General features: G+C 72.8%; 46 protein-coding genes and 1 pseudogene. 31 read left to right on the forward strand and 16 right to left on the reverse strand.

The features are described 5' to 3' along the window. Positions 1-191: 191 nt before the first annotated feature. Entirely contained in the window at positions 192-1,310 is a 1,119-nt protein-coding gene (gene prfB, locus AB0H81_RS20155; protein ID WP_358376403.1) for a peptide chain release factor 2, read from the forward strand. A gap of 30 nt (positions 1,311-1,340) precedes the next feature. Here prfB and AB0H81_RS20160 read toward each other — a convergent pair whose 3' ends face one another. Then, a complete protein-coding gene (locus AB0H81_RS20160) occupies positions 1,341-1,532 on the reverse strand; it encodes a hypothetical protein (protein WP_358376406.1) in 192 nt (63 codons plus the stop codon). 202 nt (positions 1,533-1,734) lie between these two features. On the opposite strand from AB0H81_RS20160, the pseudogene AB0H81_RS20165 reads away from it, so the two are divergent. Both AB0H81_RS20165 and AB0H81_RS20170 read left to right on the forward strand, forming a co-directional pair. Then, positions 1,735-2,205: pseudogene (locus tag AB0H81_RS20165) on the forward strand (ATP-binding cassette domain-containing protein); the annotation flags it as partial. Positions 2,206-2,312: 107 nt separating this feature from the next. Continuing rightward, positions 2,313-2,951: a hypothetical protein gene (locus AB0H81_RS20170; protein ID WP_358376409.1), complete on the forward strand. Its 639-nt coding sequence runs from the start codon at positions 2,313-2,315 to the stop codon at positions 2,949-2,951. 69 nt (positions 2,952-3,020) lie between these two features. Here AB0H81_RS20170 and AB0H81_RS20175 read toward each other — a convergent pair whose 3' ends face one another. Beyond that, positions 3,021-3,335 (reverse strand): hypothetical protein, encoded by a 315-nt coding sequence (locus AB0H81_RS20175; protein ID WP_358376411.1) that lies wholly within the window; start codon positions 3,333-3,335, stop codon positions 3,021-3,023. 88 nt (positions 3,336-3,423) lie between these two features. After that, a complete protein-coding gene (locus AB0H81_RS20180) occupies positions 3,424-4,362 on the reverse strand; it encodes a hypothetical protein (RefSeq protein ID WP_358376414.1) in 939 nt (312 codons plus the stop codon). A gap of 187 nt (positions 4,363-4,549) precedes the next feature. On the opposite strand from AB0H81_RS20180, the gene AB0H81_RS20185 reads away from it, so the two are divergent. The 3 genes from AB0H81_RS20185 (at position 4,550) to AB0H81_RS20195 (ending at position 6,564) form a co-directional block, all read left to right on the forward strand. Beyond that, positions 4,550-4,900: an STAS domain-containing protein gene (locus AB0H81_RS20185; protein ID WP_358376416.1), complete on the forward strand. Its 351-nt coding sequence runs from the start codon at positions 4,550-4,552 to the stop codon at positions 4,898-4,900. A gap of 316 nt (positions 4,901-5,216) precedes the next feature. After that, entirely contained in the window at positions 5,217-6,248 is a 1,032-nt protein-coding gene (locus AB0H81_RS20190) for a medium chain dehydrogenase/reductase family protein (RefSeq protein ID WP_358376419.1), read from the forward strand. A gap of 34 nt (positions 6,249-6,282) precedes the next feature. Next, entirely contained in the window at positions 6,283-6,564 is a 282-nt protein-coding gene (locus tag AB0H81_RS20195; RefSeq protein WP_358376422.1) for a nuclear transport factor 2 family protein, read from the forward strand. Between the two features lie 13 nt (positions 6,565-6,577). On the opposite strand, the gene AB0H81_RS20200 is transcribed toward AB0H81_RS20195, so the two are convergent. Next, positions 6,578-7,771, reverse strand: a complete 1,194-nt coding sequence (locus AB0H81_RS20200) for a glycerophosphodiester phosphodiesterase (protein WP_358376424.1) — start codon at positions 7,769-7,771, stop codon at positions 6,578-6,580. Between the two features lie 306 nt (positions 7,772-8,077). Between AB0H81_RS20200 and AB0H81_RS20205 the strand changes: the two genes are divergently transcribed. The 6 genes from AB0H81_RS20205 to bla all read left to right on the forward strand — a co-directional run bounded on the left by AB0H81_RS20205 (position 8,078) and on the right by bla (position 13,000). Next, on the forward strand, positions 8,078-8,290 hold the full coding sequence (locus tag AB0H81_RS20205) for a hypothetical protein (RefSeq protein WP_358376427.1): 213 nt from the start codon (positions 8,078-8,080) through the stop codon (positions 8,288-8,290). Positions 8,291-8,358: 68 nt separating this feature from the next. Then, positions 8,359-8,652 carry a YciI family protein gene (locus AB0H81_RS20210; protein ID WP_358376430.1) on the forward strand — a complete coding sequence of 98 codons (294 nt, stop codon included), beginning with the start codon at positions 8,359-8,361 and terminating at the stop codon, positions 8,650-8,652. Between the two features lie 14 nt (positions 8,653-8,666). Further along, on the forward strand, positions 8,667-9,755 hold the full coding sequence (locus AB0H81_RS20215) for a serine hydrolase domain-containing protein (protein ID WP_358376433.1): 1,089 nt from the start codon (positions 8,667-8,669) through the stop codon (positions 9,753-9,755). 44 nt (positions 9,756-9,799) lie between these two features. Next, positions 9,800-10,642, forward strand: coding sequence for an alpha/beta hydrolase (locus tag AB0H81_RS20220; RefSeq protein ID WP_358376436.1), 843 nt, complete (start codon positions 9,800-9,802; stop codon positions 10,640-10,642). 143 nt (positions 10,643-10,785) lie between these two features. Beyond that, complete coding sequence (locus tag AB0H81_RS20225) at positions 10,786-11,955, forward strand: MFS transporter (RefSeq protein ID WP_358376526.1); 1,170 nt, start codon at positions 10,786-10,788, stop codon at positions 11,953-11,955. 103 nt (positions 11,956-12,058) lie between these two features. Further along, the gene (bla, locus tag AB0H81_RS20230) at positions 12,059-13,000 is read left to right on the forward strand and encodes a class A beta-lactamase (protein WP_358376439.1); all 942 of its coding nucleotides are present in this window, start codon (positions 12,059-12,061) and stop codon (positions 12,998-13,000) included. A 237-nt stretch (positions 13,001-13,237) separates the two neighbouring features. On the opposite strand, the gene AB0H81_RS20235 is transcribed toward bla, so the two are convergent. Continuing rightward, entirely contained in the window at positions 13,238-13,657 is a 420-nt protein-coding gene (locus AB0H81_RS20235; protein ID WP_358376442.1) for a VOC family protein, read from the reverse strand. 102 nt (positions 13,658-13,759) lie between these two features. On the opposite strand from AB0H81_RS20235, the gene AB0H81_RS20240 reads away from it, so the two are divergent. The 9 genes from AB0H81_RS20240 to AB0H81_RS20280 all read left to right on the forward strand — a co-directional run bounded on the left by AB0H81_RS20240 (position 13,760) and on the right by AB0H81_RS20280 (position 25,295). Next, positions 13,760-14,371, forward strand: a complete 612-nt coding sequence (locus tag AB0H81_RS20240) for a TetR/AcrR family transcriptional regulator (protein WP_358376444.1) — start codon at positions 13,760-13,762, stop codon at positions 14,369-14,371. 56 nt (positions 14,372-14,427) lie between these two features. Beyond that, positions 14,428-17,025, forward strand: coding sequence for a DUF6493 family protein (locus AB0H81_RS20245; protein ID WP_358376446.1), 2,598 nt, complete (start codon positions 14,428-14,430; stop codon positions 17,023-17,025). Between the two features lie 5 nt (positions 17,026-17,030). After that, the gene (locus tag AB0H81_RS20250) at positions 17,031-17,945 is read left to right on the forward strand and encodes a hypothetical protein (protein ID WP_358376449.1); all 915 of its coding nucleotides are present in this window, start codon (positions 17,031-17,033) and stop codon (positions 17,943-17,945) included. Between the two features lie 128 nt (positions 17,946-18,073). Next, a complete protein-coding gene (locus AB0H81_RS20255) occupies positions 18,074-19,639 on the forward strand; it encodes an ABC transporter substrate-binding protein (protein WP_358376452.1) in 1,566 nt (521 codons plus the stop codon). Continuing rightward, on the forward strand, positions 19,624-20,613 hold the full coding sequence (locus AB0H81_RS20260) for an ABC transporter permease (RefSeq protein WP_358376455.1): 990 nt from the start codon (positions 19,624-19,626) through the stop codon (positions 20,611-20,613). The genes AB0H81_RS20255 and AB0H81_RS20260 overlap by 16 nt, the downstream gene beginning before the upstream one ends. A gap of 55 nt (positions 20,614-20,668) precedes the next feature. Then, a complete protein-coding gene (locus AB0H81_RS20265) occupies positions 20,669-21,448 on the forward strand; it encodes an ABC transporter permease subunit (protein WP_358376458.1) in 780 nt (259 codons plus the stop codon). Further along, on the forward strand, positions 21,445-22,875 hold the full coding sequence (locus AB0H81_RS20270; RefSeq protein WP_358376461.1) for an ATP-binding cassette domain-containing protein: 1,431 nt from the start codon (positions 21,445-21,447) through the stop codon (positions 22,873-22,875). The genes AB0H81_RS20265 and AB0H81_RS20270 overlap by 4 nt, the downstream gene beginning before the upstream one ends. A gap of 183 nt (positions 22,876-23,058) precedes the next feature. Beyond that, on the forward strand, positions 23,059-23,421 hold the full coding sequence (locus AB0H81_RS20275) for a hypothetical protein (RefSeq protein ID WP_358376464.1): 363 nt from the start codon (positions 23,059-23,061) through the stop codon (positions 23,419-23,421). Between the two features lie 161 nt (positions 23,422-23,582). Further along, complete coding sequence (locus AB0H81_RS20280) at positions 23,583-25,295, forward strand: SpoIIE family protein phosphatase (protein ID WP_358376467.1); 1,713 nt, start codon at positions 23,583-23,585, stop codon at positions 25,293-25,295. A gap of 377 nt (positions 25,296-25,672) precedes the next feature. Here the strand turns inward: AB0H81_RS20280 and AB0H81_RS20285 are convergent, their stop codons facing one another. Next, positions 25,673-26,320, reverse strand: coding sequence for a winged helix-turn-helix transcriptional regulator (locus AB0H81_RS20285; RefSeq protein ID WP_358376470.1), 648 nt, complete (start codon positions 26,318-26,320; stop codon positions 25,673-25,675). A gap of 304 nt (positions 26,321-26,624) precedes the next feature. Here AB0H81_RS20285 and AB0H81_RS20290 point away from each other — a divergent pair, with 304 nt between their 5' ends. Then, positions 26,625-27,221, forward strand: coding sequence for a nitrilase-related carbon-nitrogen hydrolase (locus AB0H81_RS20290; RefSeq protein WP_358376473.1), 597 nt, complete (start codon positions 26,625-26,627; stop codon positions 27,219-27,221). A 239-nt stretch (positions 27,222-27,460) separates the two neighbouring features. On the opposite strand, the gene AB0H81_RS20295 is transcribed toward AB0H81_RS20290, so the two are convergent. Genes AB0H81_RS20295 through AB0H81_RS20305 form a run of 3 tightly spaced genes read right to left on the reverse strand, consistent with a single transcriptional unit; the run spans position 27,461 to position 29,024 of the window. After that, on the reverse strand, positions 27,461-28,108 hold the full coding sequence (locus tag AB0H81_RS20295) for an ABC transporter permease (protein WP_358376476.1): 648 nt from the start codon (positions 28,106-28,108) through the stop codon (positions 27,461-27,463). Then, positions 28,105-28,269, reverse strand: coding sequence for a hypothetical protein (locus AB0H81_RS20300; protein ID WP_358376479.1), 165 nt, complete (start codon positions 28,267-28,269; stop codon positions 28,105-28,107). The genes AB0H81_RS20295 and AB0H81_RS20300 overlap by 4 nt, the downstream gene beginning before the upstream one ends. Next, positions 28,266-29,024 carry an ABC transporter permease gene (locus AB0H81_RS20305; RefSeq protein ID WP_358376481.1) on the reverse strand — a complete coding sequence of 253 codons (759 nt, stop codon included), beginning with the start codon at positions 29,022-29,024 and terminating at the stop codon, positions 28,266-28,268. The genes AB0H81_RS20300 and AB0H81_RS20305 overlap by 4 nt, the downstream gene beginning before the upstream one ends. Before the next feature lie 376 nt (positions 29,025-29,400). On the opposite strand from AB0H81_RS20305, the gene AB0H81_RS20310 reads away from it, so the two are divergent. The 5 genes from AB0H81_RS20310 (at position 29,401) to AB0H81_RS20330 (ending at position 32,943) form a co-directional block, all read left to right on the forward strand. Further along, positions 29,401-29,688, forward strand: coding sequence for a DUF4287 domain-containing protein (locus AB0H81_RS20310; protein ID WP_358376483.1), 288 nt, complete (start codon positions 29,401-29,403; stop codon positions 29,686-29,688). A gap of 61 nt (positions 29,689-29,749) precedes the next feature. Then, on the forward strand, positions 29,750-30,619 hold the full coding sequence (locus tag AB0H81_RS20315; protein ID WP_358376485.1) for a hypothetical protein: 870 nt from the start codon (positions 29,750-29,752) through the stop codon (positions 30,617-30,619). A gap of 131 nt (positions 30,620-30,750) precedes the next feature. After that, positions 30,751-31,272, forward strand: coding sequence for a snapalysin family zinc-dependent metalloprotease (locus tag AB0H81_RS20320; RefSeq protein ID WP_358376488.1), 522 nt, complete (start codon positions 30,751-30,753; stop codon positions 31,270-31,272). A 739-nt stretch (positions 31,273-32,011) separates the two neighbouring features. Next, on the forward strand, positions 32,012-32,734 hold the full coding sequence (locus AB0H81_RS20325; protein ID WP_358376490.1) for a class I SAM-dependent methyltransferase: 723 nt from the start codon (positions 32,012-32,014) through the stop codon (positions 32,732-32,734). Further along, the gene (locus AB0H81_RS20330; protein ID WP_358376493.1) at positions 32,731-32,943 is read left to right on the forward strand and encodes a hypothetical protein; all 213 of its coding nucleotides are present in this window, start codon (positions 32,731-32,733) and stop codon (positions 32,941-32,943) included. The genes AB0H81_RS20325 and AB0H81_RS20330 overlap by 4 nt, the downstream gene beginning before the upstream one ends. A 19-nt stretch (positions 32,944-32,962) precedes the next feature. On the opposite strand, the gene AB0H81_RS20335 is transcribed toward AB0H81_RS20330, so the two are convergent. Continuing rightward, entirely contained in the window at positions 32,963-33,460 is a 498-nt protein-coding gene (locus AB0H81_RS20335; RefSeq protein ID WP_358376496.1) for an FBP domain-containing protein, read from the reverse strand. A 72-nt stretch (positions 33,461-33,532) separates the two neighbouring features. Here AB0H81_RS20335 and AB0H81_RS20340 point away from each other — a divergent pair, with 72 nt between their 5' ends. Beyond that, the gene (locus tag AB0H81_RS20340) at positions 33,533-34,102 is read left to right on the forward strand and encodes a WHG domain-containing protein (protein ID WP_358376499.1); all 570 of its coding nucleotides are present in this window, start codon (positions 33,533-33,535) and stop codon (positions 34,100-34,102) included. On the opposite strand, the gene AB0H81_RS20345 is transcribed toward AB0H81_RS20340, so the two are convergent. Continuing rightward, positions 34,080-35,336 (reverse strand): MFS transporter, encoded by a 1,257-nt coding sequence (locus AB0H81_RS20345; protein WP_358376502.1) that lies wholly within the window; start codon positions 35,334-35,336, stop codon positions 34,080-34,082. The genes AB0H81_RS20340 and AB0H81_RS20345 overlap by 23 nt on opposite strands. Before the next feature lie 26 nt (positions 35,337-35,362). Here AB0H81_RS20345 and AB0H81_RS20350 point away from each other — a divergent pair, with 26 nt between their 5' ends. After that, positions 35,363-35,968: a CGNR zinc finger domain-containing protein gene (locus AB0H81_RS20350; protein ID WP_358376505.1), complete on the forward strand. Its 606-nt coding sequence runs from the start codon at positions 35,363-35,365 to the stop codon at positions 35,966-35,968. Here AB0H81_RS20350 and AB0H81_RS20355 read toward each other — a convergent pair. From AB0H81_RS20355 to AB0H81_RS20365, 3 genes are all read right to left on the reverse strand, one after another. Then, on the reverse strand, positions 35,913-36,767 hold the full coding sequence (locus AB0H81_RS20355; RefSeq protein ID WP_358376508.1) for an ankyrin repeat domain-containing protein: 855 nt from the start codon (positions 36,765-36,767) through the stop codon (positions 35,913-35,915). The two genes, AB0H81_RS20350 and AB0H81_RS20355, sit on opposite strands and share 56 nt — an antisense overlap. Positions 36,768-36,849: 82 nt before the next feature. Then, complete coding sequence (locus AB0H81_RS20360) at positions 36,850-37,722, reverse strand: SPFH domain-containing protein (protein WP_358376510.1); 873 nt, start codon at positions 37,720-37,722, stop codon at positions 36,850-36,852. Positions 37,723-37,951: 229 nt separating this feature from the next. Further along, positions 37,952-38,947, reverse strand: a complete 996-nt coding sequence (locus tag AB0H81_RS20365) for a helix-turn-helix domain-containing protein (RefSeq protein ID WP_358376512.1) — start codon at positions 38,945-38,947, stop codon at positions 37,952-37,954. 345 nt (positions 38,948-39,292) lie between these two features. Between AB0H81_RS20365 and AB0H81_RS20370 the strand changes: the two genes are divergently transcribed. Further along, positions 39,293-43,114, forward strand: coding sequence for a S8 family serine peptidase (locus tag AB0H81_RS20370; RefSeq protein ID WP_358376515.1), 3,822 nt, complete (start codon positions 39,293-39,295; stop codon positions 43,112-43,114). 63 nt (positions 43,115-43,177) lie between these two features. On the opposite strand, the gene AB0H81_RS20375 is transcribed toward AB0H81_RS20370, so the two are convergent. Next, entirely contained in the window at positions 43,178-45,505 is a 2,328-nt protein-coding gene (locus AB0H81_RS20375; protein ID WP_358376518.1) for a M9 family metallopeptidase, read from the reverse strand. 213 nt (positions 45,506-45,718) lie between these two features. Between AB0H81_RS20375 and AB0H81_RS20380 the strand changes: the two genes are divergently transcribed. Next, positions 45,719-46,675: a LysR family transcriptional regulator gene (locus tag AB0H81_RS20380; protein ID WP_358376521.1), complete on the forward strand. Its 957-nt coding sequence runs from the start codon at positions 45,719-45,721 to the stop codon at positions 46,673-46,675. Between the two features lie 7 nt (positions 46,676-46,682). Here the strand turns inward: AB0H81_RS20380 and AB0H81_RS20385 are convergent. Beyond that, positions 46,683-48,035, reverse strand: a 1,353-nt coding sequence (locus tag AB0H81_RS20385; RefSeq protein ID WP_358376523.1) for a glycogen debranching protein, incomplete at its 5' end; no start/stop codon positions are given.

Raw genomic sequence — 48,035 nt, forward strand, 5'->3', positions numbered from 1 at the left:
CAGCTCTGTCGTACATCAGCCGAAATGTCGGGCGCGGTGGCTAAGGTCCCCGCCATGGCCACCTCAGACGCCCCCCGCTATCCCCGCGCCGGCCAGCAGCCCGGCGGCGAGCGCCAGCGTCTTGAACCGACCGGAAGCACGCACCTCGCCATGTTATTCGGGCGCGTGAGGGTCGCGTACCCTTGGGAGACGTGGCAGTCATCGATCCGGCAGAAGAGATCAACGAGCTCGCGGGCACGCTCCGGAGCATCCAGGACGTGCTCGACCTCGACGCGATGCGCAAGCAGATCGAGGAGCTGGAGCAGCAGGTTGCCGCCCCCGACCTGTGGGACGACCCCGACCAGGCGCAGAAGGTCACGAGCAAGCTGTCGCACCTGCAGGGCGAGCTCAACCGGGTCGACGGGCTGGCGCGCCGGCTGGACGACCTGGGCGTGCTCTACGAGCTGGCCGCCGAGGAGGGCGACGACGACACGCGGGCCGAGGCCGACAAGGAGCTCTCCACGCTGCGCTCCGACATCGGCGCGCTGGAGGTCCGCACCCTGCTGTCGGGCGAGTACGACGCCCGCGAGGCGCTGGTGACGATCAACTCGCAGGCCGGTGGCGTCGACGCCGCCGACTGGGCCGAGATGCTGCTGCGCATGTACCTCCGCTGGGCCGAGCGCAAGGGCTACCCGACCGAGGTCTACGAGACCTCCTACGCCGAGGAGGCCGGCATCAAGTCGGCCACGTTCACGGTCAAGGCCCGCTACGCCTACGGCACGCTGCGCGGCGAGCACGGCACCCACCGCCTGGTGCGCATCAGCCCGTTCGACAACCAGGGCCGCCGCCAGACGTCGTTCGCGGGCGTGGACATCGTGCCGGTCGTCGAGACGACCGACCACATCGACATCAACGAGGACGAGATCCGCGTCGACGTCTACCGCTCGTCCGGCCCCGGCGGCCAGGGCGTCAACACGACCGACTCGGCGGTCCGCATCACGCACCTGCCGACCAACATCGTGGTCTCCTGCCAGAACGAGCGCTCCCAGCTCCAGAACCGCGCGACCGCCATGGCCGTGCTCCAGGCCAAGCTGCTGGAGCGCAAGCGCCAGGAGGAGGCGGAGAAGATGTCGGAGCTGCGCGGCGCCACGACCACGTCATGGGGCACGCAGATCCGCAACTACGTGCTGCACCCGTACCAGATCGTGAAGGACCTGCGCACGGGCACCGAGGCCGGCAACCCGTCGGCCGTGCTCGACGGCGACCTCGACGGGTTCATCGAGTCGGAGATCCGCTGGATGCGCCGGCAGGAGTCGGAGGCGAGCGCCTAGAAGGCCGCCCGGGCGCGTGGGCGCCCGGGGTCAGAGGCCGCTCAGGTGCTTGAGTACGAGGGTCAGGAACAACAGCGCGAGCAGCAGCCCGGCGAGGAGAGCGGGTGACAGCCCGGCGAAGCCGTGGTTGTGCATCCGCTCGCGGTTGGCGCGGCAGACCGCGCAGCGGCCCTCGATGACGGGATGGGCGCACTGCGCGCAGACGAGGTGTTGGCAACTCATGTCAGCCCCAAGTGTAGCCGCACAATCGTTTTGTTTCCGTTATGGACGTTCCATGCCAGTCTTCCCCCTAGACTGTCCCCTGGCCAATCGGAACGTCGATCATCGGTAAAGAAGACGTCCCCGACGGCCGAGTGGCGGGAAGTGGGCATGTGCCACCCTCGCTTCCGTCCTGACCCCTAGACTGGCATGCCGTGATGCTCTCGTGATCCATTTCGATAATGTCACCAAGGTCTACGCGAACCAGAACCGGCCCGCGCTCGACCACGTCTCGGTGGACGTGGACAAGGGCGAGTTCGTGTTCCTCGTCGGTCCTTCGGGATCAGGCAAGTCCACGTTCCTGCGACTGGTCCTCAAGGAGGAGCGGCCCAACTCCGGCGCCATTCACGTCGCCGGCAAGGACCTGGCCCGCCTCTCCAACTTCAAGGTGCCGCACCTGCGTCGCCGCATCGGCTGCGTCTTCCAGGACTTCCGGCTGCTGCCGAACAAGAACGTCTACGAGAACGTGGCGTTCGCCCTGGAGGTCATCGGAAAGCCGCGGCGGTTCATCCGCAAGGTGGTGCCCGAGGTCATCGAGCTGGTCGGCCTGGAGGGCAAGGCGCACCGCATGCCCGACGAGCTGTCCGGCGGCGAGCAGCAGCGTGTCGCGATGGCCCGCGCGTTCGTCAACCGGCCGAGCCCGGGACGCGCGTGGAATGGCCGCCCGCCGACGCCGCCCTCGGGGCTCTCGGCGGATGGTGGAAGCCCTGGCCGCGCCTGCGGGTCACGCTGGAACCCACGGGGATGCCGCTGGTGGACGCGCTGATGTCCGATCCGTCCGGCCCCGGTTCGAGCGGCTCCCGGGAGGCGTGGCGGCTGTCGTTGCCGTCCGACCGGGAGGTGCCGGCCATGCACCTCCTCCCCGACCTGTTCCAAAGCTGGCAGCGCCCGGGCTACCTGCACGCGTCCATGGCCCCGCTCTGCCACCAGGAAGGACCGGTGGGCGAGGGGACGGCGCTGCTCCTGGGCCTGCTGCTGTCCGAACGCGGCCGGCACGCCGGCCACTGCCGGGAGCTGCTGCTGCGGGCCGCCGCCGCCGGATGCCTGCCCGCCGAGGAGTGCGGCCGGCAGCTGGGGTCGTGCCTGCGCGGGATCGGGATCGGCATGAGCCGGGTGAGCTCGGCGCTGGAGGACTGCGCGCGCCAGGGTGCGCACCGGGAGGTCTGGGAGATCATGAAGGGTTTGCTGCCGGTGTTCCTGCCGGGGCCGGGTGAGCGGGCCCACAGCGGCCACACCCGGGCGCTGGAGTTCGCCGCCGAGGCCGCGCGCCGCGCGGATGCGCGCGGGATGTTCCCGGAGGTCGCCGGGATCGCCGCGCGCAAGGGGGCGAGCGGGCTCATCCGCGCGGCCCGCCGCCTGCACGAACACCTCGGCCGGGCCTGACCCGGCCCGCACCTGAGGGCGCGGAGAAGCCTGGGCCCGGACTTCGACGAGGTCCGGGCGCCGGGCGACTCAGCAGCCGTCGGTCACATAGCAGCCCTTCACCTTATACCTGCCGCTGTAGTAGGCGCCGCTGGTCGCCTTGCTCGTACCGCCCTTGACGGCCAGGCCACCCGGCACGTACGAGCAGGAGGAGGTGGAGCAGAAGTAGCCGTAGACCCGGAAGTAGGTCTCAAGCCCGCTGGTGCACCTGACGCTCACGGAGTGGTCGGTGCTCGCGGTCTGGGAGCAGCTGCCGATCGCGGCCGCGGGGGACGCGTTGACGCCGATGAGGGCGGTGGCCCCGAGAACGACGCCGGCGACGCTGGAAAGGATCTTTTTCGTCACGAGCGACCATGATCACCTATTGGCGCCGTTCTTCACAAGGGGGGCGAAGATTTCCTTCATCGAGCGGTCGAGGGCGATGGGCGCCGCCTCAATCGCGCAGCAGTCGCTCTCGCCTGGTCAGCAGCCGTTCACGCTCGGCGGACAGCTCGGCGTGGCGGTCGTGCATGACCGTGCACATGTCCCCCACCCATCGGGCCGTCTTCTCGACCTCGGCGCGGGTGTTCTCGATGCGCTGATGCTTGAGCACGTCGGTGATGATGTTGTCGAAGAACGCGTCGACGAACCACCGCGTGTCGACCTTGGGGCCGCGGGGGCTCGCGGAGACGCCGACGTCGGCCAGTTCCCGGGAGAAGACGTCCAAGGCCCGCTGAGCGTGCCAGGCCGCCTGGTCGGCGGCGCGCAGCCGGTCGTGCTCGATGCTGTCGGCGATCAGGCCGCCGCCCAACAGGTCCCAGGTGGAGGCGCGCCCGGCCGAGGTGAGATGGCGCAGCACTTCACGGAGCGCGTCATGTGCGGCCCGCCCCGCCCGGTGGGCTTCGGTGTGCTCACGCGCGGCCGCCGCCACGCGGCCGAGGGCGGCGTCGAGGTCGGCCAGCTCCCTGGCACGGTCATCACCGCTGCTGATGAGATGCCGCTCCTTCTCCGCCAGTAACCGCTCGTACTCCTCGGGGGCCGTCGCCAGCCGCGCCAGCTCGGTCTCGGCCGTACGCGCGTCCGCCTCCAGCCGGGCCAGGCGGGCCCGGTGGCCCTCGACTCGTTGCCTGGCGGCGGCCGCCTCGGCGCGCTCGCGAGCCAGCCGCTCCTCGCGGTTGCCCAGCAGGCGGGCCAGGGCGGCGGACAGCCCGCTTTCCAGGCGGGTGACGTCGTTCTCCTCCCGGGACAGCTCCCGTTCCAGCTCCGCCAGGGTGCCCCGGGCCTGCTGGATCTGGTCGGCCGTGGCCTCACGCAGCCGCCGCAGATGGCCGGCCCTGTGCGTGCGGGCGGCCGCTTCGCGCAGCCGTTCGTCGAGATCTGGCGAGCTCGTCACATCTCCAAGGACGAACGAGACTTTCCGAACGTTCCACCGCCCGCTGCCGGACGGCGAGGGTGAGGCGACCGTTGCCGACGCGAACGACGGAGCGAGGGCGGAAGCGTCAAGCTACGATGGAGGTGATCCCGCTGATGTCGGCACACACGGCAACGGCCTCGACGACACGAAGGAGCGGGGGACTTCCATGACCGAGCTGACCATCAGCACCGAGCGTCATCCTCACAGCGATCTGGTCCGGATCGCCGGCGACCTGGACCGCACCACCCACGACCAGCTCACCGCGACACTCCAGCCGCTCGTGAGCCTCCACCGGCCCCGCATCATCGTCGACGCGGCCAAGCTGTCCTTCTGCGACTCCGGCGGGGTGCGGAAACTGATCGACAGCCAGCGTCAGGCCGAGAGCACCGGCGGCGGCCTGCGCCTGATCGGCGTGCACGGCTACCTCGCCCGCCTGCTCACCGTCGCCCACCTGGTCGACGTGTTCCCGCCCTACGGCAGCTTCGAGCACGCCAACCGCTGGCCGACCTTCCGCTGAGCGCGCCCCCCACCCGGGGCCGCCTGTCCTGACACACCTTCTCCAGCACGAGCGTCCCCTCACCCGACCCGAGGTGCTGCCGCGCCACGTGCCCACGGCCCACGCCGTCACGCCCTGCGGCTCCCGGGCGACGTGCCGAGCATCTTCTGGAACGTCTCCGCAGGTCTCCCGCGAAGTCTTCCAGCCGGCCACACCTGCGCGACTACAGCTTCAAAACTTAGTTAGAGGTTATCACGAAAGTACTTGACGTCCGCCTTGCCATCGCGTTACAACTTCTAACGAACGCGAAAGCACGTAACCCATCGTGGAGGTCGTCATGAACGCCGAAGGACTCGTCGAGGTCGTCCTGCCGGGCAAGGTGGAGCCTGAAGGGCTGCGGATCCGGCACGGAGCCGTCCCCACCGCGGGCCCGGGCCAGGTCCTGATCCGGATGGAGGCGACCGGCGTCTCCTTCGCCGAGCAGCAGATGCGCCGCGGCCGGTACTACGACCAGCCGGCGTTCCCGTTCGTGCCCGGCTACGACCTGGTCGGCACGGTGCTCGCCACCGGCGAGGGCGTCGAGCCGACCCTCGCCGGCACCCGGGTGGCCGCGCTGGTCAAGGTCGGCGGCTGGGCGAGCCACGTGATCGTCGACGCGGCGGACGTGGTGGAGGTCCCCGAGGGGATCGGCGCGGCGGAGGCGGAGACCGTGGTGGTCAACGGCATCACCGCCTGGCAGATGCTGCACCGCAAGGCACGGATCCGCGCGGGGCAGACCATTCTCGTGCACGGCGCCAACGGCGGTGTCGGCTCGGTCCTCGTCGACCTGGCACGGGCCGCGGGCGTGAAGGTGATCGGCACCGCGTCGGCGCGCCACCACGACACCCTGCGGCAGCGCGGCGTCGTCCCCGTCGACTACCGCACCGAGGACGTCGCCGCGCGCGTCCGCGAGCTGGTCCCCGGCGGGGTGGACGCCGCCTTCGACCATGTCGGTGGCCGCAGCGTCGCCGGCTCATGGCGCCTGCTGGCGCCCGGCGGCACGCTCGTCTCGTACGGCAGCGCCTCCACCAGGGACGACGAGGGGTCCAAGCAGTGGCCCGTGCTCAAGCTCCTCGCCCGGGTGTGGGTGTGGAACGCGCTGCCCAACCGCCGCCGGGCCTACTTCTTCAACGTGTGGGCGGGGCGGGCCCTGGCGAAGAACGCGTTCCGGGCCCGGCTGCGCGCCGACCTCACCCAGGTCTTCGCGGCCCTCCGGCGCGGGGACGTCACCGCCCAGATCGCCGCCGAGCTGCCGCTCGCCCGCGTCGCCGACGCCCTGCGGCTGGCCGAGTCCGGCACGGTGGCCGGGAAGATCGTTCTCACCCCGTAGGGTGTTGCTTCCGAACGACTCCGAGGAGCCCGCTGTGCCTCAGGACCACCAGGAGCTCGAGGGACGCGAGGAGATCCGCCGGGCCATGGCCGCGTACTACGAGCGACCGGCCACCACCGAGCGCACCGTGGACGTGGACAGGACCCGCTACGTGCTGCACACCACGGCCGACCCCGACGTGTTCGTCGTGGAGATCGACACCGCCTTCGACGGCCCCGCCGGGGCGAGCGACATGTCGCTGGTCCAGATCTTCCGTCTGCGCGACGGGAGGATCGCCCTGCTGCGCGACTACTTCGCCTCGGACGAGGTTGCCTGACCGGCCCTCGCGCCTACTCCTGGCCCTCCTCCGGCAGGCCGTTGTCGAACTGCTGCGGCTGCACGTGCTTGCGCGGCGCTCCACGCTCGGCCTTGGCCAGGGCCGCGGCGTCGGGGTAGTCGGTGACGAAGGCGTCCACCCCCAGGTCCAGGTGCGCGCGGTACTCCGCCAGCGCGTCACCGTGGTCGGTCGGCGCCTGGCCGCGGCGCAGCTGCAGCGGCAGGTACTGGTTCTCGCTGCGGAAGGTGTAGACGCCGATCCTCAGCCCCGCCTCGTGCGCGTCGGACACGAGCGTCGTCGGGGTGCCCCAGCCGCCGTCCGGGTTGACGGGGATGGCCGATGACTTGTCCGGCCCGATCCACTGGGCGTACGTGGCGATCTTCGCCAGCCCCTCGGGCTTCATCATGTCGGCGTACGTCGTCGGGTCACCGGCCGCCGTCAGGTCGTACGGCCGGCCGGTGGTGCCCAGCGCCTGCCACAGCGGGACGCGCAGGTCCTTGGCCACCCGCTTGAGGCTGGACGGCTCGAACGACTGCACCACCACCGGGCTGTTCGGCCGGTTGAGCCCGTTGCGCTTGACGGTCTCGATCAGCGGCTCCTCCAGCGGCAGCCCGATCGACCTGAAGTACGTCGGATGCTTGGTCTCGGGGAAGACGCCGACCTGCCTGCCGTGCTTGCGTGAGAGCCGCTTGGCCAGGTCGAGCACCTCCTGGAACGTGAGGACCTGGTAGTAACCGTTGTAGACGGTGTTGCGCTGGCGGATGGCGGGCAGCCGCTCGACCGCTCGCAGCGTCTTCAGCTCGGCCAGCGTGAAGTCCTCGGTGAACCACCCGGTCACGTTGCGCCCGTCGACGACCTTGGTGGTCTTGCGCGCGGCGAACTCGGGGCGCAGCGACACGTCGGTGGTGCCGGAGATCTCGTTCTCGTGCCGGACGACCAGCACGTGGTCCTTGGTCGGCACCAGGTCGGGCTCGATCCAGTCGGCGCCCAGGGCCACGGCCAGCTCGTACCCGCCCTGCGTGTGCTCGGGACGGTGACCCGCGGCGCCGCGGTGGCCGATGACGACGACCTTGGACCGGTCGGCGGCGGGCTCGGGCTCGGGCGACGCAGAGGCCGAGGCCGAGGTCGAGGCGGCGGCGGCCGGGGTCGCGGCGGCTCCGGCGAGGGGGACGAGGACGGCCAGGGTGGTGGCTGCGATCTTACGCACGTGAAGCTCCCTGCGGTGTCCGCACCGGAGACTCTCACCGGTGATCACCGCGGCGATTATGGTAAGGACCGAAACCCAGCTATGGCCCAATAATGGCGAAATTTCCGGTGACAAGCGCGTTCCGGACGGATCGCGCGATCGTGCTCGCCGAAAAGTGGTGGCACTTCGAGTCCGGCACCATGTCCTCGTTGGAGGAGCGGTACGGCAGATGTCCGGTGGGAGGTGTGAGGGCCCTGTTTCTGGATAGGTGCCTGTGTTCACAGCACGTCGCATCACCGCTCACGCCAAGCTTGTGAAGGGGCTCTCATGACAGCCGATCAGTCGCTCATCTGCCCGAGGTGCCAGGGCGTGATCGCCGCCGCGGATGCCGCCGCCTACACGTCGGCCCGCGCGCGGCTGATCGTCACCCAGGGTTTCTGCCAGGGGAAGTGCTCCGACGTCGAGCACGAGGCCAAGCCCGGCAAGCCGGCCGAGATCGCGGGGGCCCACCGCCGGGCGGTCCCGGCGGGCACCTCGTGAACGCCTCACGACTTCAAGGGGTACGGCCTCGGACGGAGCCGCCCAGCAGGCGAAACTAGAATCGGGCCATGTTCGTGATCTCGGTGCACTACACCGCCCCCCTGGAGCGGATCGACGACCTCATGTCCGCCCACGTGCGGTGGCTCGACGCCAACTACGAGGCGGGGGTGTTCCTGGCGTCGGGGCGGAAGGTGCCGCGCACGGGCGGAGTCATCCTCGCCGCCGGCGTGTCGCGCGAGGACCTGGACGCGATCGTGGCCGAGGACCCGTTCGCCAAGGAGGGCGCCGCCAACCACGAGATCACCGAGTTCCTCGCCACCAAGACCGCCCCGGCGCTCTCCGCGTACCGTCAGCAGCTCTGAGACTCTCGCCGGCCATGAGTGATGTGAGCCGCCTCGTGCGAGAGGCGGTTGATCGGCTGGTGGCGGACCACGTCGGCGTGGTGGTCGCCGCGATCACCCCGGACGTGACGGAGATCCGGGGCGGCGGGCGCACGGGGGGTGAGGACGGCGGCGCGCCCGGCGCCGAGACGGTGTTCGAGATCGGCTCGGTGAGCAAGGTGTTCACGGCGCTGGCCCTGGCGCGGCTGAGCGCCACGGGGGCGGCCGATCTCGACGAGCCGCTGGCCGCGCTGCTGCCCGGCGGCGCGAGCGTGCCGTCGCGCGACGGCGAGGAGATCGCCCTGCGGCACCTGGCGACCCACACCTCGGGTCTGCCGCGCCTGCCCAAAGGCATGCTGCTGCGGGCGCTGCTGCGTCCGTCGGCACCGGACCCGTACGCCGGGTGCACCGCCGAGTTCCTGCTGCGCGGGCTGGCCGGAACCAGGCTGGGCGCCACGCCCGGACGCCGGTTCCGTTACTCCAACCTCGGCGCCGGACTGCTGGGGCTGGCGCTCGCCCACCGCGCGGGCACCGGCTACGAGACGTTGATCACCCGGCAGATCTGCGCACCCCTGGGCATGGCCGACACCGGCATCACCCTCGACGGCGGCCGATCGGCGCGCCTGGCCCAGGGCCACACCCGGAGACGCAGGCCCGCCGCGGCGTGGCACATGGCGGACCTGGCGGGCGCGGGTGGGCTGCGCTCGACACCCGCCGATCTGGTCGCCTTCGTCCGCGCTCACCTGGACGCCTTCGCCCGCGCCCACCCGGACGACGACAGCGGCGACGGCACGGGCGACGGCACCGGCGGGGTCGCCGAGGCGGTCCGGCTCAGCCGCCGGGTCGAGCACCGCATCAATCCCTTCGCGTGGGTGCATCTCGGCTGGATGGGACGGCGGCTGCACCCCCGGCAGGGCGCCCACCTCCAGCTCTGGCACAACGGGATGACCGGGGGGTTCTCCTCGTTCGTGGGCTTCGACCCGGAGGAGGGCGTGGCCGTGGTCGTGCTCAGCAACACGCAGCGGTCGCTGGACCGTCCCGCTTTCGACCTGCTCGGGGCCTTGCAGGCGGGGCGTCGCGCCTGACCTCGGCCGGCCGTGCGGAGCACCGGTCACCAGCATGGCTGAGCATGGAACTGACGGAACGCTTCGAGTGGAGGGGAAGACAGATCGCCTGGGGACGGGCGGGCACCGGGCCGCCCGTGGTGTTCTGCCATGGCACGCCGTTCTCGTCGCTGTTGTGGCAGCCGTTCGCCGAGGCGTTGAGCCGCGACTTCACCGTCCACCTGTGGGACATGCCCGGCTACGGCCGGTCCTCGAAACACGCCGGGCATCCGGTGGACTTCGGCGTGCAGGCCGAAGCTCTCGCGGCGCTGCTCACCCACTGGGACCTGGACCGGCCGCACGTGATCGCCCACGACTTCGGCGGCGCCGTGTCCCTGCGCGCGCACCTGTGCCTGGACGCCGGCTACGCCTCACTCATGCTCGTCGACGTCGTCGCCATCCCGCCGAGCGGCTCACCGTTCTTCAGGTTCGTCCAGGAGCATCCGGACATCCTGGGCCGGCTGCCGGCCTACATCCACGCCGCGATCGTGCGCGCGTACATCCAGGGCGCGAGCCATCGCGGCCTGCGCGACGACGATCTCGACGCCCTGGTACGGCCGTGGACGGGCGATGACGGCCAGCCCGCCTTCTACCGGCAGATCGCCGGCTACGACGAGCGCTTCCTCGAGGAGAACGAGCGGAACCTGAGCCGCGTCGGCATCCCCGTACGGATCCTGTGGGGCACCCGCGACGCCTGGATCCCCACCGACGTCGCCCGGCGGCTGCGGACCCTCATCCCCGGCGCGGAGCTCTCGCTGATCGAGGACGCCGGCCACCTGATGCACCACGACGCGCCCGTCCCGCTCATGGACGAGATCCGCGCCTGGCTCACCAGGAGGCGGGCCGATCGTCCTCCCTCAGGCTCGTGATCATGCGGCTGGGCGTGGGCATGAACGCGCCGCACTATGATCTGGGGAACTCCTCCCCCGGCTGGTGACATTTGCTCCGTATGTCCACGTCCCCCGATACCGGGGACGCCTCGGGGCGTCGTGTGGTCGCGGTCGTGGTGGGCATGCAGCTGGCCACCGCGCTCGGCTATTACGCGGTGATGGCCCACCTGGTGGCGCACCTGCGGGACGACGTGGGCCTGCTGGCCGGGACGATCTCACTGGTGCTCGGCCTGCGGGTCGCGGTGCAGTACGCGTTGTTCCTGCCGTTCGGTCCCCTGGTGGACCGGATCGGGCCGAGGCGGGCCGGGATGCTGGCCTGCGGGTTGAGAACGGTCGCGTTCGGCCTGCTCGGAGTCGCCGACGACCTGGGGACGCTCCTGAGCGCGGCCATGGCGCTCGCCGTGGGCGGGGCCTTGCTGCACCCTTGCGCCCAGTCGCTCCTCGCCCGGTTGCCCCCGGCAAGCCGGTCGGGGGGCTTCGGGATCTACGTGGTGACCGGCCAGATCGCGGCGGTGGCGGGCCCTCCGGCCGGCCTGGCGCTGCTGGCAGGAGGCTTCGGATCGCTGGCCACCGTGGCCGCCGGCGCGTGGGCGGTCGCGGCCCTGCTGTTCGGCCTGCTTCCCAGGACCGTCAGGCCCGCCGGGCCGGACGACGCCCGCAAGCTCCTGCGCGGCGTGGCGGACGTCGTCCGCGACCGGGCGTTCCTGCGCTTCGCCGCCGTCACCGCACCCAGCACCCTGCTCGCCACGCAGGCCGAGACCGTAGTGCCGCTCAGCGCCGTCAGCTCGGGCCAGGCCACGTTGTTCTTCTGCGCGGGGGCGGCCGCCGCCGCCGGTGTCCAGCCGTTCCTCTCCCGGCGCGGGCGGGCAGGACACCCCTGGGTGCTGCGCGCCGGACTGCTCTGCGCCGGCCTCGGCTATCTGCTGGTGGCCGCGCTGCCTTTCGCGGCCGGCTGGCTGGTGGCCGTGCTGGTGGCCGCGGCCGTCCTCAACGGCCTGGGCACGGGGCTGATGCAGACAGGCTCCTTCCACGCGATCGTCGCCTGCGCTCCCCCGAACCGGATCGGCGCCTCCATCGGCGTGGTCAACTTCATGTCGGGGACGGCGGCGTTCGCGGGCGGTCTGCTGATCGGGCAGCTCTTCGACGCGGGCGCCGCGACCGTCGCGCTGGTCGGTCTGGCGGCGCTCGGCGCGGGGTCCGCGGCGGTCGGTCAGACTCCTCGCGCCCGTCCGCATGTGCGGGCGTCCGGGGCCGGCACTGACTCCGCGGAACGAGCCGCCGACCACTGCTGATATCGGAACCGACATGGGTCGATGTCTGATACCGCTATTGGACATGCAGCGATCCGTCTGTTTTGCTCCTGCCCTCTGACAGATCATCAGCAGAGGATGTGACATGCGATACCTCCGCATCCGCCGCGTCGCCGCGGCGCTGCCCGCGGCCGCCTTGGCGATCTCCCTCCTGTCGGGCGGCACCCTCGACAGGGCCGCGGCCGCGACCGCCGCACCGGCCGCCCGCCTTGCTCCGGGCGAGGCCCAGGTGAGGAAGGAACTGCGCGCACTGGAGTCGGCCTTCCAGGGCCGCATCGGCGCGTACGCACTCGACACGGCCACGGGGAAGACCCTCACGTACCGGGCCGGTGAGCGGTTCGCGTTGCTGTCCACGTTCAAGGCGCCGCTCTGCGCCGCCGTGTTGCACAAGGCTCGCACCTCCGAGCCCGGCCTGATGGGCAAGCTCGTCAAGTGGACCGCCGCCGACCTGACGCCCGGCTCGCCGATCACCGAGAAGCACGTCGAGGACGGCCTGACCGTCGCCCAGCTCTGCGAGGCGGCCACCAGCGTCAGCGACGGCACGGCGTCGAACCTGCTGCTCAAGCAGATCGGCGGGCCGGCCGGCCTGACCAGGTACTTCCGTACGCTGAAGGACCCGATCTCCCGCATGGACCGCTGGCACCCCGCGCTCAACGACTGGACGCCCAAGGAGAAGCGCGACACCACCACCCCCGCGGCCATCGCCGGCGACCTGCGCCTGCTCGCGCTCGGGAACGCGCTGAACCCCGAGGACCGCAAGCAGTTCGTCGCCTGGCTGCTGGCCAACAAGACCGGCCTCAACCGCATCCGGGCCGGCCTGCCCAAGACGTGGACGATCGGCGACCGGACCGGCACCAACTCCGACGGGTTCGGCGGCGGCAACGCCATCGCCGTCATCTGGCCCGGCAAGGACGTGGCTCCCATCGTCATGGCCGTCTACACCAACCGCACCCCCGGCCTGCCCATCGACGAGGCGACCATCGCCAAGACCGCCACGGTCCTGGCCCGGGGGCTCGGCAAGCTCTAGCGAGGCGCCCAGCGCCGCGATGCCGGACATGATCGGCATGCCGCCCTCGAGGCGGCGGGCGGTGGGGATCGTCCCACGTCGTCGGCGGGCACGCCCGTCAGGCGGGTGCCCTGGGCGCGGATCCGCTCGTTGTCGCTCTTGTGCCGTTCGTAGGTGTACTCACCGTCGACCGAGGCCTCCCGGGCCCGGCGAAGCATGGCGTCCACGACGGGCTGGGGCAGGAGGCAGATCCCGGCCTCAGTCCATGGCGACGTACTGGTCCGCGTACGCGCCGGACGGCGCGATGGGGGTGATGACGTCGATCAGGACGCCGTTGGGATCGGCCACGATGAAGTGCCGCTGCCCGAAGTCCTCGCTGCGCAGGCTGAGCTCGGGCCGCAGGCCCTCGCGAAGCACGAGCCGTTCCCACTCGGCGTCGACGTCCTCGACCTCGAAGTTGAGCAGCAGCCCCGCCACGGGCTCCCGGTAGCCGTCCGGCACGGTCGGGTGAGTGTGGTCGAGCAGCGCCAGCTCGTACGCCGGCTCCCCCGGCCGCCGCAGGCTCACGTACCAGTCGGCCTCGAAGGTGATCTCGAACCCGAACAGCCGGGTGTAGAAGTCGCGGGAATCGGCCACCCGCGCGGTGCCGATGACGGGATAGAAGCCGGTGAGGATCATACGGGTCTCTCTCCTTTTCACATACCGACGGTATGCGAAGGTACGGTATTGACGTACCACCGGTATGTCAACGTGGAGGCGTGGAGACGTGGAGGGGACGCGATGACCGAGGGGACCAGAGCCCACCGGCGCGAGCAGACCAGGCGGGCTTTGCTGCGCGAGGGACGGCGGCTGTTCGCCACCCGCGGCTACGGCGCGGTCGGCCTGGCAGAGATCGTGCAGTCCGCCGGAGTCACCAAGGGCGCCCTGTACCACCACTTCGCGAGCAAGGCCGACCTCTTCCGCGCGGTTCTCCACGAGGTGCAGCAGGAGGTCGGCCGCGAGGTGGCCGAGACCGCGGCGGCCCAGGACGATCCGTGGGAACAGCTGACGACCGGGTGCCGCGCCTTCCTCACCGCCAGCACCGCCCCGGGCGTCCAACGGATCATGCTCATCGACGGGCCCGCCGTCCTGGGGTGGAGCGAATGGCGGGCGCTGGACGAGGCCGCCTCGGCGCGCCACCTCGCCGAAGCGCTCACCACCCTCGTCGAGCAGGGCGTGCTCACGCCCCAGCCGGTCGAACCGCTGACCCACCTGCTGTCCGGCGCCATGAACGAGGCGGCCCTGTGGCTGGCCGGCTCCTCCGGCCCCCGCGACCTCGACGACACGTGGAACGCGCTCTCGCGGATGCTCCAGGCGCTGCGCGCCGCACCGGCCCCCGCACCCCGCCCCTGACCAGGGGACACGGCAGGGCGGCCGAAGTGTCGGCGCGGCTGGTTAGTGTCCCCGCCATGGATCACTGGGACGAGGTCAGGAAGCTGATCGAGGCGCGGCACGCCGAACGGCTGGCCGAGAAGCTCAAGGAGCTGGACGACGAGGCCCGCGCGAGCGTCGCGGCCCGATTACCGGCCCTGCGCAAGGAGCTGCTGGGGCGCTTCGACCAGTGGGACGACGGCCTGGTCGACTACGGGGTCGTCCTGCGGGTGGCGGGCGCCGCCACCTTCGGCGGCGCGGCGGCCGTGGCGTCCTGGCTGTACCGGCGCGACTTCGCGCCGCAGTGGGCCGGCCCCGACAACGACGCGGACCTGATCCTCGCGCTGATCGCGGACCGGCCCGCCGCCTGGCGCGCCGACCTGGCCGAGCGGCTGGCGCTGCGCACGCGCGTCCCCGACGACCGCGGCATGGCGCTCGCCCCGGCCCTGCTCCGCGAGACCGGTGCGGAGCCGCCGCCGCACGACCCGCTGGTGGCCGGATGGGCCGGCCACGGGCCGGGACGCCTCGGCGACGACCCGCTGCTGGAGCACCTGCTGCCGCGCCTGTTCGAGGCCCAGGGCGTGGGCCGGGTGCTCCAGCGGGAGAGGGACGCCGGCGACGGCTGGCTGGGCGCGCTCACCGGGCTGGCCGAGGCGGGCCGGATCAGGCGCGAGGCGCTGATCGAGGGCTGCGTGCGCCGGTTCCTGCTCGGCGGCACGGCGATCGAGCTGCGCTTCTTCGTCCGCCTGCACGAGGCGCTGGATCCGTCGCCCGCCGAGGCGGCCCGCTTCGCCCGCGACTATCTGCGGCTGCTGCCCACCTCGCCGGGCCCGGTCGCCGAGCCGGCCATGAGACGCCTGCGCGCCTGCGACAGCCTCGCCATCGCGCCCCTCACCGCCGCCGACCTCGCCGAGGCCTGGGACTCGCTGCTGTTCCGGCCCGAGCGCAAGCTTGTGCGCGCCGGCCTGTCGTGGCTCGAGCACTCCGTACGCCGCACGCCGGCGCTGGCCGACCTCGCGGCCGCGCCGATGGCCCGCGCGTTCGCCGCCGACTCGGCCGAGCTGCAGGAGAAGGCGGTCGAGCTGGCCATCGCCCATCAGGGCGGCATGAGCGAGGAGGGACGCGCCGTCCTGCGCGAGGCGATCGGGCTGCTCACGCCCCACCTCGGCCACCGGGCGGCCATGGCGCTGGGAGGAGGCGAGGTGGCCGAGGCCGAGCCCGTGTTCGTGCCGCCGCCGCTGCCCCCCGCGCCCGGGCGCGCCCACGACGCCGAGCCCCCGATCGAGTCCGTGGAGGAGCTGGTCCGGCTGATGCCCGGCGGGGTGGGCTCCTGGCAGGCGTGGGAGCGGCTGATCGCCGGCTTCGTCACGCTCGCCGGCCGTGACAGGGCCGGCGTGGCGGCGGCGCTGCGGACTGTCCTGCCCGGCCCGCAGCCCTGGGATTACCGCCAGGAGACCTGGGAGCACGCCGGCGCGTGGCTCGAGGGCGCCGTCCACTCCCTGACCGGGACCGCGCCCTTCCAGGACGCCTGGCGGCGCTTCCTGCCGGAGACGGGCCTGGCCGCCCCGCACCGGCTGCTCCTGCACCGCGCCGCCGAGATTCTGCGGGCCGTCGAGGAGGACACCCTCCCGCCGCTGCTGCTGGCCACGCCCACCCACAGCACCGGGCACGTGTCGGCTGCCGAGCTGGTGCGTCGGCTGGAGGTGATCGAGGCGGCCGGGGCCAAGCCGCCGGCCGCCGACCTCCAGCAGGCGTTGCTGCGCCTGCCGCGCACCCCCGATCCGGAGGCGGCGCGGCGCGCGGCCCGCCTGACCTCCGGCGCGGGCCGGATCCTCGCCGCGTGGACCTGCCCGCAGGCCGAGGTCGAGCTGACGTGGACCTGCGCCGGCAACGGCGCCGGCGACAACGGCGGCCACGACTGGCATGATCGCGGCCACCGGCACGACGTGACCCTGGTGCCGGCGGCCACCGCCGCCCCCACCGGCCTGCCCCTGGTCGACCTGATGCTGAGTGTGCCCCGGCACTGGTCGGAGGACGGGCACCGCACGTGGTGGCCCTCGATGCTGCCCTCCCACCGCGAGGTCGCCGCCGCGTACCTCATGCCGAACGTGCTCCGGCGCCACTGGATCGAGACCGCCGTCGGTCCTGAGGAGGCCCGCGCCCTGGCCCGGGCCGGAGGGCCGGCCGGAGCGGCGTTCTGCGCGGTGCTCGCCCGGGTCCTGGGCGACCCGCGGATGCCCGAGTCGGTGGACGTCCTGCTGGAGGTCGCGGCGCGGGACGAGCTGCCCGCGGACGAGATCGGCCGCCAGGCGGGGCTGCTCCTGGCCTCCGGCGAGGTGCGGATGGCCGACATGGTCGCCGCGCTCGACGCGGCCGCCTCGCGGGGCGCCCACGCGCACGTGTGGCGGATCGCGGCCGCGGCGCTGCCCGTGCTGCTGCCCGGGCCGGGCGGGCGCCCGCGCAACGGCCTGGCCGAGTTCGTCAGGCTCGCCGTCGCGACCGCCGGATGGTGCGGCGCGCGCGGCGAGATCCCCGAGGTACGCGACATGGCCGCCCGCAGGGGCGACAGCGGCCTGCTGCGCGAGACACGCCGGCTGCACGACCGGCTCACCGGCGTCACCGGCCAGGAAGGATGATCAGGATGTCGGAGCGACGCGACAAGTCGCGCCACTGGTACTCACGGCACGACGAAGGCCACGGCCTCCGGTTGAGGATCGGCGACCTGGCCCGCGCCGCCGCGGCGCCGGGCTGGTCACGGCTCGGCGTGCGCCGCGTCCAGGTGGGCGCGCACGCGCTGACCACCGTCACCCGCGACGGCCGCGAGCTCCACGAGCTCGCCGCCGGCGACCTGGACCTGCCGTTCCAGCGCCTGCGCGAGCTGTCCTACCGGACGGGCGCCGGCACCTGGTTCACCTGCGAGCTGGCGTTCACGCCCGGCGGCAGGGGCTACACCGGCCGCGTCGACTCCTCCGCGCCGCCGTTCGAGGAGGTGCCGGCCCCGGCCGCGCTGGCGGAGCTGACCGTGTTCCCCCGCGAGGAGCCGCCCGGCTGGCTGCTGGCCGCGCTGCCGACCGCCGTGCCCATCGGGATGCCCACCACGTACGGCGACCATCACCACCCCTGGGCGCGCCTGGGCAGCGACCACGGCGACCGTCCGCCGCCTCCGCCGATCACCGGCGAGCTGGCCTACCGACCGGCCACGGCCATGACCGCCCGCCTCTTCGAGCATCACCAGGGGGACGACGTGCGCGATCTCCTCCTGGCCGAGCAGGCGGACGAGCCCGGGACCGGACTGCTCCTGCTGTCCTGCCACCAGGATGCCTACTGGATGGCGCGCGGAGGCAGGCGCGGCAGCGGCGGAGGCGTGCGCTCCATCACGCTGGACGGCCGGGCGCTCCGGCTGGAGCTGACCCCCGAGGCGGCCGACGCGCTGGAGACCGAGACCGTCTTCGAGGTGCGCCTGGACCTGCCGCCCGAGACGATCGGCCGGCTGCGCGCCACCCTGCCCGGCGTGCTGCGCCGCGCAGCGGAGGCGCCGGAGCTGATCGGCTTCTGACGCGCGCGGCGGGCACGCCCCCCGGCGCCCGCCGCGACGACGCCCCTGGTGCGGTCAGTTCACAGGGTGGTCATCACCTTGCGCACCCCCATCCTTTAGGGTAGGCAACCCTAAGTAGTAATAGCACCATGGATGGGGACGAAGTGGACATTAGTCGGCGTCAGCTTCTCGCGTCAGCGGGGGGCGCCGGTCTCGCGGCATTACTGGCGGCCTGCGGGGCCGGCGGCGCACCCGGCGCCGCCCCCACCGCCACCGCGGCCCCGGGCAAACCGGTCAGCGGCGGCACACTCCGGATCGGCGCGCTCGGCCGGGCCAGTGCGATCACCCGCGACCCGCACGGCACCCAGGCCAACGAGAGCGACTACCTCGTCATCAGCCTCGTCTACGACACGCTGACCGCCCCCGGCGCCACCGACAACACCGCCCCCCGCCTGGCCACCGCCTGGAAGGCCGACGCCGACGCCAGGACGTGGCGCTTCACCCTGGCCGGGAACGCCACCTTCCACGACGGCACACCGGTCACCGCCGAGGACGTGGCCTGGTCCCTGCGCCGCCTGCGCGAGACCCCCTCCGGCGCGGCCCGCCTGCCCGGCATCAAGGCCTCCGCCATCCGCGCGGACGGCGACGCCGTGGTGCTGACCTCCGACTACGCCAACGCCGACCTGCCGCTCCTGCTGCGCCTGACCACGTTCGTGCTGAAGAAGGACACCAAGGAGGTGGCGGGGGCGCCGGGCAGCGGCCCGTTCAAGCTGGACTGGTACCGCGACGGCAACGCCCGGCTGGTGCGCAACGACGCCTGGCACGGCGGCAAGCCCCACCTCGACGCCATCGAGGTGAAGATCTTCGAAAGCCCCCAGGCCATGGCCAACGCCCTGCTCGCCGGCCAGATCGACCTCGCCTCCAACGTCGGCGCCGTCGCCGCCAGGACCGCGGCCACCCGGCCGGGCATCCAGGTCCTGCGCCGCCCCGACGACATGGCCATGCCGATCGTCATGCGCACCGCCGAGGGCAGCCCCTTCGCCGACCCGAAGGTGCGCGAGGCGCTGCGGCTGGCCGTCGACCGCGAAGCCATGGTCAAGCAGGTGCTCAGCGGCTACGGCAAGGTCGCCAACGACGTGCTCGGCACCGGCGACCCCGCCTACGCCAAGGACCTCCCGCAGCGCACCCGCGACCTGGACAGAGCCAGGCGGCTGCTCCAGGAGGCCGGGTTCGACCTGTCGAAGACGTACCAGCTGCGCACCACCGAGGACATCGCCGGCCTCGCCGAGTCGGCCGCCCTGTTCGCCACGCAGGTACGCGAGGCGGGCGTCCAGATCGAGGTCGTCAAGGAAGACTCCGGGACGTTCTGGGACAAGACCTGGCTCAAGGGCGACCTCTACACCACCTACTGGGGCACCAACGACTCCGTCCTGTTCTACGCCAGCAAGCTGCTGGCCACCGGCGCCGGGCAGAACGAGTCGGCCTGGAGCGACGCCGAGTTCGACCAGACCTACAAGCAGGCGGTGGGCACGCTCGACGAGGCCGCCCGGGCGCAGGCGCTGCGCAGGATCCAGGAGATCCAGCACCAGCGCTCCGGCTACCTGCTGTGGGGCATGGCCGACGGCATCGACCTGGCCGCGCCCGCCGTACGCGACCTGCCCAAACTGCCCGGATACGGCCGCGTCCAGCTTGAGCGGGTATGGCTGGCACGCTGACCACGCCGCCGCCGGGAGCCCTCACCCGCAGGAGCGCAGCGCTGCTCGCCTCGGCCGCCGCGCTCCTGGCCCGCCGGATCGCCCTGCTCACCGCCCTGCTGGCGCTCGTCTTCGCCGTCGTGGAGGCGCTGCCCGGCGACGCCGCCGACGCCACCTCCGAACGCGGCGACGACGCCGGGGACGTCGCCCGGCGCCGCGCGCTGCTCGGCCTCGACCAGCCGGTCGCGGTCCGGTTCCTGCGCTGGATGGCCGGCCTGCCGACGGGCGACCTCGGCATGTCCGCGCGCGGCGAGCCGGTGTGGCGCCTGCTGTCCGGGCCGCTGCCCAACACGCTGCTGCTGGGCGGGCTCGCGCTCGCGCTCACCGTCCTCGCCGCGCTCGGACTCGGCTGCCGGGCGGCGCTGCGGCCGGGCTCCACGACCGACCGGGTGATCTCCGCCTCGGCCACCGCGGTGCTGGCACTGCCGGAGTTCGTCATCGCGGTCGCGCTCGTCCTGGTCCTCGCCCTCTGGGCCGGCGTGCTGCCCGCCGCCACGACGGCCGGGCCGGACGGCGCGCCCGCGTCGTGGACCATGCTGGTGCTGCCCGTCCTCGCCCTGGCGATCCCCCAGATCGGCTGGAACGCCCGCATCGTCCGCGGCGCCCTCGCCGACGAGGCCAAGGCACCGCACGTGGCCGCGGCCGTCCTGGACGGGCTGCCGCCGCGGCGCATCCTCACCCACCACCTGCTGCCCGGCGCGCTGCCGGCCGTCGCCGCGGGCGTGGCCACCTCCACCGGCATGCTCCTCGGCGGCGCCGTCGCCGTCGAGACGATCTTCAACTATCCGGGCGTGGGAGCCCTGCTCGCCGGGGCGGTCGCCGACCGGGACACTCCCGTCATCGCCGGCGTGGTCGCGCTCACCGGGGCGGCCATCACGTGCGTCCTGCTCGCGGCCGACGCCATCAGGGCCTGGGCCGCGGGGATCCGCCGATGAGACGACTCCTCCGGCCGGGACCGCACGGCGGACGCCCGGACGGTACGGCCCGCCCATGAGACGCCTCCTGCCCGCCCTGGCCCTCCTGCTGCTCGCCGTCGCCGGCCCCCTCCTGGCGCCGCACCCGATCGACCAGCCCGTCACCCTCCCGTACGGCCCCGCCGGAACCGACGGCGCGCTCCTCGGCGGCGACCAGCTGGGCCGTGACGTGCTCAGCCGCCTGCTGCACGGCGGACGCGACCTGGTGCTCTCCTCCCTGGCCGTGGCGGCGCTCGTCACCGCCGTCGCGGCCGTGCTCGGCGTGGCCGCGGCCCTGAAGCCCGCCCTCGGCCGGTTCGTCGAACGCGCGGCCGAGGTGTTCATGCTCCTGCCCGCCGTGCTCGGCATCCTGCTGGTCACCCTGTCCTGGCCGGACGGCGGCCGGCTCGCGCTCATGACCGCTGCGACCGCCCTCGGCGCGCCGTACGCCGTGCGCTTCATGACCGCCGCGGCGGCGCCCGTCGTCAGCACCGGCTACGTCGAGGCCGCCGTCGCCGGCGGCGAGCGCACCTGGCACCTCGTGCTCCGCGACGTGCTGCCCAACCTGCGCTCGACCGTGCTCGCCCTCTTCGGCCTGCGCTTCGTCGCGGCCGTGTACGTGGTCGCCACCGCCGCGTTCCTGCAGATCGGCCCCCAGCCGCCGGCCGCCGACTGGGCTCTGATGATCCGCGAGAACGGGCCCGGCATCATCCTCAACCCCTGGGCCGTGCTAGCCCCCAGCATCGCCGTCGGCCTGCTCGCCATGACCGTCAACCTGGCCGCCCACGCCCTCGCCCCCAAGGTGGATCGGACATGACCCCCTGCGCCGCCGTCCGCGCCCTGACCATCGCCGCGGCGGACGGCCGCGAACTGCTGACCGGTGCCACCCTCACCGCTCACGCCGGCCAGATCCTCGCCCTGGCGGGCCCCTCGGGCTCCGGCAAGACCACCCTGCTCAAAGCCATGATCGGCGATCTACCACCCGGCACGACCCGCCGCTCCGGCACCGTCGAGGTGCTCGGCGTGGACGTCCTCGGCTGCGACACCGGACAGCTGCGCGCCCTGCGCCGCACCCGCGTCGCCTACGTCGGGCAGGACCCCGGCTCCGCGCTCAACCCCTGGATGCGCGTCAGCAAACTGATCACTGAGATCGCGCCCGGCGCGGACGCCGCCCGGCTGCTCGACGAGGTCCGCCTCGCCGGCGTTCTCGGGCTGCTCAGGCGCCGGGCGGGCGAGCTGTCCGGCGGCCAGCAACGCCGCGTCGCGCTCGCCCGGGCACTCGCCCGCCGCCCCGACCTGCTCCTGCTGGACGAGCCCACCGCCGGACTCGACCCGGCGCTGCGCGACGAGATCGGCGACCTCCTCCACCACCTCGCCGCCGAGCGCGGCATCACGGTGGTGCTGTCCTGCCACGACAGGGAACTGGTCGCCCGCCTCGCCGGCGACGTCCTCGAACTCCCCGGCACCGCGCTCCCCCGCCCCGCGCACCGCGGGCCGGCCGGGCACGCCGCCGAACACACCCCCGGTCACACCGCCGGTCACACCGCCGCCACGCGGGCACGGACGACGGGCCTGCGCGTGCGGGGGCTGGCCGCCGACGTCGGCCCGCGCCGCGTCCCCGTCCTGCGCGGCATCGACCTCGACGCGCCCGCCGGCGACGCCGTCGCGGTCGTCGGGCCTTCCGGCGCCGGCAAGACCACTCTGCTGCGCGCCCTGGCCGGCCTGCACCCGTTCACGGCCGGGACGGTCACCCTGGACGGCGCCGGCCTCCACCCGGACGTCCGCGGACGAACCCGCGAGCAGCGGCGCAGGGTCCAGTACGTGCCGCAGAACCCCATGGGCGCGCTCAACCCCTCGACGACCGTGGCCGCCGCCCTGGCCCGCCCGCTGCGGCTGCACCGCCGCTGCTCCTCCGCGGCCGCACCCGCCCGGGTGGCCGGTCTACTCGAACAGGTCGGCCTCGGAGCCGAGCACGCCGGCCGGTACCCCCGCGAGCTGTCCGGCGGCCAGCGTCAACGGGTCTCCGTCGCCCGCGCCCTGGCCTCCGAACCCGACGTGCTGATCTGCGACGAGATCACCTCGGCCCTCGACGGCGACACCGCGCTCGCGGTGATGGAGCTCCTGGCCCGGCTGCGCCGCGAACGGGGCGTGGCCGTGGTGTTCGCCTCCCACGACCTCCCCCTGGTCGGGAAGTACGCCGACGCGGTGGTCACGCTCGGCCAGGACGCCCCCGCCCCCTGCTGAGACGCCGGCCGCGACGGACCCGAACACAGATCCGCATGGACACGATGCGTGACAGCACCGATACTCAACGTGTCAGCCCCTTTGCCCTCTGCCATCAGGCCACCACCCTCAGTGCGCGCATTCGCCGGCGTGCCGCGCGCTGCCGGAGTCGTGGCCGTCAGGGGACAGGACAGAAGGAGAACGATGCAGTCGAAGTGGTTCCTGGCCCTCCCCCTCACCGTCCTCGCGGCGGGGGCGTGCCTGACGACGACCGCCGCGGCCAGCCAGGCCTCCGCACCGGTCACGGCCGCCGTCCGCCCATCGGCTCTGCCTCCCGGCTACCAGCTCGTCACCCTGCCCAACGCCAACGTCCCCAACTTCCAGCGCCGCACGCTCTACTGCCCCGGCAGCAAGAAGGTTCTCGGCGGCGGCGCCGAGGCCCGCGGCAACAGGGCGATCCTGGTCGGGTCGTTCCCCACCGATGACGGCCGAGGCTGGATCGGCATCGGCCGCCAGGACGGCTACAACGACGTCGGCATCAGCGTCTTCGCCATCTGCGCCGACTGACACCCGGCTCCCCCGGCCCCGGTCGCCCGACGGCCGGGGCCGGCCCATGTCCGCAGGTGGCCCCGAGGGACGATTGCCCAGCATGTCCGGCGTTCGTCTAGGCTCCTGTGGCGAGACGGGTGGCCCTCCCGTCCGCGCCGGCAGGGAAGGGAGCGTCGTCGATGAATGTGCCGACCGGCGACGCCGGCCCGTCGTGGACGGTGGACGGCACGCGTCCCCGCCGGCTGCCCGACCTCTCCGACGCGGGGGCGTACGTGGTGGACGACCGCGGCCGGATCGTGGAGGTCACCGCCCGGGCCGAACAGCTCCTGGGCCGCCCCACCGAGGAGTTGCTGGGCCGGGACGCCCACGACCTGCTGCACCGCGGCAAGTACGGTGAGCCCCTGCCGCGCAGCCAGTGCGTGATGAGGCAGACCCTCATCACCCGCGGCACCGCGCAGGGCGAGCGGGAATGGTTCGCGCGCGGCGACGGCCTGCTGATGCAGGTCTCCTGGATGGTCACCCCCTGCCGGCTCGACGGGGGCGTGACGGGAGCGCTGGTCATCTTCCACGAGACGTCCTCATCCGCGCCGGCCCCGCACGAGACGACCGGCGCGGCGGCCTCCATGTCGCAGCTCGACCGGCTCGCCCTGCTCGCGGAGACGACCACGACGCTCACCGCCAGCCTGGACGTGGAGGAGACGCTACGCCAGCTCGTGCGCCTGGTCCTGCCGCTGCTGGCGGACTGGGCGGTGATCGACCTGCTCACCGAGGAGGGCGGCGTGTCGCGCGCCGCCGTCGTGCACCACGAGAACGGTCTCCTGACGTACCGGGACGACCTGGAGGGCCCGATGCCGCCCGTTCCCCAGGAGTCGCCGATGCCGCTGTCGCGGGCGCTGCGCGGGGTGACCGCCACGCTCGTCGGCCCGGAGACCTACCAGGGGCCTCCCGACTCGGGGATCGCGGTCGCCCAGCAGGAGCTGTTCCGGGCGACGGGCATGCACTCGGCGTGCATCGCGCCGATCCGCGGCGTGCGGAACGTGGTCGGCGCCCTGACACTGGGACGTTCCGGGCAGCCGGCGGCGTTCACGACCGCCGACCTGCTGCTGGTGGAGGACATCGCCCGCCGGGCGGGGCTGGCGCTGGACAACGCCCGCCTGTACGAGCGGCAACGGCGGGTCGCCGAGACCATGCAGCGCCACCTGCTCCCCCTGCTGCCGACGGTGCCCGGGCTGGAGATGAGCGCCTCCTACCGGCCCGCTCCCCACGCCTCCCAGGTCGGCGGCGACTGGTACGACTCCTTCGTCCTGCCCGGCGGCGCCACGGCCCTGGTGATCGGCGACGTGGTCGGCCACGACCTGGACGCCGCCGCCGGGATGGCGCAGGTCTGCAACATGCTGCGCGCCTACGCCGGCGCGAGCCAGGATCCGCCCAGCGTCATCGTCGACCGGCTCGACCAGGCGGTGGCCCGCATGGCCGAGACCACGATGGCCACCGCCGTCCTCGCCCGGCTGGAGCGCCGCGACGACGGCGGATGGCGGATGCACTGGACCAACGCGGGTCACCCGCCGCCGCTGCTGGTGGAGCGGGACGGGCGGACCCGCTTCCTGGAGGAGGGACACGGCCTCCTCCTGGGCACCGGCATCCCCACCGTCCGCGGCGACGCCGCCGTCGACCTGCCGCCCCGGTCCACGCTGGTGCTCTACACCGACGGCCTGATCGAGTCGCCCACGCGGTCGCTGGACGAAGGGATGTCCCGGCTGAGCCGGTACGCCGCCTCGCTGGCCCACCGGCCCGTCGGCACCCTGGGCGACGTGCTCATCGACCATGTCCGTCCCGCGGACAACGACGACGACGTGGCCCTGCTCACGGTGCGCATCCCGGCCCCCCCTTGAGGAGGCGGGGCGGCTGAGTCCTCCAGGTCCGGCGGTGACGCCTGGCCGCTTCCCGGCAGCGCGGGAAGGTCCCAGGCGGCCCGGATGTCCTGGAGGCTGGAGCGGGCCAGGACATCCGTGCGGCCGATCTCGCGCTGCGCCCGCGCCAGGGCCGCGAACGAGCCGGGGAAGTCCGGGTCCGCGCCGCCGCCCCTCCTCCTCCGCGGCCCTGGCCTGGGCGAGGACGAACCCGCGATCGTCGTCCGCGGCCCGCCTGAGCTCGTCGGCGGAGGGGACGGCTGGAGGCACATCGTCGCACGGAGATCGGCGCGTGGACAGGGCGCCGATCATGTGTCCAAGAGGGGACATCGTCACCGGGGAAGGCACCGGTCCACTGGTCAGAAGCGGAACATCTCGGCGAACCTGTCGAGCAGCGCGGGATCGCCCTCCACGCGCAGGCCACCCTCGGCGAGCACGTCTTCGGGGCTCTTCGCGCCGCTCATCAGCTCGCGGATCGGGTGACCGGTGAGCCGTTCGATGACGAGGTCGGGGGCGGGGTGCGGGCCGATGCCGCCGGTCAGCGCACCGTCGGTGACCTGGAGGCGCAGCGTGAAGCCGCCCATGCGGACCTCGTACCCGGCGGTGATCCCCTGGGCCTTGTCCGGGCGGAAGGTGGTGCGGAAGGACATGGCGATCGACTCGGCGGTGACGACCTCACCGGGGCGGGGCTCGTCCAGGGTCCGGGCGCCCCAGCGGCCCAGCGCGATCAGTGCCGGTTCGAGGTCGTGCCCGTAGCCGGTGAGCTCGTACACGACCGAACGCTCGGGGTGCGGCAGCGCGCGGCGGGTGGCCAGGCCGGCCTCCTCGAGCTGCTTGAGGCGGGCCGACAGGATGTTGGTCGGGATGCCGGGCAGGCCGTTGCGCAGGTCGGTGAAGCGCCGCGGCCCGGTCAGCAGGTTGCGGACGATCAGCATGCTCCATCGCTCGCCGACCATCTCCATCGCGCGGGCGAGACCGCAGAACTGCCCGTACTCCCGGTTCGCCATGGTGCGATCCTATCGCACACTCCAGTCGGTAAACCGTGGTTGTCAAAGACAAGCAATGATCCACTCCAGGCGGAACAGGGGTATGAACCCCACGGGATCGACGACTTCGCCGAATGCAGAGGAATGATGACGTCACGCACCAGCGCGGTCAGGAACCCGCTGACGGGGCAGGCTGACGGGCTGCTCCTGATGCCGTCATGTCAACGCCGCCGGCGATCCGCGCGGCGAGATCCGCGCCGCGATCGATCGCGTCAGCGAGCAGGTCGGCGCCTCCAAGCGGTGGATCGGCCCCGACCTGCGGCTGGTGGTGCTGCCGGAGTACGCGATGACGGGTTTTCCGCTGGGCGAGAGCGTCGCCGAGTGGCGGGTCAAGGCGGCCCTCGATCCTGACGGTGCCGAGTATCGGGCGCTGGCCCAGGTCGCCCGCGATCACGACGTCTACCTGTGCGTCAACGCCTACGAGACCAACAGCCACGTTCCCGAGCTGTACTTCCAGGCCACGGTCGTCTTCTCCCCCGCCGGCGAGCCGGTGCTGCGCTATCGCAGGCTGCACTCGATGTTCACGCCGAGCCCGTGCGACGTGTGGGACCGCTACCTGGAGATCTACGGGATCGACGGTGTCCTGCCGGTGGCCCGCACCGAGATCGGCAACCTCGCCGTGGTGGCCTCGGAGGAGATCCTCCACCCCGAGCTGGCCCGGGCGCTCGCTCTGCGGGGGGCGGAGATCCTCGTCAACCCCACCTCCGAAGCCTCCTCCCCTGCCCTCACCCCCAAGGCGATCGCCCGCCGGGCCAGGGCCGTGGAGAACCTGGCCTACGTCGTCTCCGCCAACAGTGGCGGGCTTGTGGGCATCTCCATCCCCGGTGACTCCACCAACGGCGGCTCCGAGCTGATCGACTAGGAGGGCCGGGCGCTGGCCCAGGCCGGCGCGGGTGAGTCGCTGGTCGCCGCCGCGGAGCTGGACCTGGCCGCGCTGCGCCGGTTCCGGCGCCGGCCCGGGATGGCGAACCTGCTGAGCCGGGTCAAGCCTTGGCTGTGGGCCGAGGAGTACGGCAGGCATGACTTCGGGCGACCTGACGGGCTGAACGCGGCACCGCGCGCCCGGCAGGCAGTGGTTCGCCGCCAGGCAGGCGGAAGTGATCAGGCGCCTGTACGACTGACCAGCGGATGCGGGCGGTGCCGGCTGGGGTGCCGCCTGAGCAGGCGGTGTTCCGCGGCGAGGAAACCGGCGTTGAGCAGCATGCCCAAGGCGCCGACCAGCATGGTGCCGGCCCACATCGCGGGGATGTCGATCCTGCTCTGCGCCTCCAGCATGCGATGGCCGATGCCCTCGCTGCTGCCGTACAGCTCCGAGACCACCATCATGATGAGGGCCAGGGAGACGCTGAGCCGCAGGCCGGCGAAGATCTTCGGCGCGGCCGCGGGCAGGAGGATCCGCAGCAGCCGTGTGCCGGCGCTCAGCTTGAAGACGACCCCGATCTCGAGACACCGCCGGTCCACGTGGCGTCCGGCGTCCATCGTGTTGATCAGAACCGGCCATATGACGCCGTAGGCGATCGCCGCCAGCTGCATCGGGGTGCCGATCTCGAACAGCAGAAGGAAGACGGGGAGAAGACTCGACGGCGGCACCGAACGGCAGAAGTGCAGCAGTGGCTCCACCAGCGCGGCCAGTGTCGCGCATCGGCCCATGGCCAGCCCCAGCGCGACCCCCGCGAGGCACGCCAGCGCCCAGCCGGCGAACAGCCGGGCAAGGCTGGGCAGCAGATCGGCGATCGCCTCATCGGTCACCGGCCGGCGGGACCGGAGAACCACATGCCGTGCATCGTGGCCACGACGGTGGAAGGTGGGGGGAAGTACACGGCCTGCAGTCGTCGCGCTGTGATCTCCCACGCGCAGATCGTCACAGGCGGCAGCCAGTACCAGCGGGCCCGGGCGAGGAGGCCGTTCATGGCGCCTCCTCGGTGCGCGCCCAGTGCCAGCGGAACAGTCGCTTCTCGACCGCGGTGAACAGCGCGTTGGCGGCCAGCCCGAGCAGCCCGGTCCAGACGGTGGCCGCCGGCAGCCAATCGGCCCGGTCGGCGCCGCCGGCCTGGACGAGGAAGACGCCGATCCCGCCTTCGCCTCCCGCGATGAGTTCCCCACTCACCGCCACGACGACGGTGGCGCTCAGCGCGATCCGGCCGCCGGTGGCGATGAACGGGGCCGCGCTCGGCAGCGACACCCTGAACGCCACGGCCACCGCGCCGAAACCGAACCCGCGCAGGGTCTCCTTGGCCAGCGGGTCCACGTCCGCCAGGCCGTACAGGGTGTTGACGAGCAGCGGCCAGCAGCAGGTGATGACCACGAGAGCTGTCTTGGCGTCGGCGCTGTCGGGGAAGAGGAACATGGCAAGCGGGATCAGCGACACCGACGGGATCGGCCGCAGGAACTCCACCAGCGGCCGCACCGACCGCTCCACGGCCGGCAGGGCGCCCAGCACCAGCCCGGCCGGCACGGCGAGTCCGACGGCGATGGCCAGCCCGGCCGCGCACCCGCTCACCGTGATGAGCACGTGGCCGCGGAACTCCGCGTCGAGGGCCAGTTCGCCTGCCGCGGCCAGCACCGTGGAGGCATACGGCAGCACGTCGCGGGGGATGAGCCCGAAACGGCCCGCCGCCTCGAACAGCGCGAAGCATCCGACGACGCCGGCCGCGCCCAGGACCACCCGCGCCGGCCGGCGAGCCGGCTCGGGCTCGGCTGCCCATCGGAGGCTTACCGGCCGGGGCCCGGGATGACCATGGAGGTCACGTCGACCCTGTCCGGGGTGTAGCCGGACTGTCTCATCCGGCACAGGTGGAGAAGAAGCCGGGATCTCATCGTCCTCCTCAGCGGGTCGAGCCGCGAAGCCGAAGCAGTCATTGACTTATCCGGCCTCGACAACCGGCTGTTTCAACGGCGCCCACGGTCCCGGTCGACCTGCCGAGTGACGCCAGGGGCCGGCCGGCCCCGGCAGGTCGGCCGTACTCCAGTTGACAAACTTTGGTTGCAAAAGACAAGCTTGCTGCTCACTTGGCCTGATCCCCGACGAAACGGAGCGACACATGTCCTTCCAGGCGTACCTCGACAACATCGAGGACAAGACCGGGCTGACGCCCCGCGAGTTCATCGCCCTGGCGAAGGAGCGCGGCTTCGACGACCCCTCGACCAGGGCCGGGGTGATCATCGACTGGCTGAAGCAGGACCACGACCTCGGCCGCGGGCACGCGATGGCCCTGGTCCACGTGATCAAGAAGGGCCCGCGGATCGACGCCAAGCACGTCGGCAGCTCCGGCTCCCACCGCGACGAGTCCGACACACTGTGGCTGGACGGCAAGGACAACAGGCCCTGACGAGCCCCGCAAGATCGCTAAGGTGAGGGTTTCACCCCCTTCACCCCCCGGGAAGTGTCACGTGCTCCGTCGTTACCGTTCAGGCATTCCTGCCCTGCTCGTCACTGGTGTGTACGCCGTCGGCGTCGTGGTCGCCGGTGTGGTCGCGCTGACCACCGGCGCCCCCGGCCTGTTGTGGCGGCTGACCCTGTTCGTGGAGGCGGACGACGGGATCACGGCGACGTCGCCGAACGTGCTCGTCCCGGTCCTGACCGGCATGGCGTGGGCCTGGGCCCTGTGGGTGAGCCTGCGGGGGCCGCTGGCGGGTCCGCGGCCCGAACTGGACCGCGACACGGGGCGGCTGAGGGTGGCGCTGTACGTGGTGGCGGCGCTCTCGCTGCTCGTCCCGCTCCTGCCGTCCTGGCCCTGGTGGGCGACGGTGGTCAATGTCCTCATCGGAGGGATGCTGGTGGTGCTGTTCCCGCCGGTGCTGGGACGCAACCTGGAGCATGCTGGGTTCGCGTGGGCCGCGGGCGTGTTGGGCTATGGAGGCCTCGCCGTCGTCGAGGTGCTGGACGCCATCGGCTGGTCCGCGCCTGACTGGCTGTCCCTCACCTGCGCCCTGGCGGCCTGGGTCTGGATGGTGCTGGTCCTGCGGGCGCAGCGCTGGGACGGCCGCTGGCGGCGGGCCACCGTCCGGTACGGCATCGCCGGCATGGTGGCGCCGGTCGTCGCCATGCTGGTGAACGGGATGCTCGCCAGCGTAGAGGAGGTTCTCCTCTACGCCACGGGAGCCACGGGCGCCCTGATGGTGATCTGGGCGGCTCGCTCCGGCCACGAACTCGCCGACCCGCGCCCCCAGCCGGCCCCGCCCGAGCCCCTCCCCTCCGGGCCCCTTCCTTCTGGACCTCTTCCTTCTGGGCCCCTCCCCTCTGGGCCGCCGGCGCCCTGACGGGCCGCTCGGCGGGTGCCGCGGAAGGCGGCAGGCTGATCCATAGCATCGCGATAGAGGGAAACTGGCTTGTCCCCGGGCATCGCCGTCGCGCCTACCGTGACAGCACCCCCCACTGTCGAGGAGACACGATGCCAAGACCCCTCCGTCTCGCGCTCTCTCTCGTTCTCACCCTCGCGTTCCTGCCGGCCACCTCGCCCGCGCAGGCCGCGGCCCTGGTCCAGACCCTCCGGTACGACGCCGGCAGGGCGGCCGAGTTCCGCGGCGCGGTGGACCAGGCCGCGCAGATCTGGAACTCCAGAGTCAGCAATGTCCGCCTTGTCGCCGGCACGCCCGCCCACTTCGTGGTCACGGCCGACAACGGCTGGCCGCGCGCCCTGCCCACCAGCCTGGGCCGGGGCACCATCTGGATGGGCCGGCAGGCCACCTCACAGGGCTACAACCCGGTGCGCATCGCCGCCCACGAGATCGGCCACATCCTCGGCCTCCCCGACCGGCGCACCGGCCTGTGCTCCGACCTGATGTCCGGCTCCAGCGCCCCGGTGAGCTGCACGAACGCGAACCCGAGCGCGGCCGAGCGGGCCGAGGTGGACCGCAACTTCTCCGGCGCCACCCCGCTGGTCGAGTTCGGACAGCTGCACGTGGACCGCTGAGCGTCGCACGGCGGCCGTCTCCGGCGGCGTGCCCCTTCACGGCGGCGAGCCCGCCCGCGCGCCAGGGCGGGTTTGCCGGTGGACGCGGGGCTGTGCGAGCCTTGTGGCCCGTCTTCGGAAAGGGCTGACCCGTGACACTCGGCATGGTTCTCGGCGACCGCTCCTCGCGCGCCTCGACGCGGGAGCGGTAGCCCTTCCTGCCCTTTCCCTCGCGTCCGTGCCACGGCACGGACGCGTCCGGCCTGCTCCTCGTCGACGTGCGCCTCGTGCCCCATCCGCACGTTCGACCACGAGGAGCATCTGGTGGCCATCGTCCACTGGACCGAAGCCGGCACGTCCCGATCCGCCCGCCTGCATTCCGAGAGCGCGACACCGTCCCCCGGCCGGGTGGTCGTCGCCGACGACCGCACGAAGGCCGACACCGCCTGCCGCCTGGCCCGCGAGGGCACCGCCCTGCTGTGGCGGGGCGACTTCCACAACGGACGTCACCTGCTCCAGGCGATGAGCCGGCGTCTCGACCGCGTACCCCCCGGGACGGGTGACAGCCCGGCCGAGACCTTCCACCTGCAGCGCCGGGCACGCGGCCACCGGGCCCGCGTGCTGGGCAAACTGCTCGTGCTCCTGGAGGACGACCACTCCTTGCGTCTGCGCAGGGCCCCGGACGTACGCCTGGCGTGCGCGGAGGCGTACGGGGCCGCCGCGCGAGCCGACGGTCGTCCCCCTCAGGGAGCTGCTGGGCGTGATCGGGGCGCACGAGTGGCGCAGGAAGGGCGTCCTGGTCCCCGCCCTCGGCGCCCGCGTCCATCCGCATTACGGGGTCTTCTCGCCGGTCCGGGGAGAGTACGTCGACCTGGTCGCGCGGGCCCCGCTCCCTGCGCCTGCCGGGCCCCGGACCGGTCCGCGCACGGCGTTCGACCTCGGCACGGGCACCGGGGTGCTCGCGGCCGTCCTGGCCCGCCGGGGACTCGGCCGCGTCGTGGCCACCGACATCAGCCCCCGCGCCCTGGCCTGCGCCCGCGACAACGTCCGCCGGCTGGGCCTGGCCGGGCGGGTGGACGTCACCGGGCCGGCCCTCTTCCCCGACGGCCGCGCCGACCTCGTCGTGTGCAATCCCCCGTGGATTCCCGCCCGGCCGGCCTCGGTCCTGGAACAGGGGGTCTACGACCAGGACGGCGCCATGCTCCGGGACTTCCTCCACGGGCTCGGCTCCCGTCTGCGGCCGGGCGGCGAGGGCTGGCTCGTCCTGTCGGACCTGGCCGAACACCTCGGGCTGCGGACGCGCCGCGACCTGCTGGCCGCCATCGAGGCGGCCGGCCTGCGCGTCGTGGGCAGAATCGACACCCGGCCCCGCCACCCACGGGCGAGAGACGCCGCCGACCCTCTCCACGCCGCGAGGAGCGCGGAGGTCACCTCCCTCTGGCGCCTGGCTTCCCCCATCGTCAAGCGTTCAGCGCACAGGTGACCAGATTTCACACGCGGATCCCGCTCGACGTCCTCTGGGAGCACAGTCCCGAGGCGGCGAAGGTCTTCACCTGGGCCGGCGAGACGTACTACGACACCGACGTGGCACCCCTGCGCGAGATCCACCCCGGCCTCATGGACTTCGGCACCTGGCTGGACCGCTCGGGCAAGTCCCGGCTCCGCGCCCAGCTCGACGCCTCGCCCGCGTGACCGATCGCCGCGCGGGTGGTCATCCGGCCACCTTGTCCAGGAAGGAGTACAGGTTGGCCCGCATCCGGGCCACCTTCTCCTCCGGGGTGAGGGACTCGTCGGCCACGCCTCCGCCCGCCGCCTCCCTCTTGCCGCGCGCGTAGAGGGAGCAGGCGAGGTCGGCGCACAGGTACTGCCCGACCGTGTTGCCCTGGCGACCGGCCTCGCCGGTCCGGCGCGCGGTCATCAGCGCCACACCGCCGCTGGTGTGCGTGGTCAGGCACAACGAGCACATGCTGCGCGAGGTGAAGGCACGCGACGCGCCGGAGGTGACTCGCAGCGCGACTCCCACGAGGGGGCCGTCGCGTTCGGTGACGAGGTAGGCGCGTTCGGGCGCGCCGGGATCTCGCCAGCCGAGGAAGTCCAGGTCGTCCCAGGGATGGCCGGCCAGTTCCCGGGGCAGGCCGAGCCGCTTGGCCTCCCCCTTGGAGCAGTTGACGAACGATGCGCGGATGTCGTGTTCGGTGACGGGTCTCATGGGCGGGGAGGCTAGCTCCCCTTAAAGGTAGTATGCAAATACTTAAAGACTGTAAGGACGGGAAGGGGGCGCATGGCACGAGTGGGACTGACCGCCGAACGGGTGACGCGGGCCGCGGCGGAGCTGGCCGACGAGATCGGCTTCCAGAACGTGACCGTCTCGGCGCTCGCCCGCAGGTTCGGCGTCCAGCCCGCGGCCCTGTACTCCCACGTCAAGGACATCCGGGACCTGAGGGTCCGGGTCGCGGCGCTGGCCCTGACGGAGCTGGCCGACCGGGCCTCCGACGCCCTGGCCGGCCGCGCGGGCAAGGACGCGCTGGCCGCCTTCGCCAACGCCTACCGCGGTTACGCGAAGGAGCATCCCGGCCGGTACGCCGCCTGCCAGATGGAGCTCGAGGACGAGACGGCGATCGTCGGCCCGGCGCGCCGCCACGCGGAGATGACGCGGGCGATCCTGCGCGGCTACGAGCTGCCGGAGCCCCACCAGACCGACGCGGTGCGGATGCTGCACGGCACGTTCCACGGATATGTGAGCCTGGAGACGGCCGGCGGGTTCCGGCGCCACCCGCGCGACGTGGACGCCTCGTGGTCCAGGACGCTCGACGCCCTCGACGCCCTTCTCAGGAACTGGCCCTCCGCCTGAACGTCCCGCCGCGAGCCGTGATCACCACGGTGGCGGCGGTCATCGCGGACAGCAGGCCCCAGTCCGCCGTGAAGCCGCCGGTCACGTCCCTGAGCAGGCCGAGGGCAGGCGGCGCCAGGAAGATGGCGACCTGCGCGACAGCCATGGCCAGGCCCAGGGCGAAGCCCGTCCTTCCGGGCGGCGCCGACTCGGCCAGGTGGGCGACCCAGGGGCCGAACCAGCCGATGCCGAAGAACCCCAGCCAGACGAACAGCAGGCAGGCCGTCACCGGCGTACGGCCCAGCGGCGTCATCAGGGCGACCATCCCGGCTGTCACAGCCACCATGCAGACCAGGACGTAGGCGTACCGCCCGGACCTGGCGCGATCGCTCCAGGCGGCCAGGCACACGCGACCGGCGACGCCCGCCCCCTGGACCGCCACGAGCACCAGCGCCGCCGCCCCCGCCTCGACGGAGGCCGCCTCGTGGAGGTGCAGCACGGTGAGGACGCCTATGCCGCTGTGCACGGACACCATGCACGTCCCCGACAGCAGGATCCGCACCATGGACGGCTCGCGGAGCATCCGCAGCCGGGAGCCGAGCGACGCCCGCGGCTCCCCGTCACGGGCGGCATCCTCGACGGGAAGAGCCGGGACGGGCGGCCGGCGGTAGAGGCTCATGAAGAGCACGGCGCCCAGCAGCGCGACGAGCCCGCCGGCCAGGAGCGCCGCCCGCCATCCGTACGCGGCGGCGAGGGCGGGCAGCACGGCCGCGGCCACGAGCCCGCCGAACGGCACGCCCGCCTGCCGGACGCCCATCGCCAGCCCCCGCCGGGACGCGTCGAACCAGGACGCCACCGACTTGCTGCCGCCGGGCTGCACGGTGCTGTATCCCGCGCCGACCACCAGCAGCACGAGCAGCAGCGACGCGTATCCCGGCGCCACGCTGCCCACGCCCAGGCTCACGGCGACGACGCAGGCCCCGATCCCGACGACCCAGCGCTCGTCGTAGCGGTCCAGCAACTCTCCCGCCACCAGCAGCCCGACCAGCGGGAGGAGCTGCGCCGCCGAGAGCAGCAGGCCCAGCTCGGCCGCGCCGACGTGCAGGTCGCGTTGCAGCTGGACGCCCATCGCCCCGATGCCCTGCACGAAGAAGCCGGAGGCGGCCTGGGTGAAGGTGGCGACGGCGAGGACGACCCACCGGTACCGCTCCGGCGCACCGGCGGCGTTCAGCCGTACATCCATGTGCTGTGTCACGCGGACCAGACTGGTGTAATGGTCTTATGCACCTCAACCCTTACGGCGAGGACGCGGTGAACCTCGCCGCGGACCTGGCCAACCGGCGCCCGTCCACCGCCGGGGAGCTGGCGGACCGCTGCCGCGCCGCCGGGCTCGTGCTGGAACGCCCGGTCACGCCCGACGACCTGGACCGCACCCTGGCCGCGCTGGAGGCATGGGAGAAGGTCGTCGACGCCACCGGCGAGCGCGAGCGCGCGGAGCTGGTCAACCGCATGCTGGCGCAGTGGGCCGCCCATCCTCGGCTGACCGACCACGCCGGCAGCGGCTGGCACCTGCACTTCCGCGACGACCTGCTGCCGCTCGGCTCCGTGCTGTCCTCGCTGATCGCCGTGGGCACCGCGCTGCACCTGGTGGGGCGGGGCATGCACCGGCTTCGGCGCTGCGCGGTGACCGAGTGCGCGACGATCTTCGCCGACACCTCACGCACCGGGCGGCAGCGCTACTGTTCCCAGCGGTGCGCCAACCGCGACGCCGTACGCCGTCACCGCACGCGAGCCGCGGCACATCCGCAGCCGGTCGGGCGAAGCCCGGCCGTCAGGCCCAGTAGTCGCGCTCCGGCAGGCACAGCCACACGTCGGGCGGACCGGTGACCGCCCGCTCGCCGGTCAGCCGCAGCCCGGCGTAGGCGCAGCAGTAGGCCTCCGGGTTCCCCTGGTAGAGGTACGAGAGGAGCACCTCCCGGGGCCCGTCGTCCTCCCACGGCGAGCCGCCGGGATGCAGGTCCCAGCCGACGATCTCCCCGTCGCGCGCGACACTCCCCTGGTGGCCGCTCGCGGGGTTGGCGTACATGCCGTAGCACAGGGTGCCCACGGACAGGCGCCTGGTGACGCCCGGCGTCTGCGGCACGTACCCCCACGGCTGGCTGACGACGCAACCGCCGGGCACGTCGGTGACGCCGACGAAGGCCAGGCTCTCCTCGGCGGAGGGGTCGATCTCGTCCAGGAACTCCTCCGGATCGACGACCTCGACCGTGGCCTCCAGCCGCCGGGCCGCCTCCGCCGCGCTGATCCCGGCCACGCACGCCAGCCCGAAACCGTCGTACTCGATCTCGCCCAGCACCGCCGTCAGCCGCCCGGCCTCCACCACCGCCGCGGACTCATCCTCCGTCAATCCACTCATCCCGGCGGGCCGCCGGAACAGGCCCGGCTCCGGACCGGCCAGGCTGAGGCGGCCGGGCGACCAGCCGCTCATCATCGGCCGCCACGGGTCCGCCCCCGCGGCCGCGAGAGCGCGGGCGACGTCGTGACGCCCTTCGTACACCGCGACCCAGAGCGCGGTGCGGCCCTCGTACTCCGCGTCGACGTCCGCCACGCGCGCCGCCAGCTCCACGACCTCCGCCAGCGAGCCGTCCTCGGCCGCCTCGTGCAGATCCAGTACGTCGTCATCCATCCCGTGACCCTCCTCGCCCGTCAGGAAGATCACATCGTGCACCACGGGGACGACAATTCCGGGCGGCCCGCCGCGGTCGAGATCAGTTGCCGCCGGACTTGTTCGGGGTGATGTTGATCTGGCCGGTGTCGGTGACGATGATCTGGATGCGGCCGTCCTTGACGGCCTGCCACATCACCGCGCCCTGCGCGCCCAGCACGTCCTTCAGCTCCTTGATCGCCTCCAGCTCCGTGCGGGCCTTGGCGTTCTTCGCCTTCTGGGCGGTGTTCTCCTCCTGGGCCTGCTGGACCGCGGCCATCGCCTCGCGCACCTTCAGCGGCGGCTGCGGCTGCTGGAGGGTGACCGAGAACCGCTCGAAGAACGCGGTGCCGCCCTGCTCGCTCAGGAACTGGCTCATGTACTCGGCGACCTTCGCCTCCCACTGCTGCTTGGCCTGCGGGTTGACGTAGGTGAGGTCGCGCCAGGCGAACTCCTTGCTGGCCGCGTCCAGGGCCCGGTCGAGCGGCTGGCCGACGTAGACGCTGAGCAGCTTGCGCCAGCCCTCGTCGGTGTAGGCCTCGTACTTGAGGCCGATCTGCTCGTGGAAGCGCTGGAGGGTCTTGCAGTCGCCGGTCAGGGAGAAGGTGACCACGCCCGAGACCCGCATCTCCAGGGGATCCTTGGTCCACATGGTGAGCGGCCCGGACTCGGCGCCCGGCTTGGTCTTGACGCCGTCGGGGTCGTTCGGGTCGGCGGCGAACTCGAACGTACGCTGCCCGGCCGGGTAGACGTAGCCCTTGTCGCCCCACCCGGACACGTCGCGGACGCCCGGGTCCACGCAGTTCTGGAACGTCGTGTCGGAGAACGTGCCGGCGTCGTAGACGATGCCTTTCTGGTCCGGCTCGGGGATGGTCACGGAACAGCCGGCGAGCAGGAGGGTGGCGGCCAGCGAGGCGACCGCGGTCGTGCGTCTCATCGGTTTTCCCTTCGTGTCGCCGATCACCGTATTGCAGCGACAGGCGACAGGAGAGGCCCCGCTACCGCTCGATCATGCTGATGCCGAGCGTGCGGCCGCAGTCGATGAACTCGCCCGACACACGTGATGATGCGCACCACACCCGCCGCCTACCGCCGCTCCTTCGGCCGCCGCCGGCAGGAGCATCGCCCCGACCGCGACGCCTCGTGCTTCACCCCGACGTCTCCCTCTAGATCCAGCCGCGTTCCCTGGCCGCCAGGCCCGCCTGGAAGCGGGTGATGGCGTTCAGGTCGCGCATGACGGCGTGGATGCGGCGCTGCACCGTGCGCAGCCCGAGCCCGAGGGCGCGGGCGATGGCCTCGTCCGTCAGGCCGCCGGCCAGCAGCGCGAGCAGATCCCTGGTCAGCTCGTCAGGCTCCGCCACCTCGGACGTGGGGGTGGGGATGGGGGTGGCGGGGCGGGGGGTCGCGCGTAAGGGGAAGCCCCGGCTCCACTCCCGTTCGAACAGGGCGATCAGGGCGTCGAGCAGGGCCGACTGGTGCAGGATGAACGCCGCGTCGATCGAGTACGCCCCGTTGCGGATGGGGATCAGCGCGAGCGAGTCGTCGGCGATCCACATCTTGGCCGCCGCGTCGGCCACCACGCGGGCCTTCTCCCCCCGGCTCATCGAGTCCTGGATGAGCCGCAGCTTGCCCGGAACGGCCAGGGACTCCAGGTCGTAGACGCTGCGGTAGTCGATGCCGGACTTGAGCATCCGCCGCTCGCGCTCGACGTTGTCGGCGTGGCCGCGCATGACGTACGGCGGCTTGTCGATGTTGCGGAACATGGTCTGGGCGCTGTCCTGGAGCGCGTACGCCCGGCTGATGATGTTGTCGGTGCCCGTGACGACCTCGACCTGCTCGGCCGGGTGCGTCGCGTAGCGGGAGGCCAGGTGGAACGACGTGGTCAGTTCGTGGATCGCCGTGCGCACCCGGTGGAGCTCCTCCTCCTGGCGGGTCAGCAGCGGCCTGATCGCGATGTCGGGGGCGACGGCGACGTAACGGGCGCGGCGGCCGGGCAGCCTGCTGGCCAGGCCGCGGCGCGCGAAGGCGGCCAGCGTGCGGGCCGCGAGGAGCGTCGAGACGCCGCAGTGCGTGGCCAGCTCGGCCGCGGACGAGCGCGGGTTCTCGACGAGTGTCGCGTACAGGCGGCTCTCGGCCGGCGACAGCCCGATCGCTTCGAGCATCGGCGCCCCCTTCTCCCGCCGAGCGGCGCCGGTGACGCTGCAGGCGCGCTGACGGCGCTGGCGGGTTACCGCCACCTGGCGGGTTTTGGCCCGTCCGGCGGACTTGTGCCCTGACTGATCACCAGATTAGGTCAGCGTGGAAACGATCTCCATCGCGCGCGGGCGACGATGGCCTGTTCCACATGTCTGGAGAAAGTTGTGCGCATGCTGTCCATCCCCCGGCGCCGCAGGCTCGTGGCCTTACTCGGGGCCGTCCTCGCCGTGCCGCTCGTCGCGGTACCGGACACGGCCACCGCGGCGACCGTAAAAACGTTCACATCCCCGGCCGCCGCCACGAAAGCGCCGGTGAAAGCCATACCTCCGATCAGGATCACCCTGGTCACCGGTGACACCGTCGTCTACAGGAAGGACGCCGCGGGTCACGCGTCGGCCACCCTGGAGCCCCGCGAGGGCGAGGAGGCGCGGACGTACCACGCCCAGCAGGACGAGCACGGCTACTACGTGATCCCCGCTGACGCCGGGCCTTACGTCACCAAGGGGCTGCTCGACAAGGAGCTGTTCAACGTCGACTACCTGGCGGCCAACGGCTTCGGCGACGCCGGGTCCCCGAAGATCCCGCTCATCGTCCAGTACCAGGACCGGACCAAGGCGAGCGACCTCGCCGGCAAGGCCAGGTCGCTGAAGGGCGGCTCGGAGCCGATGGTGCTGGAGAGCATCGACGGCGCCGCGATCAAGGTCGACAAGAAGCAGGCCGCCGCGTTCTGGCAGTCCCTCGGCGGCGGTGACCAGGCCACCGCCAAGGCCCTGACGGGCGACCTGCGCAAGGTGTGGCTCGACGGCAAGGTCAAGGCGCTCGACGACGTCAGCAACCCGCAGATCGGCGCCCCCACGGCCTGGGCCGCCGGCTTCGACGGAACGGGCACGAAGGTCGGCGTCATCGACTCCGGCGTCGACGCCGCCCACCCCGACCTGCAGGGCAGGATCGTCGCCGCCCGCAACTTCGTCCCCGCGGGCAGCCCCGGCGGCGGCAACGCCGAGGAGGTCACCGACCGGGTCGGCCACGGCACCCACGTGGCGTCCATCATCGCGGGCAGCGGCGCCGCCTCGGGCGGCAAGTACAAGGGCGTCGCCCCCGGCGCCCAGCTCACCATCGCCAAGGCCCTGGACGACACGGGCAGCGGCAACAACTCCGAGATCATCGCGGCGATGCAGTGGCAGGCGGCCACCCAGCACGTCCGGGTGGTCAACATGAGCCTGGGCAGCAACAACCCGACCGACGGCACCGACCCGCTGAGCCAGGCGGCCAACGAGCTGACCTCCGCGTACGGCACGCTGTTCGTGGTCGCGGCGGGCAACGCGGGCCCCGGCCGCTACACGATCGCCTCCCCCGGCGCGGCCACCTCGGCGCTGACCGTCGGCGCGGTCGACTCCTCGGACAAGATCGCCTCGTTCTCCAGCCGCGGCCCGCGCCTGAGCGACGACTTCGCGATCAAGCCGGAGATCACCGCCCCCGGCGTGAACATCATCGCGGCGCGCGCGGCGGGCACCTCGCTGGGCGAGGGCAGCAGCGTCCCGGGCGGCGGCCCGATCGACGACAACTACACGGCGGCGTCCGGCACCTCGATGGCGAGCCCGCACGTGGCGGCCGCCGCGGGCATCCTCGCCGCCCAGCACCCCGACTGGACGCCCGAGCAGCTCAAGACCGCGCTCACCGCGACCGCGAAGCCGGGCGACGCCAGGCCCCACGAGCAGGGCGCGGGCCGGCTGGACATCGGGCAGGCCGTCACCCAGCAGGTCTTCGACGACCTGGCGACGGTCTACGCCGGGTTCACCGACCCGTACACCGGCCAGACGATGACCCGGAAGGTGACCTTCCGCAACACCGGCAAGGAGCCGGTCACCCTGGACCTGTCGATGACGCTGAAGCGCGGCGACGCGCAGCCGCCGTCCGGGATGGCCACGCTGACGCCGTCGTCGCTGACCGTTCCCGCGGGCGGCACCGCGACCGCGGCCCTCACCATCGAGCCCACGCTGGGCGAGCCCGGCTGGTACGAGGGACGCCTGACGGCCACCACCGGCACGACCCGGCTGACGGCGCCGATCGCGTTCCGCAAGCAGGCCAGGATGCACACCCTGAAGGTCAGGTTCGTCGGCCGGCCGGAGTGGACGATCAACCCCGGGCCCGTGTCCGCCGCGCGGATCAGCGACACCGACCCGCTCCTCGAGGGCGAGCCGACGGCCACGTGGACCGAGAACTGGCGGGCCACCGAGACGCCCGGCGTCCTGGAGACCGAGCTCAAGCTCGCCCACGGCGGCGTCTACTACATCGGCGAGACGCCCTGGTGGTTCACCAAGCCGGACCGCAACCTCCAGTACGGCTTCCTCACCGTCCCCGAGCTCAAGCTCGACGCCGACACCACGGTCACCATGGACGCGACCAAGGCCGAGCCGCTCGACATCAGCACGCCACGCAAGTCGGAGCCGGTGTTCCTGAACGTGAACTTCACCCGTACGACCGCCGGTGGCCGCATGTACGGGGGCGCGTCGGTGCTCAGCTACGAGCCGACCCTCAGGGGCCGGTACTGGGTCACGCCGGTCACCAAGGCGCCCACCGTGGGCACCTTCATGATGCTGTTCGACCAGGTCCGCCGTGCTCCCGAGGTGGAGCTGAGCGTGCCCGGCGTCTCGCTCGATCCGCGCTACGTCAGCGAGCACGACCCGCTGGTGCCGAAGTTCGCCTCCGACCGGCGGCTGAGCCTGGCCACGGGCGACGACATGCGCGGCGGCGGCGACGTGCGCGGCAAGCTCGTCCACCTCCCGGCCCGGGACTCGCTCCAGCTCCTGCTGACCGACCTGGACCTGGCCATCAAGGCCGGGGCGGCGGGCGTGGTCACCAGCGACCGGTTCGCCTGGCTGCTCAGCAACGCGGCGTACACGGCCCAGAACAAGATCCCGGTGCTGTGGCTGGACAACGGCGAGGCCGACCAGCTCGGCAAGGTCCTGGCCCGCAAGCCGTACCCGGGCGCCGCGCTGCACGTCACGCCGACCACCCCGTTCGAGTACAAGCTGGTCCACTACGTGAAGGGCGCCACGGCGGGCCGTCTCCGCTTCGCGCCGAAGGCCCGCGACCTCACCGCGATCGACACCACCTACCACGCGCAGTTCACCCCGTCGACCGGCACGTGGGGCCCGAAGGCGGACTTCACCGAGGTCAGCCACACCTACACCGACGAGCAGCGGCTCAGCGTGCGCGGCTCGCACGCCTTCGCCGCGCCCGCGGCCCGGACGGAGTACTACAACACCACCGGCGACGACGTGCTGTGGGAGCGCGCCTACTCGTTCTACGACGCGGGCACGGGCGGCGAGCGTTTCGGCACCTCCCTCCGCGGCTTCACCCGGGCGGGCCAGGAACGGGAGGACTGGAACGAGGCCATCGTGCCCACCCAGCTCACGACCGGCCCCGGCACGCCGGACTGGCTCGGCCAGGGCTTCTACTGCGACGGCTGCCGCCAGGGCGACCGGTTGCGGCTGCGGGCACTGAGCCCGGTCGGCTTCGGGTACTACTCCGACGCCTCCGACCCGAGCCACCACTACCAGGGCGCGCCGGGCATCGAGGAGGTCCACCTGTTCAACGGCGCCACCGAGGTCAAGACCGAGTACGACGACCTGGGCGTGCCCTACTACACCGTCCCCGCCGGGTCAGGTACGTACCGGCTGACGAACTCGTGGAAGGACGCCTTCGCCGGCAAGCACCCCGGCACCGGCGTCGAGACCACCTGGACGTTCCGCTCCGCCCGCCCGGCGAGCGGCAGCGCCCCGTATCCCTGCCTGGACACCGTGCTGTGGGACGACAAGCAGCCCTGCGCCCAGGTGCCGGTGATCCGGCTGCGCCACGAGCTCAGGCTGCCGGGGGACGACACGGTCCAGGGCGGCAGGCCGTTCACCTTCACCGTCACGCCGGAGGGCGGCCGGTCGCCGTCACTGCGGGGCGTCTGGGTCTCCGGCGACAAGGGCGCGCACTGGACGAAGGCCGCCGTGCTGCCCGGTGACAAGGTGCTCGTGCTCAACCCCAAGGGCCCGGGCAGCGTCTCGATCAAGGTGGAGGCCAAGGACAGGGACGGCAACTCCGTCCAGCAGGTCATCTCCGACGCCTACCTCGTGAAGTGATGTCCCGTCGTGGCGGGGGCGGGGGCGGGGGCCGCCCCGCCCCCGCCACGACGCGTGCGGCCGTCAGTACTCGGTCGTGAGGGTGACCCCGGAGAAGCCCCGGACCGCGTGCAGGCTGAGGTAGACGTAGCCGGCGGGCGGCCCGTCGATGGTGAGGACCTCGTCGTTGCCGGCCGAGCCGGACCGCCGCGTGTAGGCGGTGGTGGTGGCCCAGGCCGCCGGGTTGTAGTAAAGGTCGGCGTCGCCGGTGCCGCCCGAGGCGGTGACGGTCAGCCGGGAGACTCCCGCGGGCAGGTACAGGTAGAGGTACGCGTAGTCGTCGTCACCGGCGGACAGGCCGCTGCGGCGGCACCCGCGGTCGAGCCGCCGGGTGTCCGGGCCGGGGCACTCGGGGACGGTGCCGGCGCAGCCTCCCGCCGCGCAGGCGGCCAGCCAGGTGGACCAGTCGGCGTCGTAGCGGCTGCCGATCGTGCCGGTCAGGAAGGACCGCGCCGCGCTCCACGCCCCGGTCCGGTACGAGCCGAGGACGGTGGCCACGTCTCCCCGGTGCCGCTCGACCATGTAGCGCACGGCCAGGTAACCCCATCGGTAGACGCGGGTGGTGTCGTGGGCGTACGTGGTGTCCCACAGCGCGCTGAGCGCATAGGTGTGCCTGCCGGCCTCGGTGACGGCCGCGTCGTAGGTGAGCCGGCGGTAGGAGTAGGAGACGTACTCGGCGAATCCCTCGATCCACCAGACGGTCGGCGTGCTCACCCCGGCGTCGAAGTCGCCGTACATGTCGAAGCGGCCGTCGAGGTAGTGGGTGTACTCGTGGTTGAGGTTCCAGACCTGGAAGGTGGGGCGCAGCCACTCGGCCTCGTAGGCGATGAACCTGGGCTGGTTGCCGGCGGCGGCCGGATCGCCCTCCAGGTACATGCCGCCGTTGTTCGTGTCGATGCCGAACAGCGCGCCCGCGTACGTCTGGTAGTCGGTGCTGGAGTCGAACACCACCACCTCCAGCGTGGTGTTGCCGTCGCCCGCGACCGGGCCGCCGTCCCGGACCAGGTCGTGGAAGAACGCGTCCTGGCCGGCCAGGCTCGAACAGGTGCCGGACAGCTGACCGACCGTCATGTCCTGTGCCCGGATCCTGATGGCCGGGCCGCACGTGTAGGTGGTCGGCAGGACGGCCGAGGCGAGGCGCCGCCGCAGGTCGCAGGTGCCGTAGGAGGCGCAGTTCGCCCGGTCGTAGGCGTCGGCCATCTCGGCGACGCCGACCCACAGCGGCGCGGTCGGGCCGGTCATGGCGCTGCGGCCGAGCAGGTCCCCGAGCTGGGGGCGGACCGTCGCCAGCAGGGCGGGGTGCTGGAGGAAGCGGGCGAGTTCGCGGCCCGCGTTGGTGGTGAGGTAGGCGCGGCCGGTGCCCAGCAGCGCGAGGTGGCCGGCCGCGAAGTCCCGCAGGGTGCCGAGCACGCTGGTGTCGGCCTGGACGGCGCCGGCGAAGCCGGGCACCTGGTGACCGCGGAACAGCACGGTGTAGACGCTGTTGACCGCGTTGAGCATCCACCAGGAGGAGTCGTAGGTGCTGTCGTAGCCGGTGAGCAGGCGCTTGACGACGTGGAGGTAGCGCGCGTTCTGCTCGGCGCTGTCGATCAGCGTGACCGCCTCGGCCAGCACCTCGCCGTTGGCGTCGCTCACGGTCCAGGCGCGCGGGCCGGCGAAGAACGCGTCCAGGGCCGCCTGGATCGCGGTGGCCAGGCCCGCGCCGTACGGTCCGACGTCCGTCTCGTGGTACCAGTGCGCGTAGTAGCCGGCGCGCAGGTAGAGCACGAGCTGGACCGTCGCCATGGTGTTGTCGCCGGGGTAGGCGGGGGCGTCGTCACGCAGGGCCTGGGCGACGGCCGTCATCTGCGCCTCACGGAACGCGCCGCGGGCGTCGCCGCCGGTGAGGGCGAACAGCGTGTTCACGCAGCCGGGGGTGCTGGCCTTGATCTGGCGGACCAGGGCGCTCCCGGTACGGCCGGTGAAGTCGGCGACGTCGCAGGCCGCCTTCGCCTGCCCCCTGGTCTGGGCCTTCGTCTGGGTTTTCGCCGAGGGCCGGGGGTGTTCCGGCGCCTTGGCCGGCAGGTCGTAGTCGCTGCGCAGGGCGTCGGTGGCGGCCTGACGGGGAGGCCGGTCGGCCGCGTCGAGCCGGGACCCGCCGACGTGCGGCACGTCGGCGCGTGCGGCGAAGGGGCTGGAGGGCGGTGGTTCCGCCGCTGACCGCGCGGACGCCGCGGCGGCGGAGAGGGCGGCGCGGGAGGGGACGGCACGGGAGGCGGAAGAGGCGGCGAGGGACGGGGCGGCGAGGGATGGGACGAGGGCGCAGGCGGCCAGCAACGATAAGAGCCGCCGGCCCATGCGGTTGGTGCGCACAGGGACCTCCAGGGGGTCTCGCGGGATGCGAGGCTGGCCCCGAGTGTGTGGCCCGGTCGCGCTCTGTAGTCATCAATAAGGCCATAAATCTCGCGAATGGGGATTTGTCAGGACACGACGGGCTCGGACACGACGGGCCCGAGGCCCGGATCGCCCCGGGGCCCGGCACGGCCGCACCTGTTTCGCAGCGGTCACATGTCACATACTCCATGTGTGGACCTTGACCTGAGACACCTCCGCCTGGTCTGCGCCGTCGCCGAGACCGGCAGTCTGACCAAGGCCGCCGCGCGTCTGGAGCTGTCCCAGCCGGCGGTCACCCATCAGCTCCGCAAGGTCGAGGAGCTCCTGGGGGGCGTCCTGTTCGTCCGTTCCCGTGCGGGTGTCCGGCCCACCCCGCTGGGCCTCCAGGTCGTCGCCCGGGCCCGGATCGTGCTCCATGAGGTGGACGCGCTCGTCCACGACCTGCGCGGGACGCACGCGCCGTCGTCGGCGCTCCGGCTCGGCTGCAACCACCTGGCGTGTGTCGCGAGCGTCGTCGAGCGGGCCGGCGAGGCGCTGCCCGGGCGGACCGTGTCCCTGTGGATCGAGCCGTCGACGGCGCTGCTCGCCGACGCCCTGGCCCACGGCGAGCTCGACGCGGCCCTCCTGGGCGTGATCGAGGGGACGGAGATCGCGCTGCGCTCCCCCGTCGTCACGCGCACGCTCGTCCCCCGCCATCCCATCTTCGTGGCGCTGTCGGCGGCGCACCCGCTGGCGGGGAGTTCCGCCGTACGGCTCGGCGACCTGGCGCGGGAGAGGTGGATCAGCCCGCCGGGCGGCGACGACGGCTCGCTGGCGGCGCTGCGCGCGTCCTGCCGCGCTGCGGGCTTCGAGCCGGACATCCGCTACGACGCCCCGAGCGGGGCCGGCCTGCCGCTGGTGGCGGCGGGGCACGGGGTGCGCCTCGTCGATCCCACCTGGCCGGCCGCGGAGGGCACGGTCGTGCTGCCGCTCGCCGGTGAGCCGCAGGTGGCGCGGCTCGCCGTGGCCTGGCGGCGCGACCGTCTGGGGCCGCAGGACGCGGCCGCGCTCTACCGCGGGTTCGCCGCCGCCTTCGAGGACCACGTGGACGACAATCCGGCGTTCCGGCGATGGTGGGACGCCCACCCGGAGTCCCACCCCGTCGTCTGAACCGCCGTCACCCCTCGCGGGCGGCGGTGCGGGCCAGATCCAGGAACAGGGCGGCCGACCAGCCGAACCCGCTCGTCGCCCGACCCGCCCGGCGGCCCGTCAGCGGGTTCCAGTACTCGTAGAGGCCGCCGCCGTCGCGGACCATCGCCAGCGTGCGCTCGCGCAGCTCGCGGGCCGTACCGGGGTGGCCGGACCGGCGCAGGCCCTCGATGAGCAGGTAGTTGACGTTCAGCCAGACCGGGCCGCGCCACATGGCGTCGGGGTCGAAGCGGGGGTCGTCGAACGCGACCGTGGGCACCGGCCGCTCGCCCCAGAAGCTCGGCGAGCGCAGGTCGGCCACGAGCCGGTCGGCGACGGCGGCGGGCAGCCGCCCGGTCAGGAGCGGAAGCAGCTCCAGCGGGGTGCGGACGTCCGCCTCCCGCCCGCCGACCAGGGTGACGAACCGGGCACCGGTCCACCGCCGCGCCACCATGCGGTCCACGAGCGCCTGGGCCCTGACCCGCCACTCCCCCGGGTCGCGGCCCAGCGCGGCGGCGATGTCGCCCAGCCGGTCGTACTGCAGGGCGAGGTAGGAGTTGAGGTCGGGCGGCTCGGCGCGCGGCCCGCCGTCCCAGATCGGGCTGTCGTCCAGGCCCGAGGAGTACGGGTGCAGGTACTCGGCCAGGCCGTCGCCGTCGGGGTCGGAGCGGGCGAACCACCACTCCTGGGCGCGCACCAGCGGCTCGTACACCTCGGCGAGGAAGCCCGGGGCGGGGTCGGCCTGGTGGATCTTCCACACGGCCCAGGCGGTGAGCGGCGGCTTGGTGATCGGGACGGCCTCGCGCACGGGCGGCCCGCCGACGTGCTCGGCCAGCCGGGCCAGGTCGGAGCGGGGCAGGTCGGTGGTCTCGGCCAGCACCCCGTGGTCGTGGACCACGTCGGGGATCAGCCCGTCGGGGCGCTGGTGGTCGAGCAGGATGCGGATCTGCTCCCTGGCCAGGCCCGGGTCGGCGTGCCGGAGGGCGATGGCGTGGAAGGAGGAGTCCCAGTTCCACAGGCCGACGTAGCCGTACTTGGAGGGGACCAGCGACTCGCGGCCCTGGATCGGCACGAGGTTGACCGCGAGCGTCCACCACGCCTGCTCTGCCCGTTCCCGTAGGTCGGAGGGGACGGCGGGCATGCGGGCGAACCAGTCGCGCCAGCGCGCGGCGGCCGCCTCCAGCACCGCCCGCCCGTCGGGCGGCGGACCGCCGGGGGCGACCACGTGCCCGCCGTCCCCGCCGGGCCCCACCACGACGAGGCCGTCGCCGACGGGCGCCCGGCCGCCGTCCCACACGGCCCGGACGCCGTCGCCGCCGGTCAGCACGAGCGTGTCGGGGCC

It is taken from the genome of Nonomuraea sp. NPDC050691 (genome assembly GCF_040654455.1).
In the GTDB taxonomy this organism is placed as follows: domain Bacteria; phylum Actinomycetota; class Actinomycetes; order Streptosporangiales; family Streptosporangiaceae; genus Nonomuraea.

Bases quoted from the DNA above. Each gene is read 5' to 3' on its own strand.
- AB0H81_RS20185 (WP_358376416.1), top strand. From the start codon at position 4,550: ATGACCGAGCTGACCATCAGCACCGAGCGTCATCCTCACAGCGATCTG.
- AB0H81_RS20270 (WP_358376461.1), top strand. From the start codon at position 21,445: ATGACCCCCTGCGCCGCCGTCCGCGCCCTGACCATCGCCGCGGCGGAC.
- AB0H81_RS20360 (WP_358376510.1), bottom strand. From the start codon at position 37,722: ATGAGACGCACGACCGCGGTCGCCTCGCTGGCCGCCACCCTCCTGCTC.
- AB0H81_RS20320 (WP_358376488.1), top strand. From the start codon at position 30,751: ATGCCAAGACCCCTCCGTCTCGCGCTCTCTCTCGTTCTCACCCTCGCG.
- AB0H81_RS20170 (WP_358376409.1), top strand. From the start codon at position 2,313: ATGCCGCTGGTGGACGCGCTGATGTCCGATCCGTCCGGCCCCGGTTCG.
- AB0H81_RS20350 (WP_358376505.1), top strand. From the start codon at position 35,363: ATGCACCTCAACCCTTACGGCGAGGACGCGGTGAACCTCGCCGCGGAC.
- AB0H81_RS20205 (WP_358376427.1), top strand. From the start codon at position 8,078: ATGACAGCCGATCAGTCGCTCATCTGCCCGAGGTGCCAGGGCGTGATC.
- AB0H81_RS20365 (WP_358376512.1), bottom strand. From the start codon at position 38,947: ATGCTCGAAGCGATCGGGCTGTCGCCGGCCGAGAGCCGCCTGTACGCG.
- AB0H81_RS20190 (WP_358376419.1), top strand. From the start codon at position 5,217: ATGAACGCCGAAGGACTCGTCGAGGTCGTCCTGCCGGGCAAGGTGGAG.
- AB0H81_RS20225 (WP_358376526.1), top strand. From the start codon at position 10,786: ATGCAGCTGGCCACCGCGCTCGGCTATTACGCGGTGATGGCCCACCTG.
- AB0H81_RS20340 (WP_358376499.1), top strand. From the start codon at position 33,533: ATGGCACGAGTGGGACTGACCGCCGAACGGGTGACGCGGGCCGCGGCG.
- AB0H81_RS20250 (WP_358376449.1), top strand. From the start codon at position 17,031: ATGTCGGAGCGACGCGACAAGTCGCGCCACTGGTACTCACGGCACGAC.
- AB0H81_RS20355 (WP_358376508.1), bottom strand. From the start codon at position 36,767: ATGGATGACGACGTACTGGATCTGCACGAGGCGGCCGAGGACGGCTCG.
- AB0H81_RS20260 (WP_358376455.1), top strand. From the start codon at position 19,624: ATGGCTGGCACGCTGACCACGCCGCCGCCGGGAGCCCTCACCCGCAGG.
- AB0H81_RS20210 (WP_358376430.1), top strand. From the start codon at position 8,359: ATGTTCGTGATCTCGGTGCACTACACCGCCCCCCTGGAGCGGATCGAC.
- AB0H81_RS20235 (WP_358376442.1), bottom strand. From the start codon at position 13,657: ATGATCCTCACCGGCTTCTATCCCGTCATCGGCACCGCGCGGGTGGCC.
- AB0H81_RS20300 (WP_358376479.1), bottom strand. From the start codon at position 28,269: ATGAACGGCCTCCTCGCCCGGGCCCGCTGGTACTGGCTGCCGCCTGTG.
- AB0H81_RS20245 (WP_358376446.1), top strand. From the start codon at position 14,428: ATGGATCACTGGGACGAGGTCAGGAAGCTGATCGAGGCGCGGCACGCC.
- AB0H81_RS20285 (WP_358376470.1), bottom strand. From the start codon at position 26,320: ATGGCGAACCGGGAGTACGGGCAGTTCTGCGGTCTCGCCCGCGCGATG.
- AB0H81_RS20255 (WP_358376452.1), top strand. From the start codon at position 18,074: ATGGATGGGGACGAAGTGGACATTAGTCGGCGTCAGCTTCTCGCGTCA.
- AB0H81_RS20160 (WP_358376406.1), bottom strand. From the start codon at position 1,532: ATGAGTTGCCAACACCTCGTCTGCGCGCAGTGCGCCCATCCCGTCATC.
- AB0H81_RS20310 (WP_358376483.1), top strand. From the start codon at position 29,401: ATGTCCTTCCAGGCGTACCTCGACAACATCGAGGACAAGACCGGGCTG.
- AB0H81_RS20215 (WP_358376433.1), top strand. From the start codon at position 8,667: ATGAGTGATGTGAGCCGCCTCGTGCGAGAGGCGGTTGATCGGCTGGTG.
- AB0H81_RS20240 (WP_358376444.1), top strand. From the start codon at position 13,760: ATGACCGAGGGGACCAGAGCCCACCGGCGCGAGCAGACCAGGCGGGCT.
- AB0H81_RS20265 (WP_358376458.1), top strand. From the start codon at position 20,669: ATGAGACGCCTCCTGCCCGCCCTGGCCCTCCTGCTGCTCGCCGTCGCC.
- AB0H81_RS20280 (WP_358376467.1), top strand. From the start codon at position 23,583: ATGAATGTGCCGACCGGCGACGCCGGCCCGTCGTGGACGGTGGACGGC.
- bla (WP_358376439.1), top strand. From the start codon at position 12,059: ATGCGATACCTCCGCATCCGCCGCGTCGCCGCGGCGCTGCCCGCGGCC.
- AB0H81_RS20275 (WP_358376464.1), top strand. From the start codon at position 23,059: ATGCAGTCGAAGTGGTTCCTGGCCCTCCCCCTCACCGTCCTCGCGGCG.
- AB0H81_RS20335 (WP_358376496.1), bottom strand. From the start codon at position 33,460: ATGAGACCCGTCACCGAACACGACATCCGCGCATCGTTCGTCAACTGC.
- AB0H81_RS20220 (WP_358376436.1), top strand. From the start codon at position 9,800: ATGGAACTGACGGAACGCTTCGAGTGGAGGGGAAGACAGATCGCCTGG.